The organism is Achromobacter sp. GD03932, from assembly GCF_029839485.1.
Lineage (GTDB): Bacteria > Pseudomonadota > Gammaproteobacteria > Burkholderiales > Burkholderiaceae_B > Achromobacter > Achromobacter bronchisepticus_A.
Map to the genome: position 1 here is coordinate 1 of NZ_JAOCAT010000047.1, position 44,099 is coordinate 44,099.

General features: G+C 67.2%; 38 protein-coding genes. 15 read left to right on the forward strand and 23 right to left on the reverse strand.

The genetic code is table 11. The features are described from left to right. Nucleotides 1–95: 95 nt before the first annotated feature. Entirely contained in the window at nucleotides 96–926 is an 831-nt protein-coding gene (locus tag N5C88_RS29340) for a tRNA threonylcarbamoyladenosine dehydratase (RefSeq protein WP_059371576.1), read from the forward strand. Between the two features lie 8 nt (nucleotides 927–934). Here N5C88_RS29340 and N5C88_RS29345 read toward each other — a convergent pair whose 3' ends face one another. Genes N5C88_RS29345 through N5C88_RS29355 form a run of 3 tightly spaced genes read right to left on the reverse strand, consistent with a single transcriptional unit; the run spans nucleotide 935 to nucleotide 2,999 of the window. After that, nucleotides 935–1,246, reverse strand: coding sequence for a non-heme iron oxygenase ferredoxin subunit (locus N5C88_RS29345; protein ID WP_059371577.1), 312 nt, complete (start codon nucleotides 1,244–1,246; stop codon nucleotides 935–937). A gap of 17 nt (nucleotides 1,247–1,263) precedes the next feature. Then, nucleotides 1,264–1,737, reverse strand: coding sequence for a nuclear transport factor 2 family protein (locus tag N5C88_RS29350; protein ID WP_059371578.1), 474 nt, complete (start codon nucleotides 1,735–1,737; stop codon nucleotides 1,264–1,266). 2 nt (nucleotides 1,738–1,739) lie between these two features. Further along, nucleotides 1,740–2,999: an aromatic ring-hydroxylating dioxygenase subunit alpha gene (locus N5C88_RS29355; protein WP_059371579.1), complete on the reverse strand. Its 1,260-nt coding sequence runs from the start codon at nucleotides 2,997–2,999 to the stop codon at nucleotides 1,740–1,742. 210 nt (nucleotides 3,000–3,209) lie between these two features. On the opposite strand from N5C88_RS29355, the gene N5C88_RS29360 reads away from it, so the two are divergent. Then, the gene (locus N5C88_RS29360; protein WP_059371580.1) at nucleotides 3,210–4,112 is read left to right on the forward strand and encodes a LysR family transcriptional regulator; all 903 of its coding nucleotides are present in this window, start codon (nucleotides 3,210–3,212) and stop codon (nucleotides 4,110–4,112) included. Here the strand turns inward: N5C88_RS29360 and N5C88_RS29365 are convergent. The 3 genes from N5C88_RS29365 to uvrA form a co-directional block, all read right to left on the reverse strand. Then, nucleotides 4,109–4,741 carry an aminotransferase class IV family protein gene (locus N5C88_RS29365; RefSeq protein WP_059371581.1) on the reverse strand — a complete coding sequence of 211 codons (633 nt, stop codon included), beginning with the start codon at nucleotides 4,739–4,741 and terminating at the stop codon, nucleotides 4,109–4,111. The genes N5C88_RS29360 and N5C88_RS29365 overlap by 4 nt on opposite strands. A gap of 96 nt (nucleotides 4,742–4,837) precedes the next feature. Continuing rightward, the gene (locus tag N5C88_RS29370) at nucleotides 4,838–5,974 is read right to left on the reverse strand and encodes an aminodeoxychorismate synthase component I (RefSeq protein ID WP_280016752.1); all 1,137 of its coding nucleotides are present in this window, start codon (nucleotides 5,972–5,974) and stop codon (nucleotides 4,838–4,840) included. 5 nt (nucleotides 5,975–5,979) lie between these two features. Continuing rightward, a complete protein-coding gene (gene uvrA, locus N5C88_RS29375) occupies nucleotides 5,980–11,742 on the reverse strand; it encodes an excinuclease ABC subunit UvrA (protein WP_280016753.1) in 5,763 nt (1,920 codons plus the stop codon). A 242-nt stretch (nucleotides 11,743–11,984) separates the two neighbouring features. On the opposite strand from uvrA, the gene N5C88_RS29380 reads away from it, so the two are divergent. The 4 genes from N5C88_RS29380 (at nucleotide 11,985) to N5C88_RS29395 (ending at nucleotide 14,704) form a co-directional block, all read left to right on the forward strand. Then, nucleotides 11,985–12,770: an IclR family transcriptional regulator gene (locus N5C88_RS29380; RefSeq protein WP_059371584.1), complete on the forward strand. Its 786-nt coding sequence runs from the start codon at nucleotides 11,985–11,987 to the stop codon at nucleotides 12,768–12,770. A 22-nt stretch (nucleotides 12,771–12,792) separates the two neighbouring features. Next, entirely contained in the window at nucleotides 12,793–13,443 is a 651-nt protein-coding gene (locus N5C88_RS29385; RefSeq protein WP_059371585.1) for a bifunctional 4-hydroxy-2-oxoglutarate aldolase/2-dehydro-3-deoxy-phosphogluconate aldolase, read from the forward strand. Continuing rightward, entirely contained in the window at nucleotides 13,436–14,368 is a 933-nt protein-coding gene (locus N5C88_RS29390; protein ID WP_118932378.1) for a sugar kinase, read from the forward strand. Before N5C88_RS29385 ends, N5C88_RS29390 begins: the two co-directional genes overlap by 8 nt. A gap of 207 nt (nucleotides 14,369–14,575) precedes the next feature. Then, nucleotides 14,576–14,704, forward strand: a complete 129-nt coding sequence (locus tag N5C88_RS29395) for a hypothetical protein (RefSeq protein WP_006226408.1) — start codon at nucleotides 14,576–14,578, stop codon at nucleotides 14,702–14,704. Nucleotides 14,705–14,795: 91 nt separating this feature from the next. On the opposite strand, the gene N5C88_RS29400 is transcribed toward N5C88_RS29395, so the two are convergent. Continuing rightward, nucleotides 14,796–15,764 (reverse strand): LysR family transcriptional regulator, encoded by a 969-nt coding sequence (locus N5C88_RS29400; RefSeq protein WP_118932377.1) that lies wholly within the window; start codon nucleotides 15,762–15,764, stop codon nucleotides 14,796–14,798. 223 nt (nucleotides 15,765–15,987) lie between these two features. Here N5C88_RS29400 and N5C88_RS29405 point away from each other — a divergent pair, with 223 nt between their 5' ends. Continuing rightward, entirely contained in the window at nucleotides 15,988–16,923 is a 936-nt protein-coding gene (locus tag N5C88_RS29405; RefSeq protein WP_280016754.1) for a glycosyltransferase family A protein, read from the forward strand. A gap of 33 nt (nucleotides 16,924–16,956) precedes the next feature. On the opposite strand, the gene N5C88_RS29410 is transcribed toward N5C88_RS29405, so the two are convergent. The 14 genes from N5C88_RS29410 to N5C88_RS29475 all read right to left on the reverse strand — a co-directional run bounded on the left by N5C88_RS29410 (nucleotide 16,957) and on the right by N5C88_RS29475 (nucleotide 34,471). Next, entirely contained in the window at nucleotides 16,957–17,709 is a 753-nt protein-coding gene (locus N5C88_RS29410; RefSeq protein ID WP_059371589.1) for an ABC transporter ATP-binding protein, read from the reverse strand. Then, the gene (locus N5C88_RS29415; RefSeq protein ID WP_059371590.1) at nucleotides 17,709–19,502 is read right to left on the reverse strand and encodes a branched-chain amino acid ABC transporter ATP-binding protein/permease; all 1,794 of its coding nucleotides are present in this window, start codon (nucleotides 19,500–19,502) and stop codon (nucleotides 17,709–17,711) included. Before N5C88_RS29415 ends, N5C88_RS29410 begins: the two co-directional genes overlap by 1 nt. Beyond that, nucleotides 19,499–20,539, reverse strand: coding sequence for a branched-chain amino acid ABC transporter permease (locus N5C88_RS29420; RefSeq protein ID WP_059371591.1), 1,041 nt, complete (start codon nucleotides 20,537–20,539; stop codon nucleotides 19,499–19,501). The genes N5C88_RS29415 and N5C88_RS29420 overlap by 4 nt, the downstream gene beginning before the upstream one ends. A gap of 311 nt (nucleotides 20,540–20,850) precedes the next feature. Beyond that, nucleotides 20,851–22,002, reverse strand: coding sequence for an ABC transporter substrate-binding protein (locus tag N5C88_RS29425; RefSeq protein WP_118932375.1), 1,152 nt, complete (start codon nucleotides 22,000–22,002; stop codon nucleotides 20,851–20,853). A gap of 188 nt (nucleotides 22,003–22,190) precedes the next feature. Continuing rightward, a complete protein-coding gene (locus tag N5C88_RS29430; protein WP_059371593.1) occupies nucleotides 22,191–22,919 on the reverse strand; it encodes an SDR family oxidoreductase in 729 nt (242 codons plus the stop codon). Between the two features lie 62 nt (nucleotides 22,920–22,981). Further along, complete coding sequence (locus N5C88_RS29435; protein WP_059371594.1) at nucleotides 22,982–23,767, reverse strand: cyclase family protein; 786 nt, start codon at nucleotides 23,765–23,767, stop codon at nucleotides 22,982–22,984. Between the two features lie 43 nt (nucleotides 23,768–23,810). After that, nucleotides 23,811–25,052, reverse strand: coding sequence for an SDR family NAD(P)-dependent oxidoreductase (locus N5C88_RS29440; RefSeq protein ID WP_280016756.1), 1,242 nt, complete (start codon nucleotides 25,050–25,052; stop codon nucleotides 23,811–23,813). Beyond that, on the reverse strand, nucleotides 25,049–26,215 hold the full coding sequence (locus tag N5C88_RS29445) for a thiolase family protein (RefSeq protein WP_059371596.1): 1,167 nt from the start codon (nucleotides 26,213–26,215) through the stop codon (nucleotides 25,049–25,051). Before N5C88_RS29445 ends, N5C88_RS29440 begins: the two co-directional genes overlap by 4 nt. Beyond that, entirely contained in the window at nucleotides 26,212–27,846 is a 1,635-nt protein-coding gene (locus N5C88_RS29450; protein WP_280016757.1) for an AMP-binding protein, read from the reverse strand. The genes N5C88_RS29445 and N5C88_RS29450 overlap by 4 nt, the downstream gene beginning before the upstream one ends. 9 nt (nucleotides 27,847–27,855) lie before the next feature. Continuing rightward, complete coding sequence (locus N5C88_RS29455) at nucleotides 27,856–28,347, reverse strand: aromatic-ring-hydroxylating dioxygenase subunit beta (protein WP_118932372.1); 492 nt, start codon at nucleotides 28,345–28,347, stop codon at nucleotides 27,856–27,858. Beyond that, nucleotides 28,344–29,663, reverse strand: a complete 1,320-nt coding sequence (locus N5C88_RS29460; RefSeq protein WP_059371599.1) for an aromatic ring-hydroxylating dioxygenase subunit alpha — start codon at nucleotides 29,661–29,663, stop codon at nucleotides 28,344–28,346. Before N5C88_RS29460 ends, N5C88_RS29455 begins: the two co-directional genes overlap by 4 nt. Nucleotides 29,664–29,686: 23 nt before the next feature. Next, complete coding sequence (locus tag N5C88_RS29465; RefSeq protein WP_059371600.1) at nucleotides 29,687–30,664, reverse strand: PDR/VanB family oxidoreductase; 978 nt, start codon at nucleotides 30,662–30,664, stop codon at nucleotides 29,687–29,689. A 26-nt stretch (nucleotides 30,665–30,690) separates the two neighbouring features. Beyond that, on the reverse strand, nucleotides 30,691–32,235 hold the full coding sequence (locus N5C88_RS29470; RefSeq protein ID WP_280016758.1) for an indolepyruvate oxidoreductase subunit beta family protein: 1,545 nt from the start codon (nucleotides 32,233–32,235) through the stop codon (nucleotides 30,691–30,693). Nucleotides 32,236–32,248: 13 nt separating this feature from the next. Continuing rightward, entirely contained in the window at nucleotides 32,249–34,471 is a 2,223-nt protein-coding gene (locus N5C88_RS29475) for an indolepyruvate ferredoxin oxidoreductase subunit alpha (RefSeq protein ID WP_280016759.1), read from the reverse strand. Nucleotides 34,472–34,840: 369 nt separating this feature from the next. On the opposite strand from N5C88_RS29475, the gene N5C88_RS29480 reads away from it, so the two are divergent. The 6 genes from N5C88_RS29480 (at nucleotide 34,841) to N5C88_RS29505 (ending at nucleotide 41,067) form a co-directional block, all read left to right on the forward strand. Next, the gene (locus N5C88_RS29480) at nucleotides 34,841–35,338 is read left to right on the forward strand and encodes a MarR family winged helix-turn-helix transcriptional regulator (RefSeq protein ID WP_054457381.1); all 498 of its coding nucleotides are present in this window, start codon (nucleotides 34,841–34,843) and stop codon (nucleotides 35,336–35,338) included. A 189-nt stretch (nucleotides 35,339–35,527) separates the two neighbouring features. After that, the gene (locus tag N5C88_RS29485) at nucleotides 35,528–37,099 is read left to right on the forward strand and encodes an ABC transporter substrate-binding protein (protein WP_059371603.1); all 1,572 of its coding nucleotides are present in this window, start codon (nucleotides 35,528–35,530) and stop codon (nucleotides 37,097–37,099) included. Nucleotides 37,100–37,183: 84 nt separating this feature from the next. Continuing rightward, nucleotides 37,184–38,173 (forward strand): ABC transporter permease, encoded by a 990-nt coding sequence (locus N5C88_RS29490; protein WP_280016760.1) that lies wholly within the window; start codon nucleotides 37,184–37,186, stop codon nucleotides 38,171–38,173. Further along, complete coding sequence (locus tag N5C88_RS29495) at nucleotides 38,173–39,087, forward strand: ABC transporter permease (RefSeq protein WP_059371605.1); 915 nt, start codon at nucleotides 38,173–38,175, stop codon at nucleotides 39,085–39,087. Before N5C88_RS29490 ends, N5C88_RS29495 begins: the two co-directional genes overlap by 1 nt. Before the next feature lie 7 nt (nucleotides 39,088–39,094). Continuing rightward, the gene (locus N5C88_RS29500) at nucleotides 39,095–40,075 is read left to right on the forward strand and encodes an ABC transporter ATP-binding protein (RefSeq protein ID WP_059371606.1); all 981 of its coding nucleotides are present in this window, start codon (nucleotides 39,095–39,097) and stop codon (nucleotides 40,073–40,075) included. Then, a complete protein-coding gene (locus N5C88_RS29505; RefSeq protein ID WP_118932369.1) occupies nucleotides 40,072–41,067 on the forward strand; it encodes an oligopeptide/dipeptide ABC transporter ATP-binding protein in 996 nt (331 codons plus the stop codon). The genes N5C88_RS29500 and N5C88_RS29505 overlap by 4 nt, the downstream gene beginning before the upstream one ends. Nucleotides 41,068–41,125: 58 nt before the next feature. Here N5C88_RS29505 and N5C88_RS29510 read toward each other — a convergent pair whose 3' ends face one another. Together N5C88_RS29510 and N5C88_RS29515 are read right to left on the reverse strand one after the other, a co-directional pair. Next, nucleotides 41,126–41,668: a hypothetical protein gene (locus N5C88_RS29510; RefSeq protein ID WP_059371608.1), complete on the reverse strand. Its 543-nt coding sequence runs from the start codon at nucleotides 41,666–41,668 to the stop codon at nucleotides 41,126–41,128. Between the two features lie 137 nt (nucleotides 41,669–41,805). Next, nucleotides 41,806–42,603: a helix-turn-helix transcriptional regulator gene (locus N5C88_RS29515; RefSeq protein ID WP_251877767.1), complete on the reverse strand. Its 798-nt coding sequence runs from the start codon at nucleotides 42,601–42,603 to the stop codon at nucleotides 41,806–41,808. Between the two features lie 100 nt (nucleotides 42,604–42,703). Here N5C88_RS29515 and N5C88_RS29520 point away from each other — a divergent pair, with 100 nt between their 5' ends. Then, entirely contained in the window at nucleotides 42,704–43,624 is a 921-nt protein-coding gene (locus tag N5C88_RS29520; protein ID WP_251877765.1) for a DMT family transporter, read from the forward strand. 108 nt (nucleotides 43,625–43,732) lie between these two features. Next, nucleotides 43,733–44,099: ATP-binding cassette domain-containing protein (locus N5C88_RS29525; RefSeq protein ID WP_280016761.1), on the forward strand; the 367-nt coding region annotated here is incomplete at its 3' end.

The following is a 44,099-nucleotide window of genomic DNA, read 5'->3' on the forward strand; positions in this document are numbered from 1 at the left end:
TCCCTCGGGCTTATCGACGCCCCGCGCCACCCCGGCCGCCGCCGTGCCAGGCGTCTTAAGAACCCAACCATCCGCCTGCAATAAAATACGCCCTCATGAACACCCCCGACCCCACCGCCGACCTCGACCGCCGCTTCGGCAGCCTCTCCCGCCTCTACGGCCCCGAAGCCCCGACCCGCCTGCGCAACGCCCATGTGGCGGTCGCCGGCCTGGGCGGCGTAGGTTCCTGGACCGTCGAGGCCCTGGCGCGCTGCGGGGTAGGGGCGTTGACGCTCATCGACCTGGACCACATTGCCGAATCCAACGTCAACCGCCAGATCCACGCGCTGACCGAGACGCTGGGCCAGTCCAAGGTCGATGCCATGGCCGAACGCGTGCTGGCGATCAATCCGGAGTGCCGGCTGACGCGGGTGGATGATTTCGTTTCGCCCGAGAACGTCGCCCAGGTCCTGCCCGGCCCGTACTCCGTCATCATCGACTGCACCGACCAGGCCGCCGCCAAGATCGCGATGATTCTGCATGCGCGCGAAATCGGCGTGCCCATGCTGTTGTGCGGCGGCGCGGGCGGCAAGACCGATCCGCTGGCCCTGCGCGCCGGCGACCTGTCGGCCGCGGTCAACGACGCGCTGCTGTCCAAGTTGCGCAACAAGCTGCGCCGCGAGCATGGCTTTCCGCGGGCTTCCGACCAGAACGGCAAGGCCTTGAAGCGCGTGCCGAAAATGGGTATCCACGCCCTGTGGTTCGACCAGCCCGCCATCCTGCCCGACGCCTGGACCCGCCCCACCGAAGGCGAGGACGACATGGGCGCCTCTGGAGAAACCCTGGCGCCGCAGGGCCTGTCCTGCGCCGGCTACGGCTCGGTCGTGACCGTCACGGCCGCCATGGGCATGGCGGCGGCGAACGAGGCGCTGCGCCTCGCGGTCTGACAAAGGCGCTACAGCGCCACGAATACCACACCGTCCTCGATCCTGACCGGATAGGTGGCAATGTTCTCGCGCAGCGGCGAACAGAGCGCGCGCCCGTCACGCACGTCGAAGCGCCCCTGATGCAGCGGGCATTCGATCTCATGCCCCATCAGAAAGCCGTCGCACAGCCGCGCATTGCCGTGCGTACAGAGGTTGGCGGTGGCGTAGACCTCGCCGTCCACGCCATACAGCGCGATCTCGCGGCCGCCGGCCTGCACCGCGATGACGTCGTCTTCAGGCACCTCGTCCCGCGCGATGGCCTTGATCCATTGCGTGCTCATTGCTGTCGTTTCCTTGTTCAGATGGGATAGATAAGCGAATTCGGCACCAGCTCGCTGTCGAAGATGCAGAGCCGCGATTCGAATTTGAGCCCGTCCGGACCGAGCCGGACCACATCCAGGTAGCGGCCCACGTTGAATACCGTGGTCAATTGGCTGGGCTTGGTGCGGAACACGGCGTAGTTGGCCTCGGACTCGATGCGGTCGCCCTGCACCGACAGCACGCGCGGCGCGCCCACCACATGGCGCTGGTAGTAGGGATCGTGGAAGATGGTGTCGGTGGCGCCGTAGATGCGGTCCTTCAGCATGCCGCGGCTTTCGAAGGACATGGTCGCCAGCGGATAGCCGCGCTCGTGGTTCTCGCGCGGCAGCACCTTGTACACGCAGTCTTCCAGGAAGAAATCGGGCCACTTTTCCCATTCCTCAGCGTCCAGCGCGGCGGCGTAGTCGTTGTACAGGCAGGTCAGTTGGTAGTAGAGGTGAAAGTCCAGCATCGTCAGGCCTCCATGACCCGGCGCCAGTACGCGTACATGCCGCGGATCAGCGTTTCCGTGACCATGTGGTCGGTGTTTTCGGCGGTCTTGCCGCCCAGTTCCGCCACGCTGCGGTGCCAGGGCTTCTGCTCGAAGCCCGATTGCGAGAACTCGATGACCTCGCCGTCGTCCGCCGACACGAAGCCCGCCGGGCCGAACAGATTGGCCTGGCGCAGCCGGCGGCGCGTCATCTCGGGCGTATCGTCGGCGAAGCCGAAATGCGTCCACACGAAATCGAAGGCGTCGTGGCCCACGGGCTGGATGTGGCGCGTGGACAGCGAGTTCACCTGCTGCTGGATGATGACGCTGGGGAACAGCGTCATCAGCACGGCGGTGGGGCCGTTCCACCAGGGCTCCGGCACGATATCGAGGAAGCGGTCGTCGTTCAGCGACATCTGTTCCTTGAAGCTGGACACGCCGCTGGTCACGCTGCCCTTGCCGCCCTGGCCGCGCGTCGAGATCATGGCGGCGTGGCGCAAGTGCCGGTCCATCTTCAGCTCGGAGCGGTTGTCGGCCCGCCACAGGCCGAAGGTAACGAACCAGGTGTGCAGCAGGCCCGGATGGTAGGGATCCTTGATGTTCTCCTGCATCAGCTTCCAGTTGCCGGGGATGCGCTGGCGGCTGTAGCCGTGGATCACCAGTTCGCGGCCGTCGAAGACGCGGTCGAAGTAGTGCAGGATGTCCGGCCCCAGATAGTCCTCCAGCGGTTCGACATCGTGATCGAACGAGGCGAACACCACGCCGTTGCGGCAGGCCACGGCCAGCTTGGTCAGGCCATGTTCTTCCGGCTTGAAATCGGGCGGCATGCCGCCGTTGACCTTGCCGTCCTGCTTGACGCCGCGGCGGAATGGCACGCCGATCAGGTTGCCCTGCAGGTCGTAGTTCCACTGGTGATACGGACAGACGAATTCGCTGCGGTTGCCGGAACGTTCGCGGCAGAACTGCACGCCGCGGTGGGCGCACACGTTTTCCACCACGCGCACCTGGCCGTCGTTGTCGCGCAGCAGGATGACGGAGCGTTCGCCCACCGCGGTGCGCTTGAAGTCGCCCGGGTTGGGGATCTCCGCCTCCAGGCCCACGTAGCTCCAGTGCGCGCGGTAGAAGAACCGCTCCATTTCCCGCTGATGCAGGGCGGCATCGGTATAGACGCCGAAGGGGATGCGGTGGGATCCGTCGTCCTGCCAGCGCGGGGCGAATTGGATGGGCTGCTCGGGGGCGTTCATGATCCGCTCCGGCGACGGGGCGCGGCGGCGGACAGCGTACAGGTACGCATGGCGTGTCTCCTTGGTTCGGCGGACCGCGGGCGCGATCCTGCAGAGCCGGCGCTGCATGGGCGCTGGCGTTTTTCGCATCATCGGGCAGAAAGTGAAATAAATAAATAGAATCTGCTTGATGAGATAAATCACCAAAATCAATATTGGTGGAGGCAGCCCATGAACCTGCAAGACCTGGACCTGAACCTGCTGGTCGTCTTCAATGAACTGCGCAAGCACGGCCGGGTGTCGGCCGTGGCCGAGAGCCTGGGCATTTCGCAGCCTGGCGTCAGCAACGCGCTGGGCCGGCTGCGCAAGCTGTTGGGCGATGAGCTTTTCCTGCGCACCTCGCGCGGCATGGTGCCCACGCCCTACGCGCAGGATTTGGCGCAGCCCATCGCCGCCGCGCTGGAGGCGCTGCACAGCACCCTGAACGCGCGCGCCGCGTTCGACCCCGCGCATAGCGGTCGCGCCTTCGTGATCGGCGTGAACGACGTGGGCGAGACCTATTTCCTGCCGCGGCTGATGCGCGCGCTGGACCGCGCCGCGCCCGGCGTCACGGTGCGCACCGTGCGCACCACCTCGATCGACGTGAAGGACGAGATGGAGCGCGGCCGCATCGACCTGGCCATGGGCTTCCTGCCTGATCTGAAGAGCGGCTTCTTCCAGCGCCTGCTGTTCCGCCAGCCCTATGTGTGCATCTTCCGCCGCGACCATCCGCTGGCGCGCACCGGGGTCTCGGCGCGGCAGTTCCGCGCGGCCGAGCACGTGGCCATCGCCTCGGAAGGCACGGGCCACGGCGTGGTCGACCAGGTGATCGGGCAGGCCGGCATCCAGCGGCGCCTGCGCCTGACCGTGCCGCACTTCATTGCGGTGGGGCCGGTGCTTGCCGCCACCGACATGATCGCCGTGGTGCCGCAGCGCTTCGCTGACTGCGCCTGCGGTCCGTTCGGCTTGGCGACCGCGCCCTGTCCGGTGAAGATCCCGGAGTCGGTCATCAATGTGTTCTGGCACGCCCGCAACCACCGCGAGCCGGCCAACCAGTGGCTGCGGCAGGTGGTGGTGGACGAGTTCGCGGATTAGGCGTCGCGCAGCGTCACCGGAAACCAGCCGCGCAGCGCGTTGGACAGGCGGATTTCCTCGGCCGCGTGCAGGTCGGCCAGGGTCAGGACGCGTTCTGCCACCTTGCCCGTTTCGAGCAGTTCGGCGCGCTGCACGCCGGGCAGGCAGCCGCTGTCCACGGGCGGCGTGTACCAGTCGCCATCCAGGCGCAGATAGACGTTGCTGCGGCTGCCTTCGCAGAGTTCGCCGCGCTCATTCAGGTAGAGCAGATCGAAGATGTGCGGATGCGAGGGCAGCCATTCGATGGTCTTGGTGTACCAGGGGCGGTAGGTGGTCTTGTAGCGCAGCAGCGGTTCGGATGAACGCAGCGCTTCGGGCGCCAGCATGGCTTCCTGCGCGGGGTGCAGAGGCGGCAGCGGCGCGGTCTGGATGTTGCGGCTGCCGTCGCGCGCCACCAGCAGGCGCAGCCGGTGCGGCCCGGGCGTGGCCAGGCCCAGCGCGGTGATCATGATGTCGGCCTCGACGGCCCGGCCGCCCCAGCCGTAGCCCAGGGCCTTGCAGGACGCTTCCAGGCGCTTGAGATGGCGCGCCAGCAGCGGAACGCGTCGTTCGGCATCGACCAGGATGGTCTCGATCAGTTCGGGTTGCATGGGACTCTCCTGGGGTAAAGGTGCGCTGCGGCCGCGCTCTATCCTACTACCGATGGCTGCAGGCGCGCAGGGACGCCGGACATCCGGACTGCGGCCTCAGGCCCGCAGGATCCGGGCCTTCCAGTGGCATTCCTGCCATTCCTCGGCCGGGTCTGAATCGTGCACGATGCCGCCGCCCACGCTATAGACGCCGTGGCCGGCCTGGTCCAGCACCAGGGTGCGGATGGCGACGTTCAGCGAAAAGTCGCCGTCCGGCGCCAGCCAGCCGATGCTGCCGCAATACAGGCCGCGCCGCGCCGCTTCCATCTGGCGGATGCGGCGCATGGCCGCGACCTTGGGGGCGCCGGTGATGGAGCCGCAGGGAAACAGCGCGCGCAGCACGTCTTCCAGCGAGGCGTGCGGCGCCAGCGCCGACACCGTGGACGTCATGGTCCAGACGGTGGGATAGCGCTCCAGCGAGAACAGCGCGTCGACCCGCACCGAGCCCGGCTCGGCCAGCCGGCCCAGATCGTTGCGCAGCAGATCCACGATCATCAGGTTCTCGGCGCGGTTCTTTTCGCTGGCCAGGAGCGCCTGGCCCAGCCGTTCGTCCTCGGCCGGATCGGGGTGGCGCGGGGCCGTGCCCTTCATCGGGCGCGTGGTCAGGCGCGGGCCGTCGCGGCGCACGAACAGTTCGGGCGAAAACGACAACACCGTGCGCTCGCCGTCCTCGATGAACGCGCCGTGCGCCACCGGGTTGCGGGCGGCGATGCGCCGGTACAGCGTGGCCGCGTCGCCCTGGAATTGCAGGTCCAGCGGCTGGGTGTAGTTCACCTGATACAGCTCGCCGTCACCGATCAGGCCGCGGATGGCTTCGATCTGGCGCACGTAGTCGGCCTCGGTCATGCGCGGCGCGGGCAGGCTGATGGCGGCGGGCGCAGCGCCTGCGTCCGGTGCGTCCCAGGGCGTTTCCTCCTGCCGGCGTTCGAACGCCAGCGCGGTCAGGCGCGGTTTGCCGTCGTCGCGCGGCGGCGTCCAGGGGCCGGCGGGCGGCGCCATGGCGGCTTCGGGCAACAGCCACTCGCCCAGTTCGTAGTCCAGCAACAGGGCGATCCAGCGCCCCTGCCGCCGCTGCGCTTCGATGGCGGCGAGCGCGGGGACGACCTCGGCGGCGGAGCGCGCCTCGATCCGCGAGCACAAGCCCTCGAACCGCAGCGCGCGGCCGGCCAGCCGGTCTTCAAAACGACATTCCATGCTGCCTACTGCTGTTGATGTGCCAGGAATTCCTTCAGGACCCGTCCGGTATGGGAATGGTCGCTCAGGGTCATGACGTGTTCGGGCGAGCCTTCGCCCACCAGCTTGCCGCCGCCCGTGCCGCCTTCGGGGCCCAGGTCCAGCAGCCAGTCGGCTTCGGCGATCACGTCCAGGTTGTGCTCGATCACCACCACCGTATTGCCGGCTTCCACCAGGCGGTGCAGCACGTGGATCAGCTTTTCCACGTCGGCCATCGACAGGCCCACGGTGGGTTCGTCCAGCACGTACAGCGTATGCGGAATGCGCGAGGCGCGGCCGGTCTTGATCAGGCCGTCGGTGAGGCGGGCCTTGGACAGCTCGGTCACCAGCTTGATGCGCTGCGCTTCGCCGCCCGACAGCGTGGGCGAAGGCTGCCCCAGCGTCAGATAGCCCAGGCCCACGTCCTGCATCAGCTGCAGCGGGCGGTGGATCTTGGGGTGCGCGGCGAAGTAGCCGATGGCGTCGTCCACTTCCATGGCCAGCAGTTCGCCGGCGTTCTTGCCGCGCATCTGCACGCTGAGAGTGTCGTTGTTGAAGCGCGCGCCGTTGCAGGCGTCGCAAGGCACCTTCACGTCCGGCAGGAAATTCATCTCGATGGTGCGCATGCCCTGGCCTTCGCAGATCGGGCAGCGGCCGTCGCCGGTGTTGAACGAGAAGCGCGCCGCGGTCCAGCCGCGCATGCGCGATTCGCGGGTGTCGGCGAACTGCTTGCGCACGTCGTCCCAGAAGCCCACGTAGGTGGCCGGGCAGGAGCGCGGCGTCTTGCCGATGGGCGTCTGGTCCACTTCCAGCACGCGGTCGATGGCTTCCCAGCCCTTGATGCTGTCGCAGCCCGCCCAGCCCGGCGCCTTGCCTTGCGACACGGCCTGCATCAGGTTGTCCAGCAGCACTTCGCGCGCCAGGGTGGATTTGCCCGAACCCGACACGCCGGTCACCACGCTCAGGCGGCCCACCGGAATCTTCGCGTCGACGCTGCGCAGGTTGTGCAGGCGCGCGCCCTTGATTTCGATCATGGGCGTATCGGCCTCGACCGGGCGGCGGCCTTGCAGCGGGTGCTGCAAGGGTTTGGCCAGATAGCGGCCGGTGACCGATTCGGGCGCTTCGATCAGGTCCTGCGCGCTGCCCTGGGCCACCACGCGGCCGCCGCGGATGCCCGCGCCCGGTCCGATGTCGATGATGTGCGAGGCGCGGCGGATGGTGTCGTCGTCGTGTTCCACCACCACCAGCGTGTTGCCGTTGCCTTCCAGGCGCGCCAGCGCGTCCAGCAGGATGCGGTTGTCGCGCGGGTGCAGGCCGATGGTCGGTTCGTCCAGCACGTAGCAGACGCCCTGCAGGTTGGAACCCAGCTGCGCGGCCAGGCGGATGCGCTGCGCTTCGCCGCCGGACAGCGTGGGCGCGGCCCGGTCCAGCGCCAGGTAGTTCAGGCCGACTTCCTGCATGAAGTTCAGGCGTCCGCGGATTTCCGTAAGGATGTCGCGGGCGATCTCGCCTTCGCGGCCGCGCGCCACCAGCCCGGTGAAGAAGGTATGCGCGTCCGACACCGGCAGCGAGGCGAGTTCGGCGATGGACTTGTCGCGCCAGCGCACGGCGCGGGCCACGCGGTTCAGGCGCTGTCCGTCGCATTGCGTGCAGGGCTTGGCCTCGCCTTCGTACCAGGCGTTCCAGGCGGTTTCCTCGCCGGTCTGCTCTTCGTCGAAGCCTTGCAGCTGCAGGCCGGTGCCGTAGCAGCCGGTGCACCAGCCGTGCTTGGAGTTGTACGAGAACAGGCGCGGATCCGGTTCGGGGAAGCTGGTGCCGCAAGACGGGCAGGCGCGCTTGACCGAGAAGTGCTGCTGCTGCAGGTCGCTGTCCAGCGCCTCGTGCAGCTTGTTCACGGGCCACACCACGGACATCACGCCCTGGCCGTTTTCCAGCGCGTTCTTGACCGCGGCGCGCAGCTCGGCTTCATTGGCCGGGTCCACCACCACGTCCGCGATCGGCAGCTCGATGGTGTGTTCCTTGTAGCGGTCCAGCCGCGGCCACGGGGCCACGGGAATGAACTCGCCGTCCACGCGCAGGTGCGAATGGCCCTTGGAGCCGGCCCATTTGGCCAGGTCCGTGTAATAGCCCTTGCGGGCGGTGACCAGCGGCGCCAGCAGGCCGATGTGCTCGCCCTTGTGCTCGCGCAGCAGGCGCGCCACGATCTGGTCCGTATTCTGCGGCTCCACCGCGACATTGCAGTCCGGGCAGTACTGCGTGCCCAGCTTGACGTACAGCAGGCGCAGGAAATGGTGGATTTCCGTCATCGTGGCCACGGTGGACTTGCGTCCGCCGCGGCTGGTGCGCTGCTCGATGGCGACCGTGGGCGGGATGCCGAAGATGGCGTCCACGTCCGGCTTGCCGGCTGGCTGCACGATGGCGCGGGCGTAGGCGTTGAGCGATTCCAGATAGCGCCGCTGCCCTTCGTTGAACAGGATGTCGAAGGCCAGCGTGGACTTGCCCGAGCCGGACACGCCGGTGATGACGGTGAACTTGTCACGCGGGATTTCCACGCTGACGTTCTTCAGGTTGTGTTCGCGCGCGTTGCGGATTTCGATCGCCATATTGGCCTGGCGCCGCTCGCGCATCAGCGACTGCAACGGGCGGCCCACGTCTGCGCCGTAGGCTTCGCCGGGCTCGGCGATGCGGGCGGTCAGGCCGGCCTGCTCGACTTCCTGCGCGTCGGCGTCGGTGCTTACGACCACGTCCGCCGGCAGGATGCTGACTTCATAGTCGCGCAGGGCGGCACCCGTGTGCGACTTGGGGTTGTCCATCAGGTCCTGCGGCGTGCCGGTGCCGATGACCAGGCCGCCGGCGTCGCCGCCTTCGGGGCCCAGGTCGATCAGCCAGTCGGCCGCGCGGATCACGTCCAGGTTGTGCTCGATCACCAGCAGCGTGTGGCCGGCGGCCAGCAGCTTGCGGAACGCGCGCATCAGCCGCGCCACGTCGTCGAAGTGCAGGCCGGTGGTGGGTTCGTCGAACAGGAACAGGCTGCCCTTCTTGGCAACCTTGGCGGTGGAGATTCCGCTGCGCGCGGCTTCGGCCAGGTGGCCGGCCAGCTTCAGGCGCTGCGCCTCGCCGCCCGACAGAGTGGGCACGGGCTGGCCCAGCCGCACGTATTCCAGGCCCACGTCGGCCAGCGGCGCCAGGCCCGTCTGCACGTCGCGCAGGCCCTTGAAGAAGTCCAGCGCCTCGCTGACCGTCATCTCCAGCACTTCGTCGATGGACGCGCTCTTGCCCAGGTGTTCGACGCGCACTTCCAGCACTTCGGGGCGGAAGCGCTTGCCGTCGCAATCCGGGCAGCGCAGGTAGACGTCGGACAGGAACTGCATTTCCACGTGTTCGAAGCCGGTGCCGCCGCAAGTGGGGCAGCGGCCGTCGCCGCCGTTGAAGCTGAAGGTGCCGGCCGTGTAGGCGCGCTCGCGCGCCAGCGGCGCTTGCGCGAACAGCTTGCGGATCGCATCGAACGCGCCCACGTAGCTGGCCGGGTTGGAGCGCGCCGTCTTGCCGATGGGGGTCTGGTCCACCATGACCACGTCGGCGATCTGTTCGGCGCCCAGCAGGCGTTCGAAGGCGCCGGGCGCTTCCGAGGGCTTGCCCTTCTGCTTCAGCAGGGCGGGGTAGAGCACGTCCTGTACCAGCGTGGACTTGCCGGAGCCGGATACGCCTGTCACGCAGACCAGGCGGCCCAACGGCAGTTCGACGGAGACGTTCTTCAGATTGTGCGCGCTGACGCCTTCCAGCAGCAGGCGCGGCGTGTTCGCCGCCACCGGCATGGGGCGCGGCGCTTCCACGCGCTGGCGGCCGCCCAGGTAGTCGCCCGTCAGCGTGCGCGCCGCGCGCAATTGGGACGGCGTGCCGTCGAAGACGATCTGGCCGCCGCGCTCGCCGGGGCCGGGACCGATGTCGATGATGCGGTCCGCGGCCACCATGACCTGCGGGTCGTGCTCCACCACCACCAGCGTGTTGCCGGCGTTGCGCAGGCGGTGCATGACTTCGACCACGCGGTGCATGTCGCGCGGGTGCAGGCCGATGGAAGGCTCGTCCAGCACGAAAAGCGTGTTCACCAGCGAGGTGCCCAGCGCCGTGGTCAGGTTGATGCGCTGCACTTCGCCGCCCGACAAGGTGCGGCTCTGGCGGTCCAGCGTCAGGTAGCCCAGGCCCACGTCGCACAGGAACTTGAGGCGCGCGCGCACTTCTGTCATGAGCAGGTCGGTGGCGGCGTCCAGCGCGCCGGAGAACGACAGCGTGTCGAAGAAGATCCGCACGCGTTCGATCGGCAGCAGCATCACGTCATGGATGGACAGGCCGCCCAGGTTGTCGAGCTGTTCGCGGCTCCAGTTGGCGCTCACCGGCATGAAGCGCTTGTAGCGGCCGTCGTCAGGCGGCAGCACGGTGTCGGCTTCTTCCTTGGTGCCCAGGCGCCAGAGCAGCGCGTCGGGCTTCAGGCGCGCGCCATTGCAGGTGGGGCAGGGCGTGTAGCTGCGGTATTTCGACAGCAGCACGCGCACGTGCATCTTGTAGGCCTTGGTTTCCAGCCAGTCGAAGAAGCGCTGCACGCCGTACCACTGGTGCTTCCAGGCGTCGTTGCCGCCCTTCCAGTCGGGCGTGCCGTAGAGCACCCAGCGCTTGTGTTCTTCGCTCAGCTTCTTCCAGGGTACGCCCAGCGGCACGCCGGCCTTGGGCGCGTACTTCTGCAGCTCGTCCTGGCATTCCTTGTATGAAGGGGTCGTCCAGGGCTTGATGGCGCCTTCCAGCAGGGTCTTGTTTTCGTCCGGGATGACCAGGCCGAAGTCGATGCCGATCACGCGGCCGAAGCCGCGGCAGGCTTCGCAGGCGCCCAGCGGCGAGTTGAACGAAAAGCTGCTGGGCAGCGGATCGGTGTATTCGATGTCGCAGTCGGCGCAGTGCAGGCGGTCGCTGTACTTCCAGATGTGGGCATTGCCGCCCTCGGCGTCCATGACGTACACGGCCAGGTGGCCGGCGCCCATGCGCAACGCCGTGTCCAGCGCTTCCATGATGCGTTCGCGTTCGGTGCCGGCAAAGCGGAAGCGGTCCTGGACCACGTGCAGGATGCGGCGCGATTCGGTGCTGCCTTTTGCTGCCTTGGCTTTCTTGGCGCCCTTGGCCGGGGCGGCTGCGCGCGGCGCCGCGTTTTCCTCGGCGTGCACGCGGGTGTAGCCCTGCTGCTCCAGGAAGCCGCGCACTTCCTCTTCGGTGAAGTTGGCGGGAACCGCAATGGGGAAGGTCACCACCAGCCGCGGATCGCCAGCGGCGGCGGCGCGTTCGGCCAGCGAGTGGTAGACGGAATCAGGGGTGTCGCGCCGCACCACCTTGCCGCAGCCGCGGCAATACAGCTTGGCGCCGCGCGCGAACAGCAGCTTCAGGTGGTCGTTCAGTTCCGTCATCGTGCCGACCGTGCTGCGCGAGCTGCGCACCGGATTGGTCTGGTCGATGGCGATGGCGGGCAGGATGCCTTCGATGCGGTCTACTTGCGGCTTGTCCATGCGGTCCAGGAACTGGCGCGCATAGGGCGAGAAGGTTTCCACATAACGCCGCTGCCCCTCGGCGTACAGGGTGTCAAAGGCCAGCGAACTTTTGCCGGACCCCGACACGCCGGTCACGACGACCAGCTCGCCGGTGGCGATGGTCAGGTCCAGGTTCTTGAGATTGTTCTGGCGGGCGCCAACGATGCGAATTTGGGAGCTCATGGACGGTATCGTAGCCTGAGGGGAGAGGCCTGCCCGAGCGACAACCCATCGCTGGTTCCGAGCGCGGCGATATGGAATAATTGACTATATTGTGAGTCAATTGTCCACTATGTGGACAGAACGGATGCTCACTAGCTGTACAAATAAACAGTATCGCAGATTCGTCTGAATTTCGCGCTGTCGGCGTTGCGCATTCTGTAGATTCATTGCTAAAGGCATGCAGCCATTAGCTGGAGACAACATTGCTGGAAACCAAGGTCCCGGGCGCTGCGGCGTTCGCCAAATTCATGACGGTGCTGCAGGCGGTGGCGGATGCGCCCCAGCCGCCCACGGCCGCGTCGTTGGCGCGCAGCTGCGGCTATCCCCGGCCCACCGTCTACCGCATCGTCGCGGCGCTGGCCGAACAGGGCATGGTGGCCGAAACCGGCGGCGCCTACCGCCTGGGACCGCGCCTGATGTCGCTGGCCAGCCGGGCCTGGTCGCAGTTCGACCTGCGCGCGGCGCTGGCGCCCGACCTGCAGGCCTTGCGCGATGAAACCGGCGAAACCGTGCACCTGGCCGTGCCTGCAGGGCACGAGATGACCTATATCGACAAGCTGGAAAGCCCCGGTCCGGTGCGCATGGCCTCGCGTGTCGGGGCCAGCGTGGCGCTGCATTCCAGCGCGGTCGGCAAGGCCTATCTGGCGGCGCTGGACCCGGCGTCGCGCGAGCGCCTGCTGCGCGAACTGCCGCTGACGGCCCGCATGCCCGGCACCGTGACCAGCCTGCCCGAACTCCGCGCCGTGCTGGATGCGGCCGCCGCCCGCGGCTACGCCACCGACGACGAGGAAAACGAAGCCGGCATCGTCTGCTATGGCGTGGCCGTGTGCGACGCGGCCGGACGGCCCGTCGCCGGCGTCAGCGTCAGTACCTTGCTGTTCCGGCGCCGCGAAGACCCGCAAGCCGCCTATATCGAACCCTTGCTGCGGCTGCGCGATGCCGCCGCGGCCAAACTCGCCGTCCTGCCGGTATCGCCCGGCGGCGCCTGACCGCCTGCCTCCAAGGAATGCCATGACCGCAACCGCTGCCCCTCTCGCCTCCAAGCTCTCCACCCTGCTGGCCTCTCGGGTCGTCCCCGTGCTGCGCTACACGGACGCCGCCACCGCCGCCTATGCGGCCGAAGTCGCGGTGGCCGCCGGCTGCACCACGCTGGAACTGACCTGGACCATTCCCGGCGTCACCGACCTGCTGCGGGCGCTGCGCGACAAGCACGGCAGCGCGCTGCTGCTGGGCGTGGGCACGGTGCTGGACGAGCACCAGGCGCGCGAGGCCTTGGTCGCCGGCGCGGACTTCCTGGTGTCGCCGGCGCTGGCCACCGACATCGTCGACCTGGCGCATGCGGCCGACGCGCTCTGCCTGCTGGGCGCCTTCACGCCCACGGAAGTGCTGGCGGCGCGCCGCGCGGGCGTGGACGTGGTGAAGATCTTCCCCGCGGACACCGGCGGCCCCAAGCACCTGGCCGCGCTCAAGTCGGTGTATCCGGACACCATTTTCTGCCCCACGGGCGGCGTTACCCAGGACAACATGGGCTCGTACTTCGCCGCCGGCGCCGCCATCGTCGGCATCGGCAGCAATCTCTATGACAAGGCGGCCTTCGCTGCCCGCGACACCGCTGCGCTGGTGGCGCAGATCATCCGCACCCGGGAGGCCGCCCATGGCTGATTTCGATATCGTCGCGCTGGGCGAGCCTCTGGTCGAGCTGAACCAGACGCACCAGGACCAGCGCCAGTATCTGCAGGGCTTTGGCGGCGACACCTCCAACGCCGTCATCGCAGCCGCGCGGCAGGGCGCAAGCTGCGCCTATCTGACGCGGGTCGGCAACGACGCCTTCGGCCAGCAGTTCCTGGACTTGTGGCGGGCCGAAGGCGTGGATACGTCCGGCGTGCAGGTGGATGAGCAGGCCCACACCGGCTTGTACTTCGTGCAGCATGGCCCGGACGGCCATGCCTTCAGCTATCTGCGCCGCGGCTCGGCCGCCAGCCTGATGACGCCGGCCAGCCTGGATTCGGGCCTGATCGAACGCGCCCGCTACCTGCACGTGTCGGGCATCAGCCTGGCCATCAGCACCAGCGCCTGCGATACCGTGTTCGCCGCCATCGAGCGCGCGCACGCGGCCGGCGTCCAGGTCAGCCTGGACTCGAACTTGCGGTTGCGCCTGTGGCCGGTGGACCGCGCCCGCGCCGTGCTGCGCGAAACCATGCGCACGGCCGACCTGTTCCTGCCCAGCATGGACGATATGCAGCATCTGACCGGCAACGACGATCCGGAACGCACGCTGGACTGGATCCGCGACGCCGGCGCCACCGGCGTGGTGGTGCTGAAGCTGGGCAAGGACGGCTCCATCATCGACGACGGCCAGCGCCGCGTACCCGTGGCCGCCTTGCGCGTGGATGCGGTGGACGCGACCGGGGCGGGCGACTGCTTTGCCGGCAGCCTGCTGGCGCGCCGCTGCCAGGGAGACTCCTGGGAGGATGCCGTGCGTTACGCCAATGCCGCGGCGGCCTTGTCCACGCTGGGCTACGGCGCGGTCGATCCGCTGCCGCGCAAGGAACAGGTGCTGGAGCGGCTGAAGAGCCTTTCCTGCTGATCGCCGGGCGACTGTCCAGGCTGACTGGGCGGTGTTCCGTCCCGCATTTGACTGCTCCTGGCGCGAACGTGGCGGAAACGCCGCATTTTCGCGTCATTGGCGCCGTCAGGGCATTTCAGGCTAAAATGCCAAGTTACCCGAATTTTCCGCCAGCCCAGTATCCGGTTGTGCGGGCAACATTTCCGCAAATTCAACAGGAGAATCAACATGGCTGAACGCAAACGCGTGCGTCGCAACACCCTGGAACGCCGTTGCCTGGGCAAGGCTTTCAAGCGCTTGTTCGTCAAGTCGCCCAAGGGCGTTTTCAAGATGCTGGAAAAGATCAAGCGCGTCTAATTGACGCGTCCGGCCGCAGCCCAGGCTCGGCCAGATCAAAAAAACCCGCTCGGCGCGCCGGCGGGTTTTTTTTCGTCCTGCGCGGACCGGCCTATGCCTGGTCCTGGGGCGGACCGAGCTTGGGCAGAATGAAATCCATGAAGGCGCGGGTCTTGGCCGGCTGGATGCTGGACGGATACACCACGTAGATCGAGATCGGATCCACCGACCACCCTGGCAGCACGCGCTTGAGCGAATTGCGCTTGATGATGGGCTCCAGCGCCAGGCAGTGCGGCATGCGCGTGATCGCCAGGTCCAGGCCTGCCAGGGTGCCCGCGATGCTCATATTGTTGGCCGCCAGGTGGCCGCTGACCGGCACGCGTTCACTGACCGCGCCGCGGCGCAGCGTCCAGTGCGAATGCGCCTCGTCGATGGTGGTGCGCAGGCACTGATGCCGGCTTAGATCCGCCGGCGTTTCGGGTTCGCCGTGGCGTTCAAGGTAGCGGTCGGAGGCATACAGGTAGTTGTCCAGGGAGACCAGCTCCTGCACGACCGCGCCGCCATGCATGCCGCCGTTGCCGTTGATGTCGGCGGCGCTGGCCGCTGCCAGCGGGTAGTCGGCGTTGCTGCCGAAGCGCAGCACGATGTCGAACGGCGTGCCCTGCGCGTCGGAGGCCGTCAGCATGCTCAGGTCGAACTCGCATTCCACTTCCGGATAGCGGTCGGTGAAATCGTTGATGGTTTCTGGCAGCAGCCACATCGCCAGGCTGTAAGGCATGGATACCCGCAGGTTGCCAGAAGGGCCGCCGGACAGGGATTGCAGCTGCTCATGCGCCAACCTGGCTTCGTCGATCAGGCCCTGGCAGCGCCGCATGTAGGCCGCGCCGGCTTCGGTGAGATCCAGGCGGCGCGTGTTGCGGTTGATCAAGCGCAGGCCGATGGCGCGTTCCAGCTCGTTGATGCGCCGCGATAAAGTCGAGGTCGGCATGTTCAGCGCGCGCGCCGCCATGCTGAAGCTTTTGCGCTTGGCAACCTCCACGAACAAGGCGATGTCATTGAGCTGGACGGTCGAAGCTTCCATAGGCATTCCGGTTTTGGCCGCCCGAGTGTACGCCACTAAGGAGTGCGTCCAAGGCAGATAAAGTGCCGAGACGGCCTGTCAACTGTCGTTTTTGTCAGATTTGATTGCAAATTTGAGCCTTACAGGGCCGGAACGCGCGTGCATATCCCCTAAACTTCAGGCGAAAACACCAAAACCAAGACCGCAGCGCTTGCTCGACGCATCGCAAAGGGGCTCAGTGGGCATGACCGACACACCAACTTTTTTCACTGTTTTGACGCCCACCTACAATCGGGCGGGCACGCTGCACCGGGTATATGAATCGCTTTCCCGGCAGACTTTCCGGGATTTCGAATGGGTCGTGGTGGACGACGGTTCCACCGACAACACCCACGAATCCATCCTGGACTGGCAGGCGCGCGCCGATTTTCCGATCCGCTACTTCTGGCAGAACAACCGCCACAAGAAAACCGCCTTCAACCGCGGCGTGCGCGAGGCGCGCGGCGAACTCATCGTCGCCCTGGACAGCGACGACGAAATGCCGTCCGACGCCCTGGCCACGTTCAAGGAGGTCTGGGACGGCATTCCGCCGGCGCGGCGCGAATCCTACGTGGCCGTGACGGGGCTGTGCGCGCGTCCCGATGGCAGTATCGTCGGCGACCGCTATCCGCAGGACGTGTTCGACAGCACGGCGGTGGACGTCTATTTCCGCTATCGCATCAAAGGCGAGAAATTCGGCTGTATGCGCACCGACATCCTCAGGAAGTATCCCTTCCCCGAGGATGTCGCAGGCTTTGTGCCCGAAAGCCTGGTGTGGTGGGCGATTGCGCGGGCGGGTTATCTCAGCCGCTTCATCAACCGTGTGGTGCGGACTTATCACGACACGCCCGGCGCCCTGAGCCAGGGCGCCGTTTCCGTGAGCAACAACGCGCAAGGCCTGTACCTGCTGGCCTGGGACATGCTGCAGCATCACCTGGAATTCTTCCGCTACCGCCCGCGCGAATTCATCATGGCCGCGGCGCGCTACACACGCTTTCGGCTGCATCTGAAGCACTCCGGCGTGCCGACGGCGGTGCAAGCCTACAAGCTGACCAATCCCATGGCGAAGTTCATGGTCGCGGCCCTGTGGCCGCTGGGCTATGCCATGTACCGCCGCGACAGGCGCCGCGGCGTGGCCTGAAGCCTGCCGCGCAGGCAGGCTCCTGCCGGTGCTTCAGGCGGCGGGCGCCGAGGCAGGGGCTCCGTGCCCCAGCCCCAGATACACCTCGACCACGCGCGGGTCCTCCGCCACCTGGGCGGCCGGGCCTTCCAGCGTGACGGCGCCGGTTTCCAACACGTAGGCATAGTCCGCCACCTGCAGCGCGGCGCGGGCGTTCTGTTCGATCAGCAGGATGGACACGCCCATCTCGCGCAGGCGCGTGACGATGCGGAACACCTCGCGCACGATGCGCGGCGCCAGCCCCAGGCTGGGTTCGTCCAGCATCAGCAGCTTGGGCTTGGCCATCAGCGCGCGGCCCACCGCCAGCATCTGGCGTTCGCCGCCGGACAGCGTGCCGGAGAGCTGGAGGCGGCGCTCCTTCAAGCGCGGAAACAGTTCATAGACCTCGGCCAGTGTCTGGTCCTGGTCGCGCAGGCCGCTGCGGAAACGGTGGAACGCGCCCAGCATCAGGTTGTCTTCCACCGTCATCTCGGCGAACAGCTCGCGCTTTTCAGGCACCAGGTTCATGCCGGCCGCCACCATTTCCTCGATCTCGGCATGTTCCTGCACCTTGCCGCCGAAGACGATCCGGCCGCTGGACGGCAGCACGCCCATGATGGCCGACAGCAGCGTGGTCTTGCCGGCGCCGTTGGGGCCGATCACGGTCACGATCTGGCCTTCGCCCACTTCCAGGCTGACGCCCGAGACGGCCTCGATCTTGTCGTAGGCCACGCGCAGGTCGCGCACTTCCAGCAATTTCGCGCTCATCATTCCACTCCGCCCAGATAGGCTTCAAGCACCGCGGGGTTGTGCTGGATCTCGGCGGGCAGGCCTTCGGCGATCTTCTCGCCGAAGTCCATGACCACCACGCGGTCCACCAGCCCCATCACGAAGTCCATGTCGTGCTCCACCAGCAGGATGGCCATGCCTTCGGCGCGCAGCTTCTTCAGCAATTCGGCCAGTTCGCATTTTTCCTGGTAGCGCAGGCCGGCGGCGGGTTCGTCCAGCAGCAGGATGCAGGGATCGGACGCCAGCGCGCGGGCGATTTCCAGAATGCGCTGTTGCCCCAGGGCCAGCGAGCCGGCCTCGTCGTGCAGATGCTTGCCCAGGCCCACGCGTTCGACCTGGCGCGCGGCTTCGGCCAGCAGGCGCGCTTCTTCGGCGCGGTCCAGCCGCCAGGCGGCCGGCAGTACGCCGCGATGGCCGCGCAGGTGGGCGCCGATGGCCACGTTTTCCAGCACGCTCATGCGGCCCAGCAGGCGCACGTGCTGGAAGGTGCGCGACAGTCCCAGCCGCGCAATGCGGCGCGCGCCGGCGCCGGCCACGGAATGGCCCAGCAGCGTTACCGTGCCGGAAGTCGGCGTGTCCACGCCCGAGATCTGGTTGAACATGGTGCTCTTGCCCGCGCCGTTGGGGCCGATCAGCGCCAGGACTTCGCCGGCGCGGATTTCCAGGTTCATGGCGTTGTTGGCGACCAGGCCGCCGAACTTGCGGGTCACGTCCACGGCCTTCAACACCACCTCGCCGCGCGGCGGCATGGGCTTGCGCGGCAGCGGCTCGGCATTCATGTCCAGCTTGCGCTGCTGCTTCTTCACCGGCACGCAGCGCGTCAGCACCGGCCACAGGCCGCTGCGGGCGCGGTGCAGCAGCAGCACCATGCCGAAGCCGAACACGATTACCTCGAAGTTGCCGGTCTGGCCCAGCAGCCTGGGCATCCAGTCCTGCAGCCATTGCTTGAGCACGGTGAAGACGCCCGCGCCGACCAGCGCGCCCCACACCTGCCCCGCGCCGCCGATGACGGTCATGAACAGGTATTCGATGCCCATCTGCAGGCCGAAGGGGTTGGGGTTCACGAAGCGCTGCATGTGCGCGTACAGCCAGCCCGAGGCGCAGGCCTGCAGCGCCGCGATGATGAAGATCACCATGCGCGAGCGCGCCGTGTCCACGCCCATCGATTCAGCCATCACGCGGCCGCCCTTGAGCGCCCGGATGGCGCGGCCTTCGCGCGAATCCAGCAGATTCTGGGTGGACCACACCGCCACCAGCAGGAAGGCCCAGATCAGGTAGTAGATGTTGTCGCCCTGGTTCAGCGTCCAGCCGAACAGGTTGATGGCGGGAATGTCCGGGATGCCGGTGTGGCCGCCCAGGCCTTCGACCGAGCCGAAGACGAAATACAGCGACAGGCCCCAGGCGATGGTGCCCAGCGGCAGGAAATGCCCCGACAGCTTCAGCGTGATCGCGCCCAGCAGATAGGCGATGACCAGCGTCAGCAGCAGCCCCGCCAGCAGGGTCAGCCAGGGCGATGCGCCCAGCCATGCCAGCCAGGACGGCAGCGTGTCCGCGCGGGTGGTCAGCAGCGCCGTGGTGTAGGCGCCCACGCCGACGAACGCGGCCTGCCCGAAGCTCGTCAGGCCGCCGACGCCGGTCAGCAGCACCAGGCCCAGCGCCACCATGGCGTACAGGCCGATGTAGTTCAGCAGCGTCACATAGAACGGCGGCAGCACCAGCGGGCCCAGCGCCAGCAGCGCCAGGAATGCGAGGAGGATGTGGCGCGGGTTCATTCGTCTTCTTCCTCGACGTGATGGCTTTTCAGTGAACGCCAGAGCAGCACGGGGATGATCAGCGTGAACACAATGATTTCTTTGTAGGCGCTGGCCCAGAACGAGGAGAAGGCTTCGATCAGGCCGACCAGGATGGCGCCGGCCGCGGCCAGCGGATAGCTCACCAGGCCGCCGATGATGGCGCCCACGAAGCCCTTCAGGCTGACCATGAAGCCGGAGTCGAAGTACATGGTGGTGATCGGAGCGATCAGGATGCCCGACACCGTTCCGATCAGCGCGGCCAGGAAGAACGTGGCCTTGCCGGCGAAGATCGGCGAAATGCCCATCAGCCGCGCGCCCAGCCGGTTGAAGGCGGCTGCGCGCAGCGCCTTGCCGTACATCGAGCGTTCAAAGAATTGGTAGAGCACGACGATGAGCAGGGCCGACACCGCCACCACCCAAAGCGCCTGGCTGTTGACGTTCAACGGTCCCAGCGCCAGGCTGGCGTCGCTGAACGGCGCCGTGCGCGCGCCTTCCGCGCCGAAGGCCAGCAGCCCCAGGCCGACCAGCGCCAGGTGCACGGCAATGGAGACGATCAGCAGCACCAGCGTCGAGGCCGACGCGATGGGCTGGTAGAACAAGCGGTACAGCTGCGGTCCCATCGGCACCAGCAGCAGCAGCGTCAGCAGCGCCTGCGCGGCCATCGGCAGCTGGGCCAGCGGCAGGTTGTAGAACAGCGCGGCCAGCACCAGCGGATAGGCCAGCTTGACCGCCATGCGCCAGGCGCCGCGGTTGCGCCCGGGGCGCTTGCGCCGCGCCAGCAGATCGGCGCCGACCTCGGCCAGCGCGAAGGCAAACAGCAGCCACACCAGCAGCACCGGCTTGCCGGCCTGCAGCGCGGCCATGGTGAGCGCGCCGAACGCGACGAACTCCCCTTGCGGGATGAACAGCACGCGGGTGACGGTAAAGACCAGCAGGATGGACAAGGCCAGCAGCGCATAGATGGCGCCGTTGGTGATGCCGTCCTGCCCGAGTATCAGGGCAATCTGAGCATTCATGCGAAATTCCGGGTAAGACAGACAAGCAAGCCAGGCACATCATTCCCCATCCGCGCGCTTACGGAGCAAACTCTGCGCATCCTCGGGATGCCGCGGAGCCGGCTTTGCCGGTCCGCAGGCATGCCCCCTGGGGGGAAGCGCGGAGCGCTTCGGGGGGAGCCCACCTTGCGGAGCCGGCTTTGCCGGTCCGCAGGCATGCCCCCTGGGGGGAAGCGCGCAGCGCTTCGGGGGGAGCCCACCTCGCGGAGCCGGGCTCTGCCGGTCCGCTGGCATGCCCCCCTGGGGGGGAAGCGCGCAGCGCTTCGGGGGGGTTACTTCACTAGTGTCCAGGCGCCGTCCTTGACGGTGATGAGCTCGCGGCCGCGGTCGTCAAAGCCGCTGTGGTCGGCAGCCGTCATGTTGTAGACGCCTTGCGTGCCGACCAGCTCCTTGGTCTGTTCCAGCGCATCGCGCAGCGCGCTGCGGAATTCCTTGGTGCCCGGCTTGCCGGCCTTTTCAGCCAGCGGCACGGCCTTTTCCAGCAGCAGGCCGGCGTCGTAGACGTTGGCGCCGAAGGTGGCGGGCTTGGATCCGTTGAGCTTTTCGTAGGCGGCGATGTAGTCCGCAGCGACCTTCTTGGACGGGTTGCTGTCCGGCATTTCCGGCAGCACCAGCATCAGGCTGGCGGCCAGCACCGTGCCTTCAACCTTCTTGCCGCCCAGCTTCAGGAAGTCGGGCAGGGCCGCGCCGTGGGTCTGGTAGAACTTGCCCTTGTAGCCCTGATCGAACAGGGTGGTCTGCGGCAGCACGCTGGCGGCGCCGGGGGCGGCCACCAACACGGCGTCCGGCTTGGCGGCCAGGATCTTCAGCGCCTGGCCGGTGACCGAGCTGTCAAAGCGCAGATAACGTTCGTTGGCGGCGATCTTGATGCCCTTTTCGGCGGCCAGGCCCGAGAAGACCTTGTACCAGTTCTCGCCGTAGGGATCGTTCAGGCCGATGAAGCCGACGGTCTTGATGCCGGTCTTGGCCATGTGGTCGACCAGCGCGCGCGCAATGATGTCGTCGTTCTGGGTGGTCTTGAAGACCCACTTCTTCTGGTCGTTCATGGGCAGCACGACGGCGGCGGTGCCCACCGGCGCCAGCATCGGCACGCCGGCCTCGGCCGCGAACTGGATCACGCCCATGGCGTTGGGCGAACCCGACGGGCCGATCAGCGCGTCCACGTTCTGCTCCGAAATCAGCTTCTTGAAGGCCGTCACCGAGTTGGTGGAATCGCTGGCGTCATCCAGCGAGATGTATTCCACGGTCAGGTCGCCGATCTTCTTCGGCAGCAGCGGCACGGTGTTCTTCTGGGGAATCCCCACCAGGGCCGTCGGGCCGGTGGATGAGGTAACGACGCCGACCTTGACTTGGGCCAGGGCGGGCAGGGCGAACAGCGCGGCTACCGCGGCGGCAGCGGCCAGGGGGAGTTTCTTCGACAGCATGGCAAAACCTCCGGATAGGGAGCAGGGTGGGGGTGCGGCTGGAAAACGGAGAAAACGGTACTTCTGTGCTTGCTTGGTTTGCTTTAATACTTGTTGCTTAAACTTTCTGTGCGCAGGCTCGCACTGTAGACCTGGTCCGCAGTGCTTACCTATCCGTCAAAACCCGAAGCAGCGCGCGCGATGCGCGTTCAGATGGTGATGGAGCTGACGCTGGCGCCGCCGCAGACGAACAGCGTCTGGCCGGTGACGAAGCTGTTGGCGGGATCCGAGAAGAACATGACGGCGCGCGCCACGTCGTCGGAGCGGCCCAGGCGCTTGACCGGTATGCCGGCTGCCAGCTGTTTCTCGCGTTCGCTGCCGGGCTCGATCACCTCGTAGAACATGTCGGTCTGGATCGGGCCGGGAGCCACCACGTTGACCGTGATGCCATAGGGCGCCAGCTCCAGCGACCAGGTGCGCGCCATGCCCACCATGCCGGCCTTGGTGGCCGAATAGGCGGTGCGGGTCGGCAGGCCCAGCGCGCCGCGCGAGGACATCATCACGATGCGGCCGAACTTGCGCTCCTGCATGCCGGGCAGGGCGGCCTGCACCAGGCTGATGGCCGCGCCCAGGTGGATCTGGGTCAGGCCGTGCAGTTCTTCCTGCGTGACCTGCGGCAGCAGGTTGGGCCAGATGACGCCGGCGTTGTGGATGACGTGGCTGATGGGAAACCGGGCGGCGGCTTCGGCGCCCGCTTGCGCGGTGGCCTCGGCGTCCAGCAGGTCCACCTGCACGTTGTGCAGGCGCGGGTGGCTGAAGTCGGCGGCGCGGCGCGCCATGGAAATCACTTCGTAGCCTGCGTCCAGCATGCTGCGGCAGATTTCGGCGCCGATGCCGGCGCTGCCGCCGGTGACGATGGCGACGTTGGTGTGCGTCATGGATATCCCCCTGTTGTTGTCGTGAGACCGGCTCAGGCGCGGCCGGCTCAGGTGCGGCCGGCTTAGGCCTTGGGCGCCAGCGCCAGCACGCGCAGCGGGCTGCCCGAGCCGCTGCGGATCTTGAGCGGCGCCGAGAAGATCACCGCGCCGGTGGGCGGCAGCTGGTCCAGGTTGGTCATGCATTGCAGGCCGTAGCGGTTGTTGCCGTGCATGTAGTAGTGGCAGGGATAGGGCGGATTCAGGTGATGGGCCTGGCCGGTATCCGTGCCGATCGACTCGGTGCCGAAACCGTGCACGTCGCGCTCCTTGATCAGCCATGGCACTACTTCAGCATCCGGGCCGGGCGAGTGCGCGCCGTCTTCCTGCAGGTTCAGGTAGTCGGCGGGCTTGGCGCGCTTGGACCAGTCGGTGCGCATCAGCACCCAGGAGCGCGCGGGGATGCGGCCGTGTTGCTCTTCCCACTTTTTCACGAAGTCGATGGTCAGCAGGAAGTCCGGGTTGTCGCGGGACTCCGCCGAGCAGTCGATGACGCAGGCGCTGGCGATGAAGGCCTCGATGGGAATCGTGTCCACCGTGTTGTCGGGCAGGTCCTTGCCCGTGACCCAGTGGGCCGGCGCGTCGAAGTGGGTGCCGGTGTGCTCGGAACACGAGAAGTTGTTCCAGTACCAGGCGGGGCCGCGCTCGTCGTAGCGCGAGATCTCCTCGATGCGGAACGGCCAGGCCTGGCCGAACTCCGGCGGCAGCACGATGGTCGGGAATTCCGGCGTCAGCGTCTCGGTCAGGTCCACCACGCGGATGCGGCCGGACACCAGTTCGGCCATGAATTGGGCAAGAATGTTTTGGCTCATGTGCTGTTCCTTTAGGTTCGTGCGTTGTCGGGGCGGCGGGCCGTCAGGCTCCCAGTTCCCGTTCCAGTCCCTTGGGGTTCTCCGCCAGCCGGGCGCGGAATTCCTGCGCGACATCGCCGACATAGACGTCCTCGATGCCATCCTTCAACGCGCGCACGATGGCGGTGGCGATCGCCGCGGGCGCCACGCGCGGGGGCGGCGTGCGCTGCTCCCATTCGTGATCCACCGGCCCGGGGAACACGTTCACCACCCGCACGCCCGCGCCGCGCATCTCGGCGCGCAGGCATTGCGTCAGGGACAGCGCGGCCGCCTTGGACGCCGACCACATGCCGCGCGACGGCAGGTTCATGTGGGCGTAGATCGACAGCACGTTGACCCAGGCCGTGGCGCTGTTCACGCCGTCCGCGGCGCGTCCGCACAGGGCCGGGCCGAAGCTTTGCGCCAGCCGCATCAGCCCCAGCACGTTCACATCCATGGCGTCGCGCGCCGTATTCACGTCCTTGCGGTTCAGCAGCCCGCCTTCGCGTTCCAGGTCGGCGGTATTCACCAGGATCTCGACCTTGCCGCCGATGGAGGCGGCGACGCGTTCGACCGCATCGGTATCGGTCACGTCCAGCACCACCGCCTGCACGCGCGGGTCGGCCGCCAGCGCGTCGTAGGCGGCGTCGCGCTTCCAGGCCTGCGGGTCGCCCAGGAACACGGTCGGGCAGCCGGCGTCCAGCAGGGCGCGTGCCACCGCCTGGCCCACCGCCGACTTGCCGTCGGTGACGAGCGCGCGGCGGAACTTCGGATCGCACGAGGTTTCGCGCAGGGTCTTGTCGTCTTCCATGTTGGGCGTATTCCTTTCAGGCAGGGCGATCATCACGGCCTGGCCGCTGCGGTCCAGCTTCAGCGCCAGGCGCACGCGGTCGCCGTCGGCGCAGTCCTGGTGCACGTGCGCCACCACCGAGGGGCCGGCCGTCATGCGCACCGTGCCCACGCGCCAGGGCAGGCGTTCGCGGAAATACAGGTCGTTGCTGTGATGCAGGGTGGTGCTGACCAGCAGCACGCCGCTGGGATCGGCCGGACGCCAGGGCAGATGCTCGGACAGGCATTGGCCGCAGACCTCGCGGGGCGGGTACTGGACCGCGCCGCAGTCGGCGCAGGTCTGCAGGTCGAAGCGGCCCTCGGCGGCGGCGGCGGTCAGCCCCAGCGCGCTGCGGCTGCGCCAGCCCGGCGGCAGCGTCGGCTGGCGGGTGCGGGCGATCGGATTCTTGCGGGGCGGCTTGGCCAAGGGTTCGGTCATGCGTGGCTCCCCAGGATGGCCGCGGCGGTGCACAGCCCGCGGTCGTAATTGATCATGCCGAAGCCGCTCACCATGCCGAGGCGGGCGTCGGCTACCTGCGTGCCGCCGGCCGTGCCGCTCAACTGGCGCAGCGCCTCGACCATGCCCAGATAGCCGCCGGCCGCGCCGGCCTGGCCTACCGACAGCTGGCCGCCATTGGTGTTGAAGGGAAAGCTGCCGTCCACGGTGAAGCTGTGGCGGCGCACGAAGTCCGGCGCCTCGCCTTTGGGGCAGAAGCCCAGGTCTTCGATCTGCATCAGGTTGATGACGGGGTAGTCGTCGTAAGCCTGCAGGAAATCCATGTCGCCGGGCTGAACGCCAGCCTGGCCATAGAGCTCGTCCAGGTCCACGGTCCAGCCGCCGCGGGTCTGGATCGGGTCCTCGATCCAGGCGTTGTGGCGTTCGATGGTCGACAGGATGCGGGCGTAGGGCAGGTTCAGCGCGCGCGCCCGGTCTTCGCTCATGACCAGGAAGCCGTCGGCGCCGGCGCAAGGCATCACGCAATCGAACAGGTGTATCGGGTCGGTGATGACGCGGGCGTCCAGGTACTGGGCCAGCGTCAGCGGCTTTTTCATCAGCGCGTGCGGATAGCGCAGGGCGTTGTCGCGCTGCGCCACGCACAGCTTGCCGAAGTCCTCGCGGGTGGCGCCGGTCGTGCGCATGTAGTTGGCGGTCAGCAGCGCGAAGCTGGCGTTGGGTCCGCCCGCGCCATAGGGATAGACGGCGTCCTGCGCGAAGCGCGAGAACTGGCTGACCGTGTTGCGGAACGAGTCCACGTGGTTGGTGTCGCCGGCGATGCAGGCGACGATGCTGGCGTCGCCCGCCTGCACGGCGCGGGCCGCGCGGCGCAAGGCGGCCACGCCGCTGGCGCCGCCCATGGGGATGTGGTCCAGCCAACGCGGGCTCATGCCCAGGTGCTGCACCAGGCCGACGGCAGTGTCGGGGGCCAGCGTGAAGCTGGACACGCACAGTCCGTCCACCTCGGTCTTGGCGATGCCGGCCTGGCGGATCAGCGCGCCCAGCGCCCGCCCCAGCCACCAGTGGGCGGCATGGGTGGAATAGCGTTCGTACGGAATCGTGACGGGCAGAGCCGCCACCACGCCGTCATAGCCCAGGCGGCTCATCGCGCGGGCTCCTGGCGTTTCTTCATGTGGCCGGTGTCCACGCAGCGGGCCGTGCCGGGCAGCGTGGGCGCCAGGGCTTTCATTTCGCCGCGCTGGATCTTGTTGGTGGTGGTCAGCGGCAGGCTGTCGACGAAGGCGACGTAGCCGGGGGCCTTGTAATAGGCCAGTTGTTCCAGGCTCCATTGCACGATGCTGCGCGCGGCCTCGGCCATTGCGGCGCCCTCGGCCGGCAGGCTCTCGGGCACCACGCAGGCCAGCACTTCGTCGCCGCGCACCGCGTCGGGCACGGCGGCGACCGCCACGGCCTTCACCAGCGGATGCTGCAGCAGCACGCTTTCCACTTCCACGGCGGAGATGTTCTCGCCGCTGCGGCGGATCACGTTCTTCTTGCGGTCCACGAAGCGCAGCGCGCCATCGGCGTCGCGGCGCACGATGTCGCCGGTATGGAACCAGCCGTCTTCCCAGGCCTGGGAGGTCGCGTCCTCGTCCTTGAGGTAGCCGGCGAAGAAGCCGTAGCGCGGGTCGTCGCCGGCGTGGCGCACCAGCAGTTCGCCCGGTTCGCCGGCGGCGGCTTCCAAGCCGGAGTCGGCGACGATGCGCACCAGCACGTCGTCTTCCTCGCGGCCGAAGCAGCTGCTGCCGATGTGGCGCGGCTCATGGTTGGCGATGATGACGGCGCCCGCGCCCGTCTCTGTCATGGCCCAGGCTTCCAGCAGCGGAAAGCCGAAGCGCTCTTCAAACGGCTGGTGCAGCTTGCGGTCCACGCCCGCGCCGAAGCCGAAGCGGATGGCAGGCTGCTTGTCGCGGGCCGAAGGTTCGGCCTTCATCAGGATGGCGGGCATGATGCCCAGGTAGTGCAGCACCGTCGCGCCCGAGTCGCGCACGCTGTCCCACCAAGTCTTCGGGTGGAAGCGGTCCAGCGGGATCAGGCAGCCGCCGGTCAGCAGCATGGCCATGGCCGAATACGCCATGGCGTTCATGTGGACCAGGGGCAGCGGCGTCAGCATGCGTTCCTGTCCCGGGCGCAGCTCGCACAAGCCGCCGATGCGGGCGTACCAGCCTCCGGCGTGCAGGAAATAGCGGTTGGGCAGGATGCAACCCTTGGGCCGCCCGGTAGTGCCGGACGTGTAGAGCAGGGCGCATTCGGTCAGGACATCGGGCTCGCGGCCCGCCAGCGGCGCGGCGAACGGTGCGGCGGGAGGGGCATCGTCGGGACCCATCACGCGCAGTTCGCGGCCGGCGCGCGTTGCGGCGGCCAGCAGGTCGGCGTGGCGCTCGGGCAGCGCCACGGCCAGCGCGATCTCGGAGTGGCCCGTCAGGTATTCCAGTTCCGCTGCGCGCAGGTCGGGGTTGATGGGCACCACCGACACGCCCAACGCGTTCAGCGCGAACCAGTGCAGGAAGAAGGCAGGGCGGTTTTCCAGCAGCAGGCCGGCGCGGTGGCCATGGCCGTAGCCGGCGCGGGCATAGGCCGTGCGCAGGGCTTCGATGGCCTCGGCGGCATGGGCGTAGCTCAGTTCGCCCGCGGCGATGCCGTAGGCCTGCGCCGTTTCCGGCAGGATGCACAGGAAGGGCTGGGCGCCGTAGCGGGCCGCGGTGTCGCGGAATGCCTGATGGACCGTGGTGCTCACAAGCCGCTCCTACATGAACAATTGGATATTGCCGAAGGCCGCGTCGCAGTTGACGAGGTCCACGCGCTTGAGCCGGATGCGCAGCGCGCCGTCCCGCTCCACCAGATGGTGGGTGGCCCAGCCCGCGTACAGCGTCTGCGCGTCCTGCCGCGTCTCGACGTAATGAAAGGCGGTGCGCACCACGTGGCGGCCTTCGGCGGGGGCGGCATCGGGATGGCCGTGTTCCACCATGGGCGCCTGCAGCAAGTGATGGCAGCGGCTCTTGGGCTGTTGCGAGAACGTGCGCTGGCCGGCCAGGCGCTCGACGCGCACGCGCAGCAGCAGCTTGTCTTCGTACATGAGCGAGGCGTGCAGCTTGGGATCGGTCTGGCCATGGGCCAGCGGCATCCAGTAATAGCCGTCTTCGGTGTACAGGTTCAGCCAGTCCTCGAAGCGCAGCTCGTCCAGCATGCGCGCCTCGGCGTAGACAAAATCGATCAACTCGCGGTCGCTTGCGCTCATACCGACTCCGCTCCGGTCATGTAGCGGCCCCATGCGCGGTACTGGTTGCGCATCTGCCATTCATTGGTGCCATTGGTGGCGACGTTCTTCTGGCCGACCTCGTCGGGCGAGTACAGCCGGCCCACGTTGACCCAGTCCCGCGCCCGCGATTGCAGGCCGTCCTGGGCGCGCTCGTACATTTCCAGGTCGTCGTGCCCGACCACCGAGGTCGGCGCGTTGATGAGGCGGTTGTACATGAGCGTGCGCTCCAGCAGCAGGTCGGGCGCGCCCACCAGGCGGAAGGTCCAGGACTCCACCAACGTGCGGTCGGCGGCGATCGGCTTGAACACGCGCAGCGTCTGGATCGGGCCCTTGACCATGATGTTGGGGAAATACACGGTGTTGTGGCGCACGTCGCCCAGGATCTGCTTGGCGCGGTCCTCGCCGTAGGCCGCCACCATGGAGTCCCAGTAGCCCGGAATGCCGGAATACGAGGCATGGATGGAGTCCGACACGCCGGTATGGCCGTGGCCGTTCTCCCACACGCGGATGCCCATGTTCTCGAAGAACTCGTAAGGCGAGATGAAGGGCGCGAACAACTCGACGGCCATGGGTTTGGGCGTGCCTTCCGGCGCCTGTTCCCAGACCTTCACGGCGGTGCCTGCCGAGGACTCGTGCGCCACCATCGGGTGGCAGGTGTCGGTCTGGTTGTCGACCAGCATCTTCCAGTTGCAGCGGTGCATGTAGCGCAGCACGCCGCCGGCGACTTCCAGCCGGCCTTCGGGCGAGCGGTCCACCATGTTGTCCAGGGTGGACAGGGACTCGCCGAAGAAGTCCTCGAAGGACTGGCCTTCCGGGTTCAGGCGGCAGAACACGAAGCCGCGATGGTTCTTCACGTCCTTCACGGCGGCCATGCCCTGGCTCGCTTCGCAGTTTTCCAGGCCGGTGTTCTCGTAGCCCTTCTTCAGGGGGATGGACAGCAGGCTGCCGTCGGTCTTGAAGGTCCAGGCGTGATAGGGGCAGCGGAAGAACTTGCCGGTGTTGCCGCAGGCGTCGCCCGCCACCATGGTGCCCTTGTGCGGGCAGCGGTTGTGCAGCACCCGCACCGTGCGGTCGCTGTGGCGCACCATCACCACCGGCTGGTTGCCCACCGTGGTGGTGATGTAGTCGCCCGGATTGGGAACCTGGCTGTCGTGGCCGACGTAGACCCAGGTGTTGGCGTACAGGCGCTCCATCTCCAGCTCGAACAGCTCCTGGTCGATGAACAGGTCCTTGTGCACCTCGGTGTCGCGCAGCAGGGCGCGGATGGCGTCGGGGTTGTCGCGGTATTTGGCCATGATGGCGCTTCCTTGCGTCGGGGCTACAGGTCCAGCACCAGGCGCGCCGATTTCGCGCGCGAGATGCAGATCTGGATGATCTTGCCGCTGGCCTTCTCGGTGTCCGAGAGGTAGTAGTCGCGGTGGTCGGGTTCGCCTTCCAGCACGGTGGCCTGGCAGACGCCGCATTCGCCGCGCTTGCAGTCGTACATCGGGTCGCAGCCTTCTTCTTCCATGACGTCGATGATGGTCTTGTCGGCGGGGATGGTCAGCACCCGGCCGGACTGGCGCAGCTCGACTTCGAAGGGCTGGTCGCCGGCCTGCGGCGCGGCGGTGGCGAAGAGTTCGAAATGGATATGGGCGTCGGGCCAGTGGCGCGCGTGCGCGCCCTGGATGACCGCGTCGATCAGGCCCTTGGGGCCGCAGACGTACAGGTGCTGGCGCGGCGATGACGCGGCCAGCAGAGCCTGCAGGTCGAAGCGGCAGGAAGGATCGTCGTCGGCGTGCAGGCTCAGGTCATCGCCGGCCAGGGCCTGCAGTTCGGGCAGGAAGGCCAGCTGGTCCTTGCTGCGGCCGCAGTAATGCAAATGGAAGGCGCGGCCCGCGGCCTTGAGCGCGGCGGCCATGGAGGCCACCGGCGTGATGCCGATGCCGCCCGCGATCAGCACCACGGGTTCGTCGCCGGCAGGCGATTCGTGCAGCGGGAAATCGTTCTTCGGGCCTTCGACCGTGAGCGTGTCGCCCTCGGCCAGCGCATGCATGTGGCGCGAGCCGCCCTGGCTGGTTTCCTCCAGGCGCACGCCGAGCCGGTATTCCGCGGGCTGGGCGAACTTGCCGGCTTCCGGCGCCAACTGCACCAGCGAATAGCAGCGCGGCTCGCGCAGGCCCGGCACCGTCACCTTCAGGTGCGCGCCCGGTCCGAAGGCGGGCAGGGGGCCGGCGTCCTCGCGCGCCAGCCGGAACGAGCGGATCAGCGGCGATTCCTGCCGGACTTCCCGGACGATGAGTTTCAGTGTCTGCACGGCGTTTGTCCCTATCTTTGCTTGTCTCAGGCCGCCAGCTTTTCAGCCAGCTGGCGTTCCATGGGGCCGCATTTTTCGTTGGCCAGCGCGGTTTCGCGCAGCGAACGCAGCGTCTCGGCGGCGTCGGGCCGGCCGGCCAGTTGTTCCGCCGCGGCGATCAGCTGGCGGTACTTGCCGCCGCCGCGCACGTGGGTGTCGCTATAGCCCTTGACCAGGCGGCGGCAATTGACGGTTTCGACGGCCAGCGCGTAGTCGCGCGGGGCCAGGCGGGCGATCAGGTCCAGCCATTGCGTGAGGCCGGCGGCCTCGGTCTGATGGCGCAGCGTGCTGCGGCGGAAGCGCCGCATGCCCGCCAGGGTGTAAAGCATCAGGAATCCGCCCAGCGTGCCGCTCTGCATGCGGCGGCCGTGGCCCAGGCGGCGTTCGACGAAGCCGCCGAAGGCCTTGGAGCCTTCGAGCCAGCGGCCCAGGCCCGCCGGCAACGTGCCGCAGATTTCTTCCAGGCGCGGGTGCATGAATTCCGTGGTGTAGACCAGCTGGTCCGGGCGCGCGCCGACTTCCTGGCGCACGCGGTCGAAACGCGTGGCGCGGGTCTTCAGGTCGGCGACGCGGATCACGTCGTCGTAGGCCATGGCCGTGGCCACGTAGCGCGCGGCGGCACAGGTCAGCGCCCATTGCCGGGCCTCGCCGCCATGCGCGGCGTCCAGGTCGCGGATGGCCTTCATGTGGCGCAGGTACTCGGCGGCATAGGCCAGGTCCTGGAATTCGATCTGGCGGCGCGTGCCCGCGGCCAGCATGGGCTGCGCACAGGCGGGAAAGTCGCGCTTGATCGTGTCCAGCAGGGCCTGCGTCTTGGGGCTGGCGGCGCGTTCCGGCACGGTCGGCACCGGCCGCGCCAGATCGATGGGAGCCGGCTGCGCGGGCGCCTGGTCGGCGGACTCGTAGCCCAGCGCGAAGGCGCGCAGGCTGGCTTCCACGCCCAGGCCGGCGCGCCGCACCGTGGCTTCGAAGTCGTCGCGCGAGAAGGGCAGGGCGCCGCTGCCGGCCACCGCGCCGAACAGGCTGGCGCTGATGACGCTGCCGGCGCGGTCGGCCAGGTCCTGCAGGTCGAAGCAGAGGAAGCGTTTGGCCGCGGCGCGGCCCGCTTCCAGCACCTTGTTGGGATCGGCGATGCCGTTGCCGGGCGCGGATTTTTCGCTGACGGCGTAGCTGCGGTGCGAAGAAGTCAGCAGCACGGTGCGTTCCGGCGTGACCAGTCCGCGCTGGATGGCGCGGCCGCCTTCCATCAGTTCTGCGGCGACCACCAGGTCGACGTCGCCCGGGGTGGGCATCAGCGCCAGCGCGGGTTGCCGTCCGGCGCGCTGCACTTCGGCTTCGGGCAGCAGTTCCAGGTAGTAGATGGTGGCGCCGGTGCGCTGGGCCACGCCCGGCACCGAGGTGGTCTGGGCCCACCAGCCGGCGTGCTCGGCCATGTCGACGATCCAGTCGGCCAGCACGCCGCCGCCCTGGCCGCCCATGGCCAGGATGGCGATCTTGATCGGATTGGCTTGTTGCATAGCGGCCGGGTTCATGGAACTGGAATCCTCAGAGGGCGTGGTGGGCCAGGCGCGCGGCGCGGCGCCGTTGCAGGAAGCCGATGACGGCGGTGCGCATGCGCGCCAGGAAACGGTCGCGGCCGGTCGGGTTGTGGACGATGTCGGCGCGGTAGAAGGACGGGCAGAGCACCGCGGCATGGGCGACTTCGCCGCAGTTGCCGCAGCCCACGCAGCTGCTTTCCACGTGCGCCACCGGATCTTCCTTCAAGGGGTCGCCGCTGTCCTTGACCGTCAACGACGGACAGCCCGACAGGCGGATGCAGGCGTGGTCGCCGGTGCAGACGTCGGGGTCCACGCCGAAGCGTTCCTTCACCACCCGCTTGCCTTCCTTCACCGCCTTGTTGAACAGCGGCTTGATGCGGCGCTGCTTGTTCAGCATGCATTCCGATTGCGCGATGATGACCTTGGGACCCTTGATGTCGGTGGTCAGCGCCTCTTCGATGGTGGCGCGCACCTTGGCCACGTCATAGGTGCGGTCCAGCGTGCGCACCCACTTCACGCCCACGCCGCGCACGGCCTGGTCGATGGGGTTGTTGGTGGAGCGGTCCGGATTTTCGGCGCGCGAGGACAGGATGTCCTGCCCGCCCGTGGCCGAGGCGTAGAAGTTGTCGACGATGACGATGACGCCGTCGTACTTGTTGAATACCGCGTTGCCGATGCCGGAGGACAGTCCGTTATGCCAGAAGCCGCCGTCGCCCATGATGGAGATGGGGCGCTTGGCGGCCGGCACGTTGAAGGCCGCCGCGCTGGAGGCGCCCAGGCCGTAGCCCATGGTGGTGGCGCCCAGGTTGAACGGCGGCAGGATCGAGAACAGGTGGCAGCCGATGTCGCAGGAAATGTGGTGCTGGCCCAGCGTTTCCTGCGCCAGGGTCAGGGCCGAGAAGATCGGCCTTTCCGGACAGCCCGTACAGAAGCCCGCGGGCCGCGGCGGCACCACGGCCGCCAGGCCTTCGACGTGCTTGTGGAAAGTGATGGGCTGCTCGGCCGGACGCGCGGGCTTGGGCCGCGCCACTTCGGTGATCTGGAGCTGGCTTGCCGTGGCCTGGGCGTCGGCGGCGGCGGCGGGGTGCGTCTGCAGCGATTCCGGGCGCTGCCGCTTGAGGAATTCGCGCAGGCCGTCGCGCATGACCTGGGTGGTGTATTCGCCCGCCATCGGCAGCACGTCCTTGCCGGACAGCTTGGTGTCGATGCCGGCGCGGCGCAGCACGGTGTGCAGGTTCTGTTCGATGTAGTCCGGCTGGCCTTCTTCCAGCAGCAGCACGGCGCGCTTGCCGCGGCAGAAATCGATGACCTCGTCCTCGATCACCGGGTACGTCACGTTCATGACGTACAGCGGGATGCGGCTGTTGCCGAAATTGTCGGCCAGGCCCAGCAGTTGCAAGGCGCGGATGACGCCGTTGTAGAGGCCGCCTTGCAGGATCAGTCCGATATCGTCCTGGTCGCCGTCGAAGTGCTCGTTGAGCTTGTGCTCCTTGATGTAGCGGATGGCGGCGGGCCAGCGTTCCTTGATCTTTTCCTGCTCATGCAGGAAGGACGCAGGCGGCAGCACGATGCGGCTGGTGTCGCGCGCCGGGCTTTCCAGCGCCTGCGCCAGCGAGAAGGCGGGACGCTTGTTTTCCTTGGCGATGAAGCGGCCGTGCACGTGGCAGCCGCGGATGCGCAGCTGCAGCATCACGGGCGTCTTGCTGGCTTCGGACAGTTCGAAGCCGTCTTCCACCGCCTTGACCATGCTTTCCAGATTGGGGCGCGGATCCAGCAGCCAGATCTGCGACTTCATGGCGAACGCGTGCGAGCGTTCCTGCATGATGGAAGAACCTTCGCCGTAATCCTCGCCCACGATGACCAGCGAGCCGCCGGTGACGCCGCCGGAAGCCAGGTTGGCCAGCGCGTCGGACGCGACGTTGGTGCCCACGGTGGACTTCCAGGTGACCGCGCCGCGGATCGGATACATGACCGAGGCGGCCAGCGTGGCCGCCGCGGTGGCTTCGGAGGCGCTGGCCTCGAAGTGCACGCCCAGTTCCTGGAGGATGTCGTTGGCGTCGGCCAGCACGTCCATCAGATGCGAGATCGGCGAACCCTGATAGCCCGCGACGTAGCCCACGCCGGACTGCAGCAAGGCCTTGGTGACCGCAAGAATGCCTTCTCCGCGGAACTCTTCGCCCGCGCCGATGCGCAACTGCTGGACTTCTTTCTTGAAAGACCTTTCAGCCATCTGGCACTCCTTCGCGGCCCGGCCTGCGGGTCCTCAATGGTTGCTGCTTTGCAGCATCGTCACGTCAGGGAAATCTCGTCTTAAAAATACTTTAGGAGTCAACGTTTTAGCTGTCAATAAAAAAGATGAAATTTCATGGAAAACAAAAAATATCACGCTAAAACAATGACGTATATACTCGTTGTTCTCTAGTTTGCAGCGCTGTTCCGGCGCTGTAGTGGTGCAAAAACGGGTTGCGATTCCGGGTATACCCTGTGCTGCGCAACAGCATTGCGACACATCATGGCGCGCGTTTGCGCCAGCGTGGTGCAATGCGCATTTCGTCGGGCCGCGTCGGCCCTGGTTTCCGGTGCGTGGGAGCAAAGCAACATGCGGTTGGACAAGCAGCGGGACACGGACGCGGCGGCGCACAAAGGTCGCTTCGTCGATGGCTATCTGGCCTATCTGCTGGCGCAGGCCAGCCAGCGCATTTCGGCGGAATTCCATCTCCAGGTAAAGGCGGCCGGCCTGTCGGTGACCGAATGGCGGGTGCTGGCCAGCCTGGAGGGCAGTCCCGGTGAAACCATAGGCACGCTGGCGGTGCTGGCGATTACCAAGCAGCCCACCTTGAGCAAGGTGGTGCAGCGCATGGAGGCCGAAGGGCTGGTGGCGCGCACGGGCGTGCGGGCGGACCGGCGCCAGACCCGGGTCTGCATCACGACCAAGGGCACCAACCTGATCGCCGCGCTGTGCGAACAGGCCTTGCAGCACCAGAAGGCCGTGCTCGCCCCGTTCGGCGAGGAAAAGGCCGCGATGCTGATCGACATGCTGGAAGTGCTGATGACCGAGCACGTGCCGCTGGAATTGTCGGCGCCGGACGAGGAATAGACGGGGGACAGGGGCGGGCCGCATGCCCAACACTGTTTACTTCGATTATTTTGTTACAAGCTTATGTGTCCCCTATTGGTTCTCCCTCTGTGAAAACCGTCTACGGTACGCATAAACCCTCAATTGACGGAGGTCTTGCGGCTAGGCAATATCGCGCCGGTATTCAGACTACAGTCAGGAGTTGAACCTATGCGCCGCACTTTGATTGCTATCGCGATCGCCGCCGCCGTTGCCGTGCCCACGATCGGGCAGGCCAAGACCTTCCGCTGGGCCGCCCAGGGCGACATCCTCACCTTCGATCCGCACTCGCAGAACGAAGGCATGACCATCGCCGCTAACAGCTATGTCTACGAACCGCTGGTGGACTACGACAAGTCCTTCAAGGTCAACCCGCGCCTGGCGACGGAATGGGAGCAGGTTTCGCCCACGCTGTACCGCTTCAAGCTGCGCCCCGGCGTGAAGTTCCACGACGGCGCCGCCTTCACCGCCGACGACGTGGTGTTCTCGATCCACCGCGCCATGGCGCCCACCTCGAACTACAAGGCCTACACCACCGGCATCAAGGAAGCGCGCAAGATCGACGACCTGACGGTCGAGATCGAAACCTCGGCGCCCAATCCGGTGCTGCTGCGCCAGCTGACCAACGTGTTCATCATGAACAAGGCCTGGTCGGAAAAGAACAACGTCGCCAAGCCGCAGGACTACGTCAACAAGGAAGAGACCTACGCCGCGCGCAATACCAACGGCACCGGCCCCTACAAGCTGAAGTCGCGCGAAGTGGACGTGCGCACGGTGTTCGAGGAAAACAAGGACTGGTGGAACAAGGGCGGCAAGGTCGGCAACGTGACCGAGGTCGTGTTCACGCCGATCAAGCAGAACGCCACGCGCACCGCGGCGCTGCTGTCGGGCGAAATCGACTTCGTGCTGGATCCCGCCGCCCAGGACCTGGACCGCCTGCGCCAGTCGGCCAAGGTCGTGGAAGGCAACGAGTACCGCACCATCTACCTGGGCCTGGACCAGAAGCGTCCGGAACTCCAGTACTCCAACATCAAGGGCAAGAACCCGTTCCAGGACATCCGCGTGCGCGAGGCGCTGTACCGCGCCATCGACGTGGACGCCATCAAGCGCGCCGTGATGCGCGGCCTGTCCGCGCCCACCGGCACGATGATCGCGCCGCAGGTGCACGGTTGGGCCCAGCAGCTGCAAGCGCGCGTGCCTTACGATCCGGAAAAGTCCCGCGCCCTGCTGAAGGAAGCCGGCTACGACGGCACGCTGAACTTCACGCTGGACTGCCCGAACAACCGCTACATCAACGACGAAGCCATCTGTCAGGCGGTCGTCGGCATGTGGGCCAAGGTCGGCGTCAAGGCCACCATGAACGCCATGCCGCGTTCCACCTATTTCCCCAAGGTGCAGTCGTTCGACACCAGCGCCTACCTGTTCGGCTGGGGCGTGCCCACGTTCGACGCCATGTACACGCTGCAGAACCTGATCCGCACCAAGGGCGAGGGCGCTGACGGCATGTACAACCTGGGCAACTACAGCAACAAGGAACTGGACGTCATCATCGACCGGATCAAGACGGAAACCGATCCGGCCAAGCGCGATGCCGACATCATCACCGTGCTGCAAGGGCACGCCAAGGACTTCGGCCACATCCCGCTGCACGACCAGGTCATTCCCTGGGCCATGCGCAAGAACGTCACGGTCATCCACCGTGCCGACAATCGCCTCGTTGCCGATTGGGTCAAGGTTGACTGATCCAGGCTAATCAAACGGCGCAGCCCGTCGGCCTGTTCATGGTGAACAGGCCGACGGGTTTTCGCTGTTACGCCTTTTCCGCCTATGTTTGCTTTCATACTGCGTCGCCTGTTGCAGGCCGTAGCGGTGATGCTCACCGTCGCGCTACTGGCCTTTGTGCTTTTTCAATACGTCGGCGACCCTGTCACCATCATGCTGGGGCAGGACGCCACCGATGCCGAACGCATCGAACTACGTGAGCGCCTGGGGCTGAACGAGCCCGCCATCGTCCAATTCGGCCATTTCGTGGTCAACGCCCTGCAGGGCAATTTCGGCATATCCCTGCGTCAGAGCGAACCCGTTTCCACCCTGCTGAAATCCCGCCTGCCGGCCACGCTGGAACTGTCCATGGTGGCCGCCTTGCTGGCGCTGCTGGTGGGCGTGCCGTTGGGCGTGTACACGGCGCTCAAGCGCAACAGCCTGCTGTCCCAGCTGCTGCTGGCCGGTTCGCTGCTGGGCGTGTCGCTGCCTACCTTCCTGATCGGCATCCTGCTGATCCTGGTGTTCTCCGTGCAACTGGGCTGGCTGCCCAGCTACGGGCGGGGCGACACCGTGAGCGTGGGCTGGTGGTCCTCGGGCCTGTTCACCGCCACGGGCTGGAAGCATCTCATCCTGCCGTCCATCACCCTGTCGCTGTTCCAGATGACCCTGGTGCTGCGCCTGGTGCGTTCGGAGATGCTGGAGGTGCTGCGTTCGGACTACATCAAGTTCGCCCGCGCCCGCGGCCTGAAGCGCCGCGCCATCCACTTCGGCCACGCGCTGAAGAACACCATGGTGCCGGTCATCACCATCACCGGCCTGCAGCTGGGCGGCATCATCGCCTTTGCCATCGTCACGGAAACCGTGTTCCAGTGGCCGGGCATGGGCCTGCTGTTCATCCAGGCGGTGCAATTCGCCGACGTGCCGGTCATGGCGGCCTACCTGTGCCTGATTGCGCTGGTGTTCGTGGTGATCAACCTGATCGTCGATCTTTTGTATTTTGTCGTGGACCCGCGCCTGCGTTCCGGGCTGACCCGCGGCGGGGGGGCTCACTGATGCGCGCCGTACTCAAACGCTGGTGGGACAGCGACATCGCCTGGGCCTGGCGCCGGGCGCCCGTGGCCATCGTCGCCACCGTGATGCTGGCGCTCCTGCTGATCGGCTCCTTCGGGGCCGGTTGGGTGGCGCCGCACAACCCGTTCGACCTGACCAAGGTGGAACTGCTGGACGCCTTGCTGCCGCCCGCCTGGGAGGCCAATGGCCTGCCCACCTATCTGCTGGGCACCGACAGCCAGGGCCGCGACCTGTACTCGGCCATTCTGTACGGCACGCGCGTGTCGCTGCTGATCGGCCTGGCCTCGGTGCTGCTGTCCATGGTGATCGGCATCGTGCTGGGGCTGATCTCGGGCTACGCGGGCGGGCGCATCGACGCCTTCATCATGCGTATCGCCGATGTGCAGCTGTCGTTCCCCGCCATTCTGATCGCGCTGCTGATCGACGGCGTGGCGCGGGCGGCGGTGCCGCGCGATCTGCACGAGCTGATCGCCTTCCCGGTGCTGATCGGCGCGATCGCGCTGGCGGGCTGGCCGCAGTATGCGCGCACGGTACGCGGCTCCACCCTGGTGGAGAAGAACCGCGAATACGTGCAGGCGGCGCGCGTGATCGGCGTGGCCTCGCCCGTCATCATGTTCCGCCACGTGTTGCCCAATGTGCTGGGTCCGGTGCTGGTGCTGGCCACGGTGCATCTGGCCACGGCCATCATCACGGAAGCCACGCTGTCGTTCCTGGGCGTAGGCGTACCGCCGACCGCGCCGTCGCTGGGCACGCTGATCCGCATCGGCAACGACTTCCTGTTTTCAGGGGAATGGTGGATCACCATCTTCCCCGGCGCGGCGTTGGTGCTGCTGGTGCTGTCGGTCAACTTGCTAGGCGACTGGCTGCGCGATGCGCTCAACCCCCGGCTGAATTGAGGTTTACATGAGCGCACTTCTAGAAGTCCGCAATCTGCGCGTGGAATTCCCCACGCGCCGCGGCACGCTGCGCGCCCTGGACGACGTGTCCTTTTCCATCCAGGCTGGCGAAGTCCTGGGCGTAGTGGGCGAATCCGGCGCCGGCAAATCCTTGACCGGCGCATCCATCATCGGCCTCCTGGAGCCGCCGGGGCGCATCGCCGCGGGCGAGATCCTGCTGGCGGGCCGCCGCATCGACAACCTCCCCGACGAGCAGATGCGCCGCGTGCGCGGCCGCGAGATCGGGGCAGTGTTCCAGGATCCGCTGACCTCGCTGAACCCGCTGTACACGGTGGGCCGGCAATTGGCGGAAACCATCGTGACGCACCTGGACTTGAGCTGGTCCCAGGCGCGCGAACGGGCGGTGGAGCTGCTGGCATCGACTGGCATTCCGGCCGCGCGGGAACGCATCGACCATTACCCGCACCAGTTTTCCGGCGGCATGCGCCAGCGCGTGGTGATCGCGCTGGCCCTGGCGGCCGAACCCAAGCTGGTGGTGGCGGACGAGCCCACGACCGCGCTGGACGTGTCGATCCAGGCGCAGATCATCGAACTGCTCAAGCGCCTGTGCCGCGAAAATGGTACGGCGGTGATGCTGATCACGCACGACATGGGCGTGATCGCCGAGACCGCCGACCGCGTCGCGGTGATGTACGCGGGCCGCGTGGCCGAGATCGGCCCGGTGGCCGACGTGATTCACAAGCCGCGCCATCCCTACACGACGGGGCTGATGGGATCGATTCCGTCGCTGGAAGGGCATTCCGAACGGCTGGTGCAGATCGACGGCAGCATGCCGCGCCTGAACGCCATTCCGCCAGGCTGCGCCTTCAATCCGCGCTGCGGCCAGCGCCTGCCGCGCTGCGGCGTGGAGCGTCCGGAGCTGATGGCGGCCGGCACGTCCCGCGCGGCCTGTTGGCTGCACGACAACAACGATAAGGTGGCCGCATGACGACGCCCTTGGTGGAAGTAAAGGACGCCGCGCGCTGGTTCGATGTGTCGCCGCCGTGGCTGGAACGCAAGCTGGCGGGCAAGCCGCGCGTGATGCTGCGCGCCGTCGATGGGGTGTCGTTCGAGATCGCGCGCGGCGAAACGCTGGCGCTGGTGGGCGAATCGGGCTGCGGCAAGTCGACCGTGGCGCGCATGCTGGTGGGGCTGTACGGTCTGACCCGCGGCGATATCCGCTTTGACGGCCAACCGCTGTCGCGCATGTCGGAGCCGGGCGGCCGCGCCTTGCGCAAGCGCCTGCAGATGATCTTCCAGGATCCCTATGCCAGCCTGAATCCGCGCTGGCGCGTGGGCCGCATCATCGCCGAACCCATGCTGACCCATACCGCCATGACGCCTGACGAGCGCAGCGCGCGCGTGGGCGAGCTGCTCAAGCAGGTGGGCCTGGACCCGGCCGACCAAGGCCGTTATCCGCACCAGTTTTCAGGCGGCCAGCGCCAGCGCATCTCGATCGCGCGGGCGTTGGCGGTGAATCCGGAATTCCTGGTGTGCGACGAGCCGACCTCGGCGCTGGACGTGTCGGTGCAGGCGCAGGTGCTGAACCTGATGAAGGATCTGCAGCGCAACCTGGGGCTGACCTATCTGTTCATTTCCCACAACCTGGCGGTGGTGCACCACGTGGCCGACCGGGTGGGGGTGATGTACCTGGGCCGCATGGTGGAGGTGGCGCCGCGCGACGAGCTGTTCGCGCGGCCGCGGCATCCGTACACGCGCATGCTGCTGGAGGCCATTCCCGACATCAATGGCGCGGGCAAGCCGCGCACCGCGGTGGCGGGCGAGGTGCCCAATCCGCTGAACCCGCCGTCGGGCTGCACCTTTCATCCGCGCTGCCCGCATGCGAACGAGCGCTGCAAGTCCGAGGCGCCGGTGGCGATGGCTGCGGGAGTGTCGGTGGTGGCCTGCCACGCCGTGCAGGAAGGGCGGATCTCGGTCTGACCCGCGGACGGCGCGGTTGCGCGGCCATGCCGGCCGCAACCCGCCGTCCGGCGCTGGCTCAGTGGCGGTGGTTGTGGTCGTGAGGATGATCGTGGCCGTGGCCGTCCGCATCATCCTCATCGTCCTCGTCCGCTTCGTCCTCGTCGTCTTCGTCGTCCTCCGCGTCCGGATCTTCCGGCACGGGTTCTTCCGACAGGGCGAACGGCAGCACGTCTTCCAGACTGTCGGACCAGGCCGATTCTTCGCCGTCGTGGTCCAGTTTGATGAAGCGCTCGCCCTCGTTCAGCGAGATCTCGATGGCCCAGAGATAGAGGCAGTCGTAGGTGTCGTCGTCGGACTGGGGCAGGCCGCCGCGGTTGCCCAGCAGGCGGGCGCCGGCGCCGCCCAGCTGCACGTGGGTCTGGTCCTCGTCGGGCTTGGCGTTTTCATCCATGGGCACGCCATAGGTCACCCATTCGGTGCCGTCATCGCCCAGCACCACTTCGGCCAGCACGGGCTTGCCCAGGTACGCGCTCAGCGCGTCGGCGGTCTTGGCCAGCATGTCCAGTTCAGCGGCGCTGAAGTGGGTCAAGGAGGCGGGGGGAGTGGCGGAGGCAGACATGAAGAGGTTCCTGGGCGCGATGAAGCCGCGACGGCACGGCAAGATACGGGCCTGCTGGCAGACCCTGGCTACAGCCGTATTGTCTCGCGATCGGCCGCGTCTTGCATCAGGCGCTTGGATTACGCGGTTCTCCGGGGTCATGGCGCGGGGGCGCCGCCCTGGCTGCGCCTGCGCGCGTTGTCCGGCGACTCGCCGGTGAGCCGCTGGAACATGGCGATGAAGGCCGAGGGCGTGCTGTAGCCGAGCTCGCGCGCCACGGACTGGACCGGCCGGCCGGCATCCAGCATGCCCAGGGCGCTGACCACGCGCAGCCGCAGACGCCATTCATTGAACGACATGCCCAGGTGCAGTTGGCAATGGCGCAGCAGCGTGCGTTCGGTAATGCCCGCCGTGGCGGCCCAGTGCGCGGCGCCGCGCTTGTCGCCGGGACTGTGTTGCAGCGCCGACAGGATGGGCGCCAGCAAAGGATCGGAGGTGGACGGCAGGTAGCTGGCGTAAGCCCGCGCCTGGCGCGCCTGGTCGATGACGATCTGCGCCATGCGCCGGTCTTCCGGCGTATCCGGATAGCTGATGCCGCGCCGTTCGAAGTCGGCCAGGATCGCGCGCATGACCGGGCTGATCTCGAGCGTGCACGGTTCCGCAGGCAGGCCGGCGCAGGCCGCGGCCGGGATGTCGATGCAGGCGTAGTGCACCTCGCCTTCGTTCTGGCAGCAGTGCTCGACATGCGGTGGAATCCAGATGGCGTACTGCGGCGGCGACAGGTAGGTGACGCCGCGGATGCCGATTTCCATGATGCCGGAGATCGCGAAGTTCAGTTCCGCCCAGGGCGAGCTGTGGCGCTTCATGCGCGAGTTCGGCGTGAAATGCAGGATGCGGCAGGCCAGCGGATAGGGCAGGTGGCTGGCCAGGGCAGGCGCGGTATCGATGCCGGGCATGTCGGAACTTCGTCTGGTTTTGTCTGTTTTTCATTATATACATCAGGTCGGACAGATCCTACACTGGCCCTGTCTCATCTACGCCTGTGCATTGCCCCTCATGACCCGTGCTTCTTCTCCCCATGTTCCCGCCCGTTATCTGCTTTATCCGCTGCTGGCGGCCCTGATCTGGTCGGTCAACATGATCGTCACCAAGATGGCGGCCAGCGCCATCGCGCCGGCCGCCATCGGTTTCTACCGCTGGGCCCTGGCCGGCGTGGTGCTGACGCCGTTCGTGCTGCCGGGCGTCTGGGCGCAGCGCCGCCAGATCCTGCCCCACCTGCCCAAACTGGCGGTGCTGGGGGGCTTGGGCATGGCCCTGTACCAGGGCCTGGCCTATGTGGCGGCCGCCAGCACCACCGCGACCAATATGGGCATCATCACGGCGATGATTCCATTGATGACCATCGCGGTGGTGGCGCTGCTGCTGCGCGAACTGCCCTCGGTCATGGCCATGCTGGGCGGCCTGCTGTCGCTGGCGGGCCTGGCCCTGCTGATCGGCGAGGGCGATCCCGCCCGGCTGCTGGAAGTGGGCGCCAACCGCGGCGACCTGCTGATGGGTGTGGGCGCGTTGGCCTATGCGCTGTACGGCGTGCTGCTGCGCCGCTGGGCATTGCCGGTGGGGCCGTGGCAGTCGCTGTATGTGCAGGTGGCTTTCGGCGTGCTGTTCCAGCTGCCGGCTTTCCTGATGGCGCCGCCTTCGCCGCTCAACGGCGACAACCTGCCGCTGGTGCTGTATGCGGCGGTGTTCCCGTCGCTGTTCGCGCCCTTCCTGTGGATGCAGGGCGTCAAGCACCTGGGCCCCAACCGCGCCAGCATTTTCCTCAACCTCATGCCGGTAGCCACGGTGGCGATCGCGGCCGTGTTCCTGGATGAAAAACCCCATCTGTTCCACATCGTCGGCGGGGCGATGGCGCTGGCCGGCGTGATGCTGGCGCAGATGCGCGCCGGCGGCCGGGCGGCGCGGCCCAAGGCCGCCTGAAGGGGCGGTTCCGCGGCGCGGGCCGGCCATTTGGCGGTGGACATACGCGGGTCAGGGTTCCGGCCTACAATCGACGATTCATCAGCTATATCTCCTATATACGAGCCCATGGCCCAATACGTCTACACCATGAACCGCGTCGGCAAGATCGTGCCGCCCAAGCGGCAGATCCTGCGCGACATTTCGCTTTCGTTTTTTCCTGGCGCCAAGATCGGCGTGCTGGGCCTGAACGGCTCGGGCAAGTCGACGCTGCTGAAGATCATGGCCGGCGTCGATAAGGAAATCGAAGGCGAAGCCATTCCCATGCCGGGCCTGAACATCGGCTACCTGCCGCAGGAACCGCAGCTCAACCCCGAGCACACGGTGCGCCAGTCGGTGGAAGAGGGCCTGGGCGCCGTCGTCACGGCCAAGAAGCGCCTGGACGAGGTTTATGCCGCCTACGCCGAGCCGGACGCCGATTTCGACGCGCTGGCCG

Bases quoted from the DNA above. Each gene is read 5' to 3' on its own strand.
- N5C88_RS29340 (WP_059371576.1), top strand. From the start codon at position 96: ATGAACACCCCCGACCCCACCGCCGACCTCGACCGCCGCTTCGGCAGC.
- N5C88_RS29345 (WP_059371577.1), bottom strand. From the start codon at position 1,246: ATGAGCACGCAATGGATCAAGGCCATCGCGCGGGACGAGGTGCCTGAA.
- N5C88_RS29350 (WP_059371578.1), bottom strand. From the start codon at position 1,737: ATGCTGGACTTTCACCTCTACTACCAACTGACCTGCCTGTACAACGAC.
- N5C88_RS29355 (WP_059371579.1), bottom strand. From the start codon at position 2,999: ATGAACGCCCCCGAGCAGCCCATCCAATTCGCCCCGCGCTGGCAGGAC.
- N5C88_RS29360 (WP_059371580.1), top strand. From the start codon at position 3,210: ATGAACCTGCAAGACCTGGACCTGAACCTGCTGGTCGTCTTCAATGAA.
- N5C88_RS29365 (WP_059371581.1), bottom strand. From the start codon at position 4,741: ATGCAACCCGAACTGATCGAGACCATCCTGGTCGATGCCGAACGACGC.
- N5C88_RS29370 (WP_280016752.1), bottom strand. From the start codon at position 5,974: ATGGAATGTCGTTTTGAAGACCGGCTGGCCGGCCGCGCGCTGCGGTTC.
- uvrA (WP_280016753.1), bottom strand. From the start codon at position 11,742: ATGAGCTCCCAAATTCGCATCGTTGGCGCCCGCCAGAACAATCTCAAG.
- N5C88_RS29385 (WP_059371585.1), top strand. From the start codon at position 12,793: ATGACCGCAACCGCTGCCCCTCTCGCCTCCAAGCTCTCCACCCTGCTG.
- N5C88_RS29390 (WP_118932378.1), top strand. From the start codon at position 13,436: ATGGCTGATTTCGATATCGTCGCGCTGGGCGAGCCTCTGGTCGAGCTG.
- N5C88_RS29395 (WP_006226408.1), top strand. From the start codon at position 14,576: ATGGCTGAACGCAAACGCGTGCGTCGCAACACCCTGGAACGCCGTTGC.
- N5C88_RS29400 (WP_118932377.1), bottom strand. From the start codon at position 15,764: ATGGAAGCTTCGACCGTCCAGCTCAATGACATCGCCTTGTTCGTGGAG.
- N5C88_RS29405 (WP_280016754.1), top strand. From the start codon at position 15,988: ATGACCGACACACCAACTTTTTTCACTGTTTTGACGCCCACCTACAAT.
- N5C88_RS29410 (WP_059371589.1), bottom strand. From the start codon at position 17,709: ATGAGCGCGAAATTGCTGGAAGTGCGCGACCTGCGCGTGGCCTACGAC.
- N5C88_RS29415 (WP_059371590.1), bottom strand. From the start codon at position 19,502: ATGAACCCGCGCCACATCCTCCTCGCATTCCTGGCGCTGCTGGCGCTG.
- N5C88_RS29420 (WP_059371591.1), bottom strand. From the start codon at position 20,539: ATGAATGCTCAGATTGCCCTGATACTCGGGCAGGACGGCATCACCAAC.
- N5C88_RS29425 (WP_118932375.1), bottom strand. From the start codon at position 22,002: ATGCTGTCGAAGAAACTCCCCCTGGCCGCTGCCGCCGCGGTAGCCGCG.
- N5C88_RS29430 (WP_059371593.1), bottom strand. From the start codon at position 22,919: ATGACGCACACCAACGTCGCCATCGTCACCGGCGGCAGCGCCGGCATC.
- N5C88_RS29435 (WP_059371594.1), bottom strand. From the start codon at position 23,767: ATGAGCCAAAACATTCTTGCCCAATTCATGGCCGAACTGGTGTCCGGC.
- N5C88_RS29440 (WP_280016756.1), bottom strand. From the start codon at position 25,052: ATGACCGAACCCTTGGCCAAGCCGCCCCGCAAGAATCCGATCGCCCGC.
- N5C88_RS29445 (WP_059371596.1), bottom strand. From the start codon at position 26,215: ATGAGCCGCCTGGGCTATGACGGCGTGGTGGCGGCTCTGCCCGTCACG.
- N5C88_RS29455 (WP_118932372.1), bottom strand. From the start codon at position 28,347: ATGAGCGCAAGCGACCGCGAGTTGATCGATTTTGTCTACGCCGAGGCG.
- N5C88_RS29460 (WP_059371599.1), bottom strand. From the start codon at position 29,663: ATGGCCAAATACCGCGACAACCCCGACGCCATCCGCGCCCTGCTGCGC.
- N5C88_RS29470 (WP_280016758.1), bottom strand. From the start codon at position 32,235: ATGAACCCGGCCGCTATGCAACAAGCCAATCCGATCAAGATCGCCATC.
- N5C88_RS29475 (WP_280016759.1), bottom strand. From the start codon at position 34,471: ATGGCTGAAAGGTCTTTCAAGAAAGAAGTCCAGCAGTTGCGCATCGGC.
- N5C88_RS29480 (WP_054457381.1), top strand. From the start codon at position 34,841: ATGCGGTTGGACAAGCAGCGGGACACGGACGCGGCGGCGCACAAAGGT.
- N5C88_RS29485 (WP_059371603.1), top strand. From the start codon at position 35,528: ATGCGCCGCACTTTGATTGCTATCGCGATCGCCGCCGCCGTTGCCGTG.
- N5C88_RS29490 (WP_280016760.1), top strand. From the start codon at position 37,184: ATGTTTGCTTTCATACTGCGTCGCCTGTTGCAGGCCGTAGCGGTGATG.
- N5C88_RS29495 (WP_059371605.1), top strand. From the start codon at position 38,173: ATGCGCGCCGTACTCAAACGCTGGTGGGACAGCGACATCGCCTGGGCC.
- N5C88_RS29500 (WP_059371606.1), top strand. From the start codon at position 39,095: ATGAGCGCACTTCTAGAAGTCCGCAATCTGCGCGTGGAATTCCCCACG.
- N5C88_RS29505 (WP_118932369.1), top strand. From the start codon at position 40,072: ATGACGACGCCCTTGGTGGAAGTAAAGGACGCCGCGCGCTGGTTCGAT.
- N5C88_RS29510 (WP_059371608.1), bottom strand. From the start codon at position 41,668: ATGTCTGCCTCCGCCACTCCCCCCGCCTCCTTGACCCACTTCAGCGCC.
- N5C88_RS29515 (WP_251877767.1), bottom strand. From the start codon at position 42,603: ATGCCCGGCATCGATACCGCGCCTGCCCTGGCCAGCCACCTGCCCTAT.
- N5C88_RS29520 (WP_251877765.1), top strand. From the start codon at position 42,704: ATGACCCGTGCTTCTTCTCCCCATGTTCCCGCCCGTTATCTGCTTTAT.